Origin of the sequence: Oryzibacter oryziterrae (genome assembly GCF_021864535.1) — a bacterium.
Lineage (GTDB): Bacteria > Pseudomonadota > Alphaproteobacteria > Rhizobiales > Pleomorphomonadaceae > Pleomorphomonas > Pleomorphomonas oryziterrae.
Genome location: NZ_JAKJIC010000006.1, coordinates 172529 through 226864, shown reverse-complemented (window position 1 = coordinate 226864; position 54336 = coordinate 172529). Strand labels below are relative to the sequence as shown.

The 54336-nt window shown below is 64.5% G+C and carries 54 protein-coding genes (1 of these 54 running past the window's edge); 20 read left to right on the top strand and 34 right to left on the bottom strand.

What is annotated here, in order from left to right; genetic code table 11:
• Positions 1–390 precede the first annotated feature (390 nt).
• Genes L2I41_RS08995 through L2I41_RS08985 form a run of 3 tightly spaced genes read right to left on the bottom strand, consistent with a single transcriptional unit; the run spans position 391 to position 2792 of the window.
• The gene (locus L2I41_RS08995; protein WP_237153198.1) at positions 391–1581 is read right to left on the bottom strand and encodes a CCA tRNA nucleotidyltransferase; all 1191 of its coding nucleotides are present in this window, start codon (positions 1579–1581) and stop codon (positions 391–393) included.
• On the bottom strand, positions 1578–2210 hold the full coding sequence (locus L2I41_RS08990) for an NUDIX hydrolase (protein ID WP_237153197.1): 633 nt from the start codon (positions 2208–2210) through the stop codon (positions 1578–1580). The genes L2I41_RS08995 and L2I41_RS08990 overlap by 4 nt, the downstream gene beginning before the upstream one ends.
• A 3-nt stretch (positions 2211–2213) precedes the next feature.
• Positions 2214–2792 carry a DUF1285 domain-containing protein gene (locus L2I41_RS08985; protein ID WP_237153196.1) on the bottom strand — a complete coding sequence of 193 codons (579 nt, stop codon included), beginning with the start codon at positions 2790–2792 and terminating at the stop codon, positions 2214–2216.
• Positions 2793–2950: 158 nt separating this feature from the next.
• Here L2I41_RS08985 and L2I41_RS08980 point away from each other — a divergent pair, with 158 nt between their 5' ends.
• From L2I41_RS08980 to L2I41_RS08960, 5 genes are all read left to right on the top strand, one after another.
• The gene (locus L2I41_RS08980; protein WP_390634036.1) at positions 2951–3958 is read left to right on the top strand and encodes an AAA family ATPase; all 1008 of its coding nucleotides are present in this window, start codon (positions 2951–2953) and stop codon (positions 3956–3958) included.
• A 1-nt stretch (position 3959) separates the two neighbouring features.
• Complete coding sequence (locus L2I41_RS08975; RefSeq protein WP_237153195.1) at positions 3960–4904, top strand: DUF58 domain-containing protein; 945 nt, start codon at positions 3960–3962, stop codon at positions 4902–4904.
• The gene (locus L2I41_RS08970; RefSeq protein ID WP_237153194.1) at positions 4901–7732 is read left to right on the top strand and encodes a DUF4159 domain-containing protein; all 2832 of its coding nucleotides are present in this window, start codon (positions 4901–4903) and stop codon (positions 7730–7732) included. Before L2I41_RS08975 ends, L2I41_RS08970 begins: the two co-directional genes overlap by 4 nt.
• A gap of 46 nt (positions 7733–7778) precedes the next feature.
• Positions 7779–9872 carry a hypothetical protein gene (locus tag L2I41_RS08965; RefSeq protein ID WP_237153193.1) on the top strand — a complete coding sequence of 698 codons (2094 nt, stop codon included), beginning with the start codon at positions 7779–7781 and terminating at the stop codon, positions 9870–9872.
• 129 nt (positions 9873–10001) lie between these two features.
• The gene (locus tag L2I41_RS08960) at positions 10002–11294 is read left to right on the top strand and encodes an SAM-dependent methyltransferase (protein ID WP_237153192.1); all 1293 of its coding nucleotides are present in this window, start codon (positions 10002–10004) and stop codon (positions 11292–11294) included.
• Positions 11295–11347: 53 nt separating this feature from the next.
• On the opposite strand, the gene L2I41_RS08955 is transcribed toward L2I41_RS08960, so the two are convergent.
• The 10 genes from L2I41_RS08955 to L2I41_RS08910 form a co-directional block, all read right to left on the bottom strand.
• Positions 11348–11890: a GNAT family N-acetyltransferase gene (locus tag L2I41_RS08955; protein ID WP_237153191.1), complete on the bottom strand. Its 543-nt coding sequence runs from the start codon at positions 11888–11890 to the stop codon at positions 11348–11350.
• A gap of 230 nt (positions 11891–12120) precedes the next feature.
• Entirely contained in the window at positions 12121–12501 is a 381-nt protein-coding gene (nifW, locus tag L2I41_RS08950) for a nitrogenase stabilizing/protective protein NifW (protein ID WP_237153190.1), read from the bottom strand.
• Entirely contained in the window at positions 12498–13247 is a 750-nt protein-coding gene (cysE, locus tag L2I41_RS08945) for a serine O-acetyltransferase (RefSeq protein WP_237153189.1), read from the bottom strand. The genes nifW and cysE overlap by 4 nt, the downstream gene beginning before the upstream one ends.
• Positions 13244–14401: a homocitrate synthase gene (gene nifV / locus L2I41_RS08940; RefSeq protein WP_237153188.1), complete on the bottom strand. Its 1158-nt coding sequence runs from the start codon at positions 14399–14401 to the stop codon at positions 13244–13246. The genes cysE and nifV overlap by 4 nt, the downstream gene beginning before the upstream one ends.
• 94 nt (positions 14402–14495) lie before the next feature.
• Complete coding sequence (gene nifS, locus L2I41_RS08935; protein WP_237153187.1) at positions 14496–15698, bottom strand: cysteine desulfurase NifS; 1203 nt, start codon at positions 15696–15698, stop codon at positions 14496–14498.
• 11 nt (positions 15699–15709) lie between these two features.
• Positions 15710–16717: a Fe-S cluster assembly protein NifU gene (gene nifU, locus L2I41_RS08930; RefSeq protein WP_237153186.1), complete on the bottom strand. Its 1008-nt coding sequence runs from the start codon at positions 16715–16717 to the stop codon at positions 15710–15712.
• Positions 16718–16846: 129 nt separating this feature from the next.
• Positions 16847–17167 carry a HesB/IscA family protein gene (locus tag L2I41_RS08925; RefSeq protein WP_237153185.1) on the bottom strand — a complete coding sequence of 107 codons (321 nt, stop codon included), beginning with the start codon at positions 17165–17167 and terminating at the stop codon, positions 16847–16849.
• 164 nt (positions 17168–17331) lie between these two features.
• Positions 17332–17964 carry a nitrogen fixation protein NifQ gene (locus L2I41_RS08920; RefSeq protein ID WP_237153184.1) on the bottom strand — a complete coding sequence of 211 codons (633 nt, stop codon included), beginning with the start codon at positions 17962–17964 and terminating at the stop codon, positions 17332–17334.
• Positions 17965–18091: 127 nt separating this feature from the next.
• The gene (gene modD / locus L2I41_RS08915) at positions 18092–18919 is read right to left on the bottom strand and encodes a ModD protein (RefSeq protein ID WP_237153183.1); all 828 of its coding nucleotides are present in this window, start codon (positions 18917–18919) and stop codon (positions 18092–18094) included.
• Positions 18916–19125: a TOBE domain-containing protein gene (locus L2I41_RS08910; RefSeq protein ID WP_237153182.1), complete on the bottom strand. Its 210-nt coding sequence runs from the start codon at positions 19123–19125 to the stop codon at positions 18916–18918. Before L2I41_RS08910 ends, modD begins: the two co-directional genes overlap by 4 nt.
• A gap of 186 nt (positions 19126–19311) precedes the next feature.
• Between L2I41_RS08910 and L2I41_RS08905 the strand changes: the two genes are divergently transcribed.
• On the top strand, positions 19312–19956 hold the full coding sequence (locus L2I41_RS08905; protein ID WP_237153181.1) for a DUF2478 domain-containing protein: 645 nt from the start codon (positions 19312–19314) through the stop codon (positions 19954–19956).
• Positions 19957–20070: 114 nt separating this feature from the next.
• On the opposite strand, the gene fdxB is transcribed toward L2I41_RS08905, so the two are convergent.
• From fdxB to L2I41_RS08865, 8 genes are all read right to left on the bottom strand, one after another.
• A complete protein-coding gene (gene fdxB, locus L2I41_RS08900) occupies positions 20071–20388 on the bottom strand; it encodes a ferredoxin III, nif-specific (RefSeq protein ID WP_390634032.1) in 318 nt (105 codons plus the stop codon).
• Positions 20388–20588, bottom strand: a complete 201-nt coding sequence (locus L2I41_RS08895; protein ID WP_237153180.1) for a CCE_0567 family metalloprotein — start codon at positions 20586–20588, stop codon at positions 20388–20390. Before L2I41_RS08895 ends, fdxB begins: the two co-directional genes overlap by 1 nt.
• 121 nt (positions 20589–20709) lie before the next feature.
• Positions 20710–21177: a NifX-associated nitrogen fixation protein gene (locus tag L2I41_RS08890; RefSeq protein ID WP_237153179.1), complete on the bottom strand. Its 468-nt coding sequence runs from the start codon at positions 21175–21177 to the stop codon at positions 20710–20712.
• Between the two features lie 176 nt (positions 21178–21353).
• The gene (gene nifX / locus L2I41_RS08885; protein WP_237153178.1) at positions 21354–21848 is read right to left on the bottom strand and encodes a nitrogen fixation protein NifX; all 495 of its coding nucleotides are present in this window, start codon (positions 21846–21848) and stop codon (positions 21354–21356) included.
• Complete coding sequence (gene nifN / locus L2I41_RS08880) at positions 21811–23196, bottom strand: nitrogenase iron-molybdenum cofactor biosynthesis protein NifN (RefSeq protein WP_237153177.1); 1386 nt, start codon at positions 23194–23196, stop codon at positions 21811–21813. The genes nifX and nifN overlap by 38 nt, the downstream gene beginning before the upstream one ends.
• Before the next feature lie 7 nt (positions 23197–23203).
• The gene (gene nifE, locus L2I41_RS08875; RefSeq protein ID WP_237153176.1) at positions 23204–24784 is read right to left on the bottom strand and encodes a nitrogenase iron-molybdenum cofactor biosynthesis protein NifE; all 1581 of its coding nucleotides are present in this window, start codon (positions 24782–24784) and stop codon (positions 23204–23206) included.
• A gap of 182 nt (positions 24785–24966) precedes the next feature.
• Positions 24967–25695 carry an esterase family protein gene (locus L2I41_RS08870; protein WP_237153175.1) on the bottom strand — a complete coding sequence of 243 codons (729 nt, stop codon included), beginning with the start codon at positions 25693–25695 and terminating at the stop codon, positions 24967–24969.
• Positions 25667–26647 (bottom strand): acetylxylan esterase, encoded by a 981-nt coding sequence (locus tag L2I41_RS08865; RefSeq protein WP_237153174.1) that lies wholly within the window; start codon positions 26645–26647, stop codon positions 25667–25669. Before L2I41_RS08865 ends, L2I41_RS08870 begins: the two co-directional genes overlap by 29 nt.
• A gap of 312 nt (positions 26648–26959) precedes the next feature.
• Between L2I41_RS08865 and L2I41_RS08860 the strand changes: the two genes are divergently transcribed.
• On the top strand, positions 26960–27901 hold the full coding sequence (locus L2I41_RS08860) for a hypothetical protein (RefSeq protein WP_237153173.1): 942 nt from the start codon (positions 26960–26962) through the stop codon (positions 27899–27901).
• Positions 27902–27981: 80 nt separating this feature from the next.
• On the opposite strand, the gene nifK is transcribed toward L2I41_RS08860, so the two are convergent.
• The 3 genes from nifK to nifH form a co-directional block, all read right to left on the bottom strand.
• Positions 27982–29523 carry a nitrogenase molybdenum-iron protein subunit beta gene (nifK, locus tag L2I41_RS08855; protein ID WP_237153172.1) on the bottom strand — a complete coding sequence of 514 codons (1542 nt, stop codon included), beginning with the start codon at positions 29521–29523 and terminating at the stop codon, positions 27982–27984.
• Positions 29524–29679: 156 nt separating this feature from the next.
• Positions 29680–31197: a nitrogenase molybdenum-iron protein alpha chain gene (gene nifD, locus L2I41_RS08850; RefSeq protein ID WP_237153171.1), complete on the bottom strand. Its 1518-nt coding sequence runs from the start codon at positions 31195–31197 to the stop codon at positions 29680–29682.
• Positions 31198–31291: 94 nt separating this feature from the next.
• The gene (gene nifH, locus L2I41_RS08845) at positions 31292–32191 is read right to left on the bottom strand and encodes a nitrogenase iron protein (protein WP_237153170.1); all 900 of its coding nucleotides are present in this window, start codon (positions 32189–32191) and stop codon (positions 31292–31294) included.
• 393 nt (positions 32192–32584) lie between these two features.
• Between nifH and L2I41_RS08840 the strand changes: the two genes are divergently transcribed.
• Entirely contained in the window at positions 32585–32806 is a 222-nt protein-coding gene (locus tag L2I41_RS08840; protein ID WP_237153169.1) for a hypothetical protein, read from the top strand.
• A gap of 78 nt (positions 32807–32884) precedes the next feature.
• Here L2I41_RS08840 and L2I41_RS08835 read toward each other — a convergent pair whose 3' ends face one another.
• The 8 genes from L2I41_RS08835 to nifA form a co-directional block, all read right to left on the bottom strand.
• The gene (locus L2I41_RS08835) at positions 32885–33091 is read right to left on the bottom strand and encodes a hypothetical protein (RefSeq protein WP_237153168.1); all 207 of its coding nucleotides are present in this window, start codon (positions 33089–33091) and stop codon (positions 32885–32887) included.
• Positions 33092–33195: 104 nt separating this feature from the next.
• Positions 33196–34074: an SIR2 family NAD-dependent protein deacylase gene (locus L2I41_RS08830; RefSeq protein ID WP_237153167.1), complete on the bottom strand. Its 879-nt coding sequence runs from the start codon at positions 34072–34074 to the stop codon at positions 33196–33198.
• A 2-nt stretch (positions 34075–34076) separates the two neighbouring features.
• Entirely contained in the window at positions 34077–34289 is a 213-nt protein-coding gene (gene nifT / locus L2I41_RS08825; protein ID WP_237153166.1) for a putative nitrogen fixation protein NifT, read from the bottom strand.
• A gap of 33 nt (positions 34290–34322) precedes the next feature.
• A complete protein-coding gene (locus L2I41_RS08820) occupies positions 34323–34625 on the bottom strand; it encodes a nitrogen fixation protein NifZ (RefSeq protein ID WP_237153165.1) in 303 nt (100 codons plus the stop codon).
• Positions 34626–34630: 5 nt separating this feature from the next.
• Complete coding sequence (locus L2I41_RS08815) at positions 34631–35395, bottom strand: 4Fe4S-binding leucine-rich repeat protein (protein ID WP_237153164.1); 765 nt, start codon at positions 35393–35395, stop codon at positions 34631–34633.
• A gap of 16 nt (positions 35396–35411) precedes the next feature.
• The gene (locus L2I41_RS08810) at positions 35412–35612 is read right to left on the bottom strand and encodes a 4Fe-4S binding protein (RefSeq protein ID WP_237153163.1); all 201 of its coding nucleotides are present in this window, start codon (positions 35610–35612) and stop codon (positions 35412–35414) included.
• 43 nt (positions 35613–35655) lie between these two features.
• The gene (gene nifB / locus L2I41_RS08805) at positions 35656–37137 is read right to left on the bottom strand and encodes a nitrogenase cofactor biosynthesis protein NifB (RefSeq protein ID WP_237153162.1); all 1482 of its coding nucleotides are present in this window, start codon (positions 37135–37137) and stop codon (positions 35656–35658) included.
• A gap of 215 nt (positions 37138–37352) precedes the next feature.
• Positions 37353–39131, bottom strand: coding sequence for a nif-specific transcriptional activator NifA (gene nifA / locus L2I41_RS08800; protein ID WP_390634024.1), 1779 nt, complete (start codon positions 39129–39131; stop codon positions 37353–37355).
• Between the two features lie 621 nt (positions 39132–39752).
• On the opposite strand from nifA, the gene L2I41_RS08795 reads away from it, so the two are divergent.
• The 6 genes from L2I41_RS08795 to ahpD all read left to right on the top strand — a co-directional run bounded on the left by L2I41_RS08795 (position 39753) and on the right by ahpD (position 44800).
• Positions 39753–40604: an electron transfer flavoprotein subunit beta/FixA family protein gene (locus tag L2I41_RS08795; protein WP_237153161.1), complete on the top strand. Its 852-nt coding sequence runs from the start codon at positions 39753–39755 to the stop codon at positions 40602–40604.
• Positions 40605–40624: 20 nt separating this feature from the next.
• Positions 40625–41737: an electron transfer flavoprotein subunit alpha/FixB family protein gene (locus L2I41_RS08790; RefSeq protein WP_237153160.1), complete on the top strand. Its 1113-nt coding sequence runs from the start codon at positions 40625–40627 to the stop codon at positions 41735–41737.
• A gap of 19 nt (positions 41738–41756) precedes the next feature.
• Positions 41757–43064 (top strand): FAD-dependent oxidoreductase, encoded by a 1308-nt coding sequence (locus L2I41_RS08785; protein WP_237153159.1) that lies wholly within the window; start codon positions 41757–41759, stop codon positions 43062–43064.
• 32 nt (positions 43065–43096) lie between these two features.
• Positions 43097–43396 (top strand): ferredoxin family protein, encoded by a 300-nt coding sequence (locus L2I41_RS08780; RefSeq protein ID WP_237153206.1) that lies wholly within the window; start codon positions 43097–43099, stop codon positions 43394–43396.
• A gap of 325 nt (positions 43397–43721) precedes the next feature.
• Complete coding sequence (locus L2I41_RS08775; protein WP_237153158.1) at positions 43722–44276, top strand: peroxiredoxin; 555 nt, start codon at positions 43722–43724, stop codon at positions 44274–44276.
• Positions 44276–44800 carry an alkylhydroperoxidase, AhpD family gene (gene ahpD, locus L2I41_RS08770; protein WP_237153157.1) on the top strand — a complete coding sequence of 175 codons (525 nt, stop codon included), beginning with the start codon at positions 44276–44278 and terminating at the stop codon, positions 44798–44800. Before L2I41_RS08775 ends, ahpD begins: the two co-directional genes overlap by 1 nt.
• 67 nt (positions 44801–44867) lie before the next feature.
• Here the strand turns inward: ahpD and L2I41_RS08765 are convergent, their stop codons facing one another.
• Positions 44868–45347: an NUDIX domain-containing protein gene (locus L2I41_RS08765; protein WP_237153205.1), complete on the bottom strand. Its 480-nt coding sequence runs from the start codon at positions 45345–45347 to the stop codon at positions 44868–44870.
• A gap of 444 nt (positions 45348–45791) precedes the next feature.
• Between L2I41_RS08765 and L2I41_RS08760 the strand changes: the two genes are divergently transcribed.
• A complete protein-coding gene (locus L2I41_RS08760; RefSeq protein ID WP_237153156.1) occupies positions 45792–46742 on the top strand; it encodes a metallophosphoesterase family protein in 951 nt (316 codons plus the stop codon).
• On the opposite strand, the gene L2I41_RS08755 is transcribed toward L2I41_RS08760, so the two are convergent.
• The gene (locus L2I41_RS08755; RefSeq protein ID WP_237153155.1) at positions 46709–47350 is read right to left on the bottom strand and encodes a hypothetical protein; all 642 of its coding nucleotides are present in this window, start codon (positions 47348–47350) and stop codon (positions 46709–46711) included. The two genes, L2I41_RS08760 and L2I41_RS08755, sit on opposite strands and share 34 nt — an antisense overlap.
• A 386-nt stretch (positions 47351–47736) precedes the next feature.
• Here L2I41_RS08755 and L2I41_RS08750 point away from each other — a divergent pair, with 386 nt between their 5' ends.
• The 5 genes from L2I41_RS08750 to L2I41_RS08730 all read left to right on the top strand — a co-directional run.
• Entirely contained in the window at positions 47737–49002 is a 1266-nt protein-coding gene (locus L2I41_RS08750) for an ROK family protein (RefSeq protein ID WP_237153154.1), read from the top strand.
• Positions 48986–50530 (top strand): sugar ABC transporter ATP-binding protein, encoded by a 1545-nt coding sequence (locus L2I41_RS08745; RefSeq protein WP_237153153.1) that lies wholly within the window; start codon positions 48986–48988, stop codon positions 50528–50530. The genes L2I41_RS08750 and L2I41_RS08745 overlap by 17 nt, the downstream gene beginning before the upstream one ends.
• Positions 50531–50627: 97 nt before the next feature.
• On the top strand, positions 50628–51572 hold the full coding sequence (locus L2I41_RS08740) for an ABC transporter permease subunit (protein ID WP_237153204.1): 945 nt from the start codon (positions 50628–50630) through the stop codon (positions 51570–51572).
• Positions 51573–51836: 264 nt separating this feature from the next.
• Positions 51837–52772: an ABC transporter substrate-binding protein gene (locus L2I41_RS08735; protein ID WP_237153152.1), complete on the top strand. Its 936-nt coding sequence runs from the start codon at positions 51837–51839 to the stop codon at positions 52770–52772.
• A gap of 319 nt (positions 52773–53091) precedes the next feature.
• Positions 53092–54336, top strand: the 5' portion of a protein-coding gene (locus L2I41_RS08730; protein ID WP_237153151.1) for a methyl-accepting chemotaxis protein. 732 nt of this gene lie beyond the right edge of the window; the window shows 1245 of its 1977 coding nt (coding positions 1–1245); the start codon lies at positions 53092–53094; its stop codon lies off the right edge, out of view.

The window sequence follows — 54336 nt, the reverse complement described above, 5'->3', positions numbered from 1 at the left end:
CAAACCAACCGATCAACTCATCGTCAATCACCGGTCAACAGCTCTCCGTCAGCGCTCCGTCGCCGCAGCGCCGCCGTCGATGAACGTGCTTATAGAAGGCACACTCAGAACTGTCAACGAGGTTTTGCAAAAAAATCAAAAAATCTTGTTTATCCAATAAAATCAGTAAGTTAAGCCAACGTCAGTGTGTTGACTGTTTGGTAAAATCCTTGAAAGCCGCAGAACTCCGCCACTTTGCGGATATCGCCCTTTGGAGAGAAGCCCAGGCACAAGGCGAAAAGCCTTGATGGGGCCTCGATCTCGCCGCCCGCCCGTTTCCGCCCACCCCCGATCGGAGGTCTCCGCACCCCTCCGGCGGAGCCTAGGCCTGCACACTCGGCGCACCCGCGCCTAGGCTCCGCCGGCCCACGGCCAAGCGACCGGGTAGCCCGCCGCAATCCAGGCCGCTTCCTGACGCCTCAGCTCCGCCCCCACCGCCGGACCGGGCTCGAAGCCGCGCGCGATGAGATCCGCCGCCCTGAGCGGGAAGGCCGGTGCGCGCCAATGGCGCGCGAGATCGAGTGAGGACGGCAGATTGGTCTCGCCGCGATCGGCCGCACAGGCCAGAAGCGCTGCCGTCGCGACGTCATTGCCGGCGCGATGGACCGCCAGACGCACCGCCGCCTCGGAGCCATCCCCCGCCAGCCGCGCGCGCCAGGTCAGAATCGCCTCGAGCCTGGCCTTCTCGGCATTGGAGAGGCGCAGGGCCGCGGCGAGCTTGTCCGGCGCCTCGGCCAGCACCGCCAGCCCCGCCTCGACGCTCGGTGTGATCCCGGCCGCACGCCAGAGACCGGCCAGCGCCGAAAAGCGCGCCGCATGGCTCTGCCCCTCCAGCACGGCGGTTAGAATGTCGCCTTCCTCCATCAGCCGCACCGCGTCCACCGCGCCGGGCGCCACCAGGATCTTGCGCGTCTCCGCGCCGATTCGCTCGCGCGACAGCTGGCCGAGCCCCGCCCGCAGGGCCACGCAAGCCGCAAGCCCGACCGAATCGGGTGCGCCCGCTCCATAGCGGGCGTGAAAGCGGAAAAACCGCAGGATGCGCAGATAGTCCTCGGCAATGCGCGCGCCGGCGTCGCCGATGAATCGCACCCGCCGCGCCCGCGCGTCGTCGATGCCCTGCACCGGATCGTGCAGCAGGCCCGTCCGGTCCATGTAGATGGCGTTCATGGTGAAGTCGCGCCGGCGCGCGTCCTCGGCCCAGTCGCCCGTGAAAGCCACCACCGCGCGCCGGCCGTCGGTTTCCACGTCGGCCCTCAGCGTCGTCACCTCGAAGGGATGCCCCCCGGCGACCACTGTCACCGTGCCATGATCGATGCCCGTCGGCACCACCTTGAGCCCCTGCGCCCGCGCCCGCTCGGCCACCACCTCGGGCCGCGCCGTTGTGGCAATGTCGATATCGGCCACCGGCTCGCCCATCAGCACGTTGCGCACCGCGCCCCCGACCACACGCGCTACATCGCCCTCGCGTTCGATGGCGTCGACCACCTTGAGAAAGTCGGGATCGGCCAGAAAGTCGCAGGAAAGCCTCAGCGCGTCACTCACCGGAACACCTCGTCATAGAAGAGCCGCAGGATGCCCGCCGTCACCCCCCAGATGCGATGCCGGTCATAGGGCATGGCATAATAGGACCGCTCCATGCCCTTCCACGGGCGCCGTTCGATCTGGTGATTGGCGGGGTCCATCAGAAAGCCGAGCGGCACGTCGAACACTTCCGCCACTTCGTCGGGATTGGGCACCAGCACTGGGGCGCCCGCGACCTGCGCCACCACCGGAAACACCCGATAGCCGGAGTTGGTCACGTAAGGCGAGAGCATGCCGAGCGGTTCCACCGCAGCAGGGTCGAGCCCGATCTCCTCGTCCGCCTCGCGCAAGGCGGCGGCAAGCGGCGAGGCGTCGCCCGCGTCGATCCGCCCGCCCGGCAGCGCCACCTGTCCTGCGTGCGAGCGCAGGTGGTCGGTCCGCCGCGTCAGGATCAGCCGGAGCCCCTCCTCGCTCTCGAAGAGGCCGAGCAGCACCGCCGCATCCTTGAGCGCGGTCATGTCGACGAGATCGACCAGGCTCGGATCGGTCACATGGTCGCCCGCATGCAGGCGCAAGGCACGACCTTCAGGATCGAAGGGCCCCAGCCGATGACGGCGCGCGACCAGATCGGACAGCGAAATCCCGGCCATCGCTCACTCCAGCGCCGCATCGGGTACGGGGTGGAACTGCCCGCCCGACCACAGCCCGATTCGACCGTCGACCTCGTCGAAGAGACCGGCCAGCTCATGGGCCACCGCCCGGCTCGCGCGCGCCCACAGGCCCGCACGCACGTGGACATAGGGCATCAGCCCGCCATCAGCGGCGAGTTCGAAGCGCACCGCGTCCGTACCGGGGTCGGTCACCACGTCCCCCACATTGGTGCGAAAGGTCAGCCGCTGCAGCGCGTCCGCGCCCTCGCAATGCATCTCCACCGCCAGGAACGGCACGTCCTCGACGGTGATTCCCACCTTCTCCACCGGCGTCACCAGGAAATAACGATCCGCTTCGCGCCGGAGCACGCTGGCAAACAGCCGCACCATGGCCTCGCGCCCGATCGGCGAGCCCATGTAGAACCACTGGCCGTTGCGGTCGATGCGCATGTCGATGTCGCCGCAAAACGGCGGCTGCCAGCGCTCCACCGGTGGCTTGGCGCCGCCTTGGGACGATCGTGCGATCAGCGCCGCCAATCCGCCGGCCCGGTCCGCCGCACCCGCCTCATCCTCTGCGCTCATGACGCGCCCTTTGTCGCCTTGCATGGATCGAGCCTTGATTTTGCCTGCCTCATGCGATGAAACCAGAGCTGAGACAGGAACTCTCGACGAAATGAGATGCGCCGCAGGGTCGGTGATGTCAAACTGCGACTGACATCAAACCTTTCGCGAAGACGGGGATGGACAGCGTGACCAATGACATGAGGGACGGAGAGGCGGCGATCGTTGCCGAGGCGGATGCGGCTTTCGATCGGGTGAAGGCGGCCCGCGCCGCTGTGGGCCGCGTGATCTTCGGCCAGGAACAGGTGGTCGAGCAGGCGCTGGTCACCTTGCTGTCGGGTGGTCACGGCCTTCTGGTCGGCGTGCCGGGCCTTGCCAAGACCAAGCTGGTCGAGACGCTGGCCACCGTACTCGGTCTCTCCGAGCGCCGCATCCAGTTCACGCCCGACCTGATGCCCTCCGACATCCTCGGCTCGGAAGTGCTCGAACAGGCCGCCGACGGCAGCCGCGCCTTCCGCTTCCTCAAGGGCCCCGTCTTTGCCCAGCTGGTCATGGCCGACGAGATCAACCGTGCCAGCCCGCGCACCCAGTCGGCCCTGTTGCAGGCCATGCAGGAGCGCTTCGTCACCATCGCCGGCCAGCGCTATGATCTGCCCGCCCCCTTCCACGTGCTCGCGACGCAAAACCCGCTGGAGCAGGAAGGTACCTATCCCCTGCCCGAGGCGCAGCTCGACCGCTTCCTGCTGCAGATCGACGTCGCCTATCCCGACCGCGACACGGAAAAGCGCATCCTCATCGAAACCACGGGCGACCAGGAAGCCCGCGCCGAAGCCGTCTTCACCGAGGGCGAACTCGCCCGCCTGCAGACGCTGGTGCGCCGCTTCCCCGTCGGCGACAGCGTCGTCGAGGCCATTCTCGATCTGGTGCGCGCTGCCCGTCCCGGCTCCGGCGTCGGCAAGCATGTGAAGGACATCGCCTGGGGGCCCGGCCCCCGCGCCGCCCAGTCGCTGATGCTGGCCGTGCGCGCCCGCGCCCTGATGGACGGCCGCTATGCGCCCTCCATCGACGACGTTGCCGCCCTCGCCGCACCGGTGCTCAAGCACCGCATGGCCATGAGCTTCGAGGCCCGCGCCCGCCGCATCGGCGTCGAGGATGTCATCGCCGATCTCGTCTCCGAGATGGCCTGACATGGACGAGACGGCGCCTGCCCTCATTGGCTCCTTCGGACCACAGGACCTGGCCGGCGCCCGCACGCTGGCTGCGGCCCTGCCCGATCTGATGGTCGACGCCCGTCAGGTGGCGAGCACCGTCACGGCCGGCTGGCATGGTCGCCGCCGTCCCGGCGTCGGCGAGGATTTCTGGCAGTTCCGTCCCTTCCTGTCCGGCGAAGCCATGCGCATGGTCGACTGGCGCCGATCGGCCCGCGACGACACCACGCTCTACGTGCGCGAGCGCGAGCTGGAGAATGCCCATACGGTCTGGCTCTGGACCGACCTGTCGCCCTCCATGCAGTTCCGCTCGGCCTATTCCGGCGAGACCAAGCGCGATCGCGGCCTGCTCCTGATGTTCGCCCTCTGCGAGTTGCTGGCCCGCGCCGGCGAGCGCGTCGGCCTGATCGGCGAGCGCCTGCCGGTCGCCAGCCGCCATGCGGTGGAGCGTCTGGCCCAGCGCCTCGTCACGCTGCCGCAGGATGCGGCTCGTCCCGCCGGCGACAGCATCCGCCGCTGGCATGACGTGGTGATCTTCAGCGATTTCCTTGCCCCCATCGCCGAGCTGGAAGCCGATCTCGACCGCCTGCGCGCCATCGGCGCCCGAGTGCATCTGATCCAGGTGTTCGACCCCGTCGAGGAAACCTTTCCCTTCGAGGGCCGCACCGAGTTTCGCGCGCCGGAGTTCCGCGAGCGCTTGACCGCCGGTCGGGCGGAAGCCTGGCGGCAGGACTATCTCGATCGCCTCGCCGCCCACCGTACCGAGCTGCGCGAAGTGGCCCGCGCGCCCGGCTGGAGCTTCATCGTGCACCGCACCGACCGAAGCGCCGCCGAGCTCCTGCTGTCGCTGCACGGCCGCCTGTCCGCCGCCCCCGCCGCCCTGGCCGGTGGCGATCAACCCGACCGGGAGGGAGACCGCCCGTGATCGCCTGGCTGCCGCTCGCCTTTTCCGCCCCCTGGGCATTGCTCGGCCTTGCCGCCCTGCCGGCCATCTGGTGGCTGCTGCGCGTCACCCCGCCACGTCCGTCCACGGTCGTCTTTCCGCCGCTGCGCCTGCTGCTCGACATCCGCCGCATCGACGAGACGCCCTCGCGCATGCCCTGGTGGCTGGTGCTGCTGCGCCTGCTGATCGCGGCCCTGATCATCCTCGCCATGGCCGGTCCCATCTGGCGCCCCAACCCGATCGCCCTCACCGGCACCGGCCCGCTCTGGCTGGTGATTGACAACGGCTTTGCCGCCGCCCCCGATTGGGACGCGCGCAAGACCACCGCCGAGACCATCCTGGAGGCCGCCGACGCCGCCGATCGCCCCGTCGTGCTGATCGCCACCGCCGACGGCCCGCAGAAGGACTTCACCGCGGCCACCGCCGCCACTGCCCTGCGCAAGCTGGAAGCCGTGGCGCCGCGCGCCTGGTTCCCCGATCGCAGCGAACTTCTGCCCGCTCTCGGCGAAGCAGCGGCAGTGCGCGCGCCGGGTGAGATCGCCTATGTCGCCGAGCCCGCCGGCAATGGTTCGGCGCAGGCCTGGTTCAGCGGCCTCAGCCATCTCGCCGGGCAGATCCCGCTGCTGGTGATCGACGGCACCCGGCCTGCCCCGCTGGCGCTCATCCGCGTCGTGCAGGACGGCACCGGCGTCGCCGCTTCCTTGCGCCGCGTTTCCGTGTCGAGCCTGTCGACCGGCGCGCTCCGCCTGCTCGATCGCAAGGGCCGCGTGCTCGACGAGAAGGGCTTTTCCTTCGCGCCCGGTGCGCTCGACGCCACCACCCGGTTCGACATTCCACTCGAACTCAAGAACGACGTCGCCCGCGCCGAGATCGCCGGCCAATCCTCCGCCTCCGGCGTGCAGCTGCTCGACGAGAGCTGGCGCCGCCGCACCGTCGGCATTCTCACCGGCGCCAACTTCGACCGTATCCAGCCGCTGATCGCCCCGGACTATTTCCTGTCCAAGGCGCTCCAGCCCTTCGCCGACGTTCGCCCCGCCGCCACCCAGTCGGTGGCAGACGCCATCAAGGCCTATGTGGACGAAGGCGTCGCCGCCCTGGTGCTCGCCGATGTCGGCAAGCTCACCGACGCCGAAGTCGCGGTGGCCAACAGCTTCATGACCGATGGCGGCGTGCTGATCCGTTTCTCAGGTCCCCGCCTTGCTGCCGCCGACGATCCGCTGGTGCCGGTGCCCTTGCGCCGCGGCGACCGCATCCTCGGCGGCTCGCTCTCCTGGGAAAAGCCGCAGCATCTCGGCCCCTTCGCCGAGAGCGGCCCCTTCTTCGACGTGCCCGTGCCCGACGACGTCACCGTCGATCGCCAGGTGCTGGCCGAACCGTCCCTCGATCTCAACGAACACACCTGGGCCAGTCTCGCCGATGGCACGCCGCTGGTCACCGCCCGCCGGGTCGGCGCCGGCTGGCTGGTGCTGTTCCATGTCACCGCCGACACCCGCTGGTCCAACCTGCCCATCTCCGGCGCCTTCGTCGACATGCTGCGCCGCGCCGTCGCCCTCGGTCACGGCAAGGCCGCCCCGACCAACACCGCCACCAAGCCGCAGGGCGAAACGCTGCTGCCGCCGCTCACCGTGCTCGACGGCTACGGCCGCCTCGGTCCCGCCCCGTCGGCCGTGCATGGTCTTGCCAGCGGCAGCGTCGACAAGACCCGCGCCAGCCGCCAGACCCCGCCCGGTCTCTATGGCAGCGACGACAGCTTCCGGGCCGTCAACCTCTTCACGCCGGAGACGCCCTATGTGCCGCTCGATCTCGGCCCCATCGGTGCGAATGTCCGCACCGGCCAGCTGTGGACCGACAGCGGTGCCGCGCTGACGCCGGGTTTGCTTGCCGCCGCCTTCTTCGCGCTCCTTGTCGACGGCCTCCTGATTCTCTGGCTGACCGGTCGCCTCAGCCGCCGCCGCGCCGCGCCGGTCGTCACCGCGCTCGCGCTGCTGTTCTTCGGTCTTGCCAGCCCCTTCGCCCCGCCGGCGCAGGCCGAGATGGCCCCGGCCGACCAGGCCATCATCGAAGCGCTCGCCAAGACGCGCCTCGCCTATGTGAAGACCGGCGACACCACCATCGACGAGACCACCCGGGCCGGCCTCTGGGCGCTGTCGCAATATCTCGCCTCCCGCTCCTCGCTGGAACCGGGCGAACCTGCCGCCGTCGACCCGGCTCGTGACGATCTCTCGCTCTATCCGCTGCTCTATTGGCCGATCGACGCCACCAGCGCCGCACCGTCCACCGACACCATGGCCCGCGTCGAGGCCTTCATGAAGTCGGGCGGTACCGTCCTCTTCGACACCCGAGACCAGATGACCGCCCTGCCCGGCGGTGCCGGCGCCGCCTCGCCCGAACAGCTGCGCCTGCGCGACATGCTCTCGTCCATGGACATTCCGCCGCTCGAGCCGGTGCCGGCCGACCACGTGCTCACCAAATCCTTCTACCTGCTCAACAACTTCCCCGGTCGCTATGACGGCTCCCCCCTCTGGGTCGAAGCCAGCACCGCCGAGGATGATCCCATGGCCGACGGCTCTGCGCGTCCCGTCCGCTCCGGTGACGGCGTGTCGCCGCTCATCATCACCGGCAATGATTTCGCCGGTGGCTGGGCCGCCGACGAGAACGGCAGCTTCCTCTATCCCCTGGTCCCCGGCACCGCCATGCAGCGCGACTATGCCTTCCGCGCCGGCGTCAACATCGTCATGTACGTGCTGACCGGCAACTACAAGTCCGATCAGGTCCACATCCCGGCCCTCCTGGAAAGGCTCGGCCAATGATCCGCAACGCCGCCCTCGACCTGTCCACGTTCCGCGAGGTTGTCCGGTGAGCTGGTCCCTGGCCTTCGATCCGCTGTTCCCGCTCTGGCAACTGGCCGCCGCCGGTGCGCTGGCACTGGCGCTGGTGCTCTTCGCCCTCTGGCGCCGCCAGCCCGGCGCGCTTCTGCGCGCCCTCGCGCTCGCGCTCCTGCTCGCCGCCCTCGGCAAGCCTTCCATCGTCGCCGAGGACCGCACCCCGCTGAAAAGCGTGGTCGCCATCGTCGCCGACCGCAGCGCCTCGCAGTCCATCGGCAGCCGGACCGACGACACCGACGCCACCGTCAAGGCCCTCGTCGATCGCCTGAAGCGCCAGCCCGGCATCGAGGTACGTCAGGTCGACGCCGGCGGCACCGACACCGGCAAGGGCACGCTCCTCTTCTCCGACATCGCCCGCACCTTCTCCGACGTGCCGCCCGAGCGCATCGCCGGCGTCATCGCCGTCACCGATGGCGAGGTGCACGACATCCCCCGCGACAAGGCCGCCCTCGGCTTCGACGCGCCCATCCACGCCCTCATCACCGGCAACGCCGACGAGTTCGATCGGCGCGTGGTCCTGGTCTCGGTTCCGAAGTTCGGACTGGTCAAATCCCGGCAGACCCTGAGCTTCCGCGTCGACCAGCAGGGCCCCGTGCGACAAGGGTTACCTGACGGCGACATGGTGGACGTCACGGTCCGGCGCGATGGCGACGTCATCGCGACATTGCAGCTCGCTCCGGGACAGGTCGGATCCGTGGATGTCGACATCACCCACGCCGGCCACAACATCTTCGAAATCTCCGCCCCGGTGCTCCCCGGCGAGCTTTCCCCGGTCAACAACAGCGAAGTCGCCATCGTCGAGGGCATCCGCGAGAACCTGCGCGTTCTCCTCGTCTCCGGCGAACCCCACGCGGGCGAACGCACCTGGCGCAATCTTTTGAAGTCCGACGCCTCGGTCGATCTCGTGCATTTCACCATCCTGCGCCCACCGGAAAAGCAGGACGGCACACCCATCAACGAACTGTCGCTGATCGCCTTCCCGACGCGCGAATTGTTCGACGAGAAGATCAAGCAGTTCGACCTGATCATCTTCGATCGCTACCAGAAGCGCGGCGTGCTGCCGCTCATCTATTTCGACAATATTGCCCGCTATGTCGCCGAAGGCGGCGCCTTTCTGATGGCCGCCGGCCCCGATCCGCTCAACCCGGACACGGTCTACGACAGCCCGCTGGCGCCGATCCTGCCGGTCATTCCGGACGGCAACGTCCTCGAACAGCCCTTCGTCCCCACCGTCAGCCCGCTTGGTCTACGCCACCCCGTCACCCGTGACCTGCCGGGCGGCACCGCCAATCCCCCCGCCTGGTCCCGCTGGTTCCGCCAGATCGAGGCGGACGGGGATAGAGGCGATCGCATCATGACCGGCCTCGACGGCAAGCCCCTGCTGGTCCTCTCCCACGAGGGCGAAGGCCGCGTCGCCATGCTGCTCAGCGACCAGGTCTGGCTGTGGGCGCGCGGCTTCGAAGGCGGCGGGCCGCATGTGGAACTCCTGCGCAACCTCGCCCACTGGCTGATGAAGGAGCCTGATCTTGAAGAGGAATCCCTGCGCATCCACGGCGAGGACGGCAATCTCGTCATCGAGCGCCAGACGCTGAAGGACAAGGTCTCGCCCGTCACCGTCACCTATCCCAACGCGGCCAAGGCGGTTGCCGCCAACCTGCACGAGGCCGCCCCCGGCCTCTATCGCGCCACCCTGCCCGCCCCCGATCTCGGCCTCTACAAGGCCACCGACGGCACCCTCTCCGCCCTTGCCCATATCGGTCCGGTCGACCCGCGCGAGTTCCAGTCGCTCATCTCCACCCCCGAGCCGCTGACCCCGCTCGCAACCGAGACCGGCGGCAGCGTTCACCGCCTGCGCGAACACGCCGACGATCCGCTGCAAGTGCCTTCGGTCATTGTCGAATCCGGCACCGCCACCACCCATGCCGGCAGCGACTGGATCGGTCTCAAGACCACCGACGCCTATGAAGTCGCGGGCGTCCGCAAGACCGACCTTTTCGTCGGCCTCGCCAGTCTCGCCGTGCTGCTCCTTGCCATTGGCGGCTTGTGGTGGCGCGAGGGCAAGTAACCGCCAAGTCTCCGCAGCAGGCACGCAAATATCTTCATCAAAGGCAATCAACTGTTTTTGATTCGCCCTCGGGGAAATTCAGTCGGACACTTGCGTTCCATTCCATGTAACCATTCATGGGAGTCCAACATGAACTGGACGGAACGCGCCCTAAAGTCCTTTCTCGAACGTCTCGTCACCCGTGGCACGCTGGTCGTGCACGCGGCCTCAGGCCGATCCTGGTCTGTCGGCGATGGCCAGTCGCCCCAGGTGGACGTCGCCTTCACCGACGGAAAAGCCATCGATGAACTGATCCGCGACCCGGAAGTGAAGCTGGGTGAGCTCTTCATGGATGGCCGCCTGACCGTCGATCAGGGCGACTTCTACGGCCTCCTCGAACTCGTTCTGCAGCACCGTCTCGATTCCCGGCAGACCACCACGCGGCGCGTCCTGTCCGCCCTGCGAACCCTGCGCCACCGGCTGGTTGGCCACAACGGCCTCGTCCGGTCACGCCGCAACGTCGCCCATCACTACGACCTGAACGCGGCCTTCTACGAACTGTTCCTCGACGTTGACCGCCAATATTCCTGCGCCTATTTCGATCACCCGGACGCCACGCTGGAAGAAGCCCAGCGCGCCAAATGCCGGCACATCGCCGCCAAGCTCCTGATGCGCCCGGGTGTTTCCGTTCTCGACATCGGCAGCGGCTGGGGCGGCATGGGGCTGTACCTTGCCGAGATCGGCGAAGCCGGTGCCGTCAAGGGCATCACGCTCTCCTCCGAACAGCTGATCGTCGCCCGCAAGCGCGCCGAGGCCAAGGCGCTCGGCCAGGTCCACTTTGAACTCGAAGACTATCGCAAGCTTCGCGGCTCCTTCGACCGGATCGTCTCCGTCGGCATGTTCGAACACGTGGGTCCGAAGCACTATGACGCCTTCTTCTCCAAGGCCTCCGATCTCCTGGCGGAGGACGGCGTCATGCTCCTGCACACCATCGGTCACACCTCGTCGCCCACCATCACCAACCCGTGGATCACCCGCTACATCTTCCCCGGCGGCCACCTGCCCTCCTTGTCGGAGGTGCTGCCCGCCATCGAGAGGGCGGGATTGATGGTGGCCGATGTGGAAGTGCTGCGGCATCATTATGCCGAGACGCTGAGCGCCTGGCGGGCGCGGTTCCTCGCCAATCGCGACAAGGCCCTGGCGCTTTATGACGAGCGCTTCTGCCTCATGTGGGAAGCCTATCTCGCCATGTCCGAGGCCGCCTTTCGCTTCCTGGACGTGGTGGTCTACCAGTTCCAGCTCACGCGCCGGAACGACGTGGTGCCCATCACACGCGACTATATCGCCCGCAGCGAAATGGAGCTGAAACGCCGGGAACTGACCCAGGGAGACGTGCTCGCCACCTACGGCAAGGTGGCCACCTCGCCCTGGTACGATCACTGACGCCGCCGGAAGGCGCGGTTGAGACTGGTCACATGAACCACCTGGGGCCGAGGTCAGGCCACGGCCCGCACCGCGCCGGCCACATCGGCCGTGATCCCCGGAACCAGTTCCGCCCAGAGCAGCCGCGCCGGATCGACCGGACCGGGCATGACCACCTTGCCCTGCTGTACCACCCGGAAACCGAACGGCCAGTAATAGGGCAGATCGCCCACCAGGAGGATCAGGCTGTGATTGTTGCGCCGGGCCACGTCCATGGTCAGCCGCATCAGAGACTTGCCGAGGCCGAGGCTCTTGATCTCCGGCAGCACAGCCAGCGGCCCCAGCAGCAGGGCCGGGCTGTTGCCGATCACGATCTTCGTCTGCCGCACCGAGCCGACCACCTGTCCCCGGAACTCCGCCACCAGACTGGTGGCCGCATCGGTCGGAAAGCCTTCCCGCAGCCGGAACGCCGTCCGCGCATAGCGCCCCGGTCCAAAGGTGACATCGTGGATATGTTCGATCGCCGCGTGATCGGAGGCGACTTCCGCGCGGAAGATCACATCCTCGAGGGCAAAGTCCTGGGCAAGCTTGGCAAGGGTAAGGTCAACGACGGTCATGAAAGGACACCGGGGCAGCAGGGTTTGGGCGCCCTCGGCTCGGGTCCGGCACTCACTGGCCGCAGGGTCCGATCAGGCGCACGACATCAGGCGGAAGCGCGGAGTACCGCGTCCGGTGGTTCGTCGTCGCAGATCAGCCCGGTCGAACATGTGCATCGCCCCGTTGATTTCACGCCCTCCTATCATAGACCCGCTTTCCTTAACAAGCCTGAATTGCTGACACATCGCGATCAGTCGAGCTTGATCGGCTGCAGGATGTCGTCGAAGGAGACGAAGGCCGCACCCGGCGACACCGGACGGTCGGGATCGTGATCCTTCAGCACCTTGAACACCCGCTGCTTGAGCGGCGACGAGGTCTCGAAGTCGTCATAGGCCCGCTGCAGCGTCGCCCGTGCCCGCGCCGCGATCACCCGATCGGGCAGATCGTCGAAGTCCTCGGTCTTCAGATACTCGCCCATGCGCTTGAGCACATGCAGGCGGCAGACATCGAGCACCTTGCGGTCATACTTGACGTTCAGCGCCGCAAAGAAGTCTTCGGCCGAGGACAATGCCTTCAGCCGGGCCAGAATGTCGGTGACGTCGATCGGGCGATCGTCGGTGGAACAGCTCATGGGGCAGTCTCCTCGGTTTGGGTGTCGCTATGATCATTGAGGCGCGCCTGCAGATGGGCGAGGCGCACCTCCAGGAAATCGATGCGGTCGACCAGCGCCGCCACCGCTTCGCCGACAGGGTCGGGCATCAGGTGATGGTCGAGATCGATCCGTCCGTCACCCAGCCGCCGCCGGGTTTCACTCGGACGGACGATGCGACCGGGAATGCCCACGACAGTCATCGCGGGCGGCACGTCCTCGATCACCACAGCGTTGGCGCCTACGCGGGCGCCCTCCCCAATGTGAATCGGTCCGAGGATCTTCGCCCCGGCCCCCACCAGCACGCCATTGCCGAGCGTCGGATGCCGCTTGCCGGGCCGCCAGGACACGCCGCCGAGCGTCACGCCGTGATAGAGCGTCACATCATCGCCCACCACGGCCGTCTCGCCGATCACCACGCCGGCGCCATGGTCGATGAAGAAGCGCCGCCCGATGGTCGCCGCCGGATGAATGTCCACTTGAGTCAGGAACCGCGCCAGCCAGGACAGGAACCGCGCGGCAAAAGGCCAGCCCGCACCCCAGAGCGCATGGGCGAACCGATGCCAGATGATGGCGTGCACGCCGGGATAAACAAGCCAGGTCTCGATGCCGCCGCGCGCCGCCGGATCGCGCGACGTCACGCAGCGAAGATCCTCGGCGATCATCCGCCAGAGCGAGGGTTTGCGCGCCACCACCACCGGGGTGACCGAGGCCGCAACGTCGCTCATGGCTCCGTCCTCCGCGTGGGATCGCCGCAGCTGTCGGCAGCAACGCGCGCATGCAGGTGGGCAAGTTCGCCTGCTGTAAGCGCCCGCTTGGCGCGCGTTGCCTGAAGGCGCACGGCCTCCGTCAGCGCGCCGGCGATCTCCGGCCTCAATGCAATCCCCCGCTGCGCCAGCACATGCGCGATCGCCTTGGTGCCCGAATGCTTGCCGACGACAATGCTGTGGCTGCGCCCGAACAGCGCCGGATCGAGCCCCTGATAGGTCTCGGCCTGCGTCAGCAGCGCGGCCACGTGAATGCCCGATTCGTGCGAAAACACGTCGCCGCCCACCACCGCTTTGGCCGGCGGAATCGCCCGCGCCGCCGCAGCCGCCACCGTCTCGGCCAGCGGTCGCAGCGCCCGCATGTCGATGCCCGTGGAATGACCGTCGAGCCGCACCAGCGCCACCGCCACCTCTTCCAGCGCCGCATTGCCGGCCCGCTCGCCAAGGCCGAGCACCGTCACCGACGCATGCCGCGCCCCGGCGCGAATCGCCGCGATCGTATTGGCCGTCGCCATGCCGAGATCGTCATGGCCGTGGAACTCGAGAGCGATCGAGCTGCGCCGGCTCAGCGCCGCGACCATGTCATAAGTCGAGAAGGGATCGAGCACGCCCACCGTATCGGCGAGCCGCAGCCGGAACGCTCCCGTCTCCTCCGCCGCCTCGGCCACGCGTGCGAGATGGTCGGGATCGGCGCGCGAGGCATCCTCGCCACCGATCGCCACCTCAAAGCCGAAGTCCCGCGCCATTGGCACGAAGCGTCGGATGCGCCGCAAGGCCTCCTCCCGCCCGATGCCAAGCTTGGCCGCCAGTTGCAGGTCGGACATGGGGATCGACAGGTTGACGACGCTGACGCCCGTGTCCAGCGCGGCGATCAGGTCGCCCTCGGTCATCCGGCACCAGGCCATCACCCGCAAGGGCAGCGCCAGGCCGACGATGGCGTTGATGGCATCCCGCTCCGCCGCCCCCATGGCCGGCGTTCCCGCCTCGATCTCCGGCACCCCCGCCGCCGCCAGCGCCTCGGCGATCGCCAGCTTTTCGGCAACCGTGAACGCCACGCCCGGCGACTGCTCGCCATCGCGCAAGGTCGTGTCGTTGAGAAAGACCGATGCTGTCACGGAACTACCCTTCCATCGCTACCGTCTCGTCGGGGCTGAGATCCCCTGAGTCCCACGCTCTCCCTCACGAAGGGGAGAGGAGCAAGGCCGGTCTTCACGCATAAACCGGCTTGAAATCCTTCGCCTTTTCGTTTGCCCCGGCCCAGAAGGGCGACATGGCCCTGAGCTTGTCGATGATCGCCGGCACCACCTCGATGACGTGATCCACGTCCGCGTCGGTGTTGAAGCGCGAGAAGGAGAAGCGCGTCGCCCCATGCGCGGCCGTGTAGGGGATGTCCATGGCCCTGAGCACATGGCTCGGCTCCAGCGACCCCGACGTGCAGGCCGAGCCCGACGACGCCGCGATGCCGGCCCGGTTCAGCATCAGCAGGATCGCCTCACCCTCGATATATTCGAAGGCGATGTTGGCCGTGTTCGGCAGACGCTCATGCGGATTGCCGGTAACAAAACAGGAGGGCACGCGCTGCAGGATGCCCTTTTCCAGCCGGTCGCGCAGGGCGGCAACGCGCGTCGCCTCGTCGTCCATGTGCAGCATGGCGAGCTCCGCCGCCTTGCCCAGACCGACGATGCCCGGCGTATTCTCCGTGCCCGCCCGCCGGCCGCGCTCCTGCTGCCCGCCCTTCTGCTGCGAGCGGAAGCGCACGCCGCGCTTGACATAGAGCGCGCCAATGCCCTTGGGGCCATGCAGCTTGTGGCCGGACAGCGACAGCATGTCGATCGGCGTCGACTTGAGATCGATGGCGATCTTGCCCACCGCCTGCACCGCGTCCGTATGGAACAGCGCGCCGACCTCCTTGGCCAGTTCCGCCAGTTCCACAACCGGGAACAGCGTGCCCGTCTCGTTGTTGGCCCACATGAAGGTGACCAGCGCCACCCGCTCCGACAGCGCCGCGCGATAGGCGGCAATGTCCAGCATGCCCTTCTTGTCGACCGGGATCACGTGCACCTTGATGCCGCGCGTCTTTTCCAGATGCGCCAGCGTCGACAGGATCGCCGGATGCTCGACGGCCGAGGTGATTACCTCGTCCCGCTCCGGGCTCGCCTCCAGCGCCGAGAGGATCGCCATGTTGTCGCTCTCCGTGCCGCCTGATGTGAAGACGATCTCGTGATCGAACTCCGCGCCAAGCAGCTTCTGCACCTGCTGGCGCGCCGCCTTGATCGCCGCGCCCACCGCCGATCCGAAGGCATGCATCGACGAGGCATTGCCGAACTGCTCGGTGAAATAGGGCAGCATGGCCTCAAGCACGGCCGGGTCGACGGCGGTGGTGGCATTGTTGTCGAGATAGACGGTTCTCATGGGGGGCCTCCTCACGACACGGGGACGATGCGCAGGGGCATGCCGAGCTTGGCGATCAGGCGTTCCTGCACGCCGTTGATGGTGACGGAGGCCATCTGGCAGCCGGTACAGGCGCCGGAGAGCTTCACGTAGACGTTGGAGCCGTCCACATCGATCAGCTCGCAGTCGCCGCCATCCTTCTTGAGAAAGGGCCGCACCTCTTCCAGCCCCTCCTCGATCAGGCGGATCTTCTGCACCGTGGTCAGCCGCCCGGTGGAGGCGAGCGACGGCGCAGCGGCAACGGCCGAAGCCGGCGGCATGGCCGAGGCGGTCGGCGGCCGCTTGGCCATCACCTGGTCGATATCCGTCTTGGGCTTGGCCGCTCCCGGCTTGGCCTTGGTCTTGAGCTGGCGCGGATCCACCGAACCGAGGCGATAGGCCTCTTCGGCCATGATCAGCCCCTCGGTCACCATCGCCGCATTGGTGCTGGCGAGCACCTCTTCCAGCTTGTCGAAACAGGTGAGACAGCCGCCACCGGCCTTGGTGTAGAAGGTCACCTGCTCGGGCGTCGTCAGCTTGTTGGCGCGCACCGCCCGCTCGATCATGCCGGCGTCGACGCCGAAGCACTTGCAGACCAGCTCGCCTTCCTCGTGATCGTCCTGCCATTCCTCGCCGCGATAGTTGGCGACAGCCGCCTGCAGCGCCTCATAGCCCATGACGGAGCAATGCATCTTCTCCGGCGGCAACCCACCAAGGAAATCGGCGATATCCTGGTTGCTGATCTTGAGCGCGTCTTCCAGCGTCTTGCCGATGATGATCTCGGTCAGCGCCGACGACGAGGCAATGGCCGAACCGCAGCCGAAGGTCTGGAACTTGGCCGCCGTGATCACCTCGGTCTCGGGATCGACGGCCAGCATCAGCTTCAGCGCATCGCCGCAGGAAATCGCCCCCACTTCGCCAACGGCATTGGCTTCTTCCAGCACGCCGGCATTCTTGGGATCGAAGAAATACTCTTTCACCTTGTCGGTATAATCCCACATCGCCTCGGTCTCCGTCCGTAAAGATTGAAATGCGCTTGCAGCACGACGCCGCGACTGAGCTGAAATTCGCTGGCGTGAGGCAGAAGCCGAAGCCAGATGTCCACGCCAGTAGAATTTCTGGTCAGTCGCTTAGCTGAAGGATTTGCCGCAGGAACACTTCGACTGGGCGTTGGGGTTGTTGAAGATGAAGCCGGAGCTTTCGAGCCCGGTGATGAAATCCACCGTCATGCCGGCCACATGCGCCTGGCTGTCGGAATCGACGAACAGCTTCACGCCGTCCTGATCGATGACGATGTCGCCGTCGCGCACCGCCGATTCGAGGCCCATCATGTATTTGAGGCCGGCGCATCCCCCCGCCTGCACCATGATGCGCAGGCCTTCCGCCGGATTGGCGGCGCGGGACATGGCGGTCTTGACGGCGGTCACGGCAGTGTCGGTCAACTGGATCATGGTCTGAACCCCTCTGATGCGAGTGTCTGATGAGGGGTTTTGCATAGGCCGTGCCAACATGTAATTATTTGATATTGCTACTATATTCTTGAAATCAGCCCTTGTCCGGAAGCCGACAAAGGTGGGGAATCCGACATGTCGCGATTCCCCCCGGCGGGCGGGCTTCACGCCGCCACGGTCAACTGCCGGCGCAGCTCCGCCATGCGGCTCATGCCGTCTTCCTCGCCGAAGCAGGATTGGAAATCCGTGCAGACGCTGCAGGACGGCGCGGTGCAGAGCGAGAAGCCCTCCTCCTCGCAGAGCACGCGATAGAAATACTTCTTCCAGCGCATGTTCCTCGTGTTGCCGGCATGCAGCACGGAAAAATGCGTCTTCAGCAGCCGGTTGAGTTCGTCGCGGCTCCCAAGGCCGAGGTCCTGCCACAGATGATCGGCCCGCATCGCCCGCCGCGCGATGATCACTGCCAGCCAGCTCGACAGCGGTTCGCGGCCCGAACGATGGGCCATGAGCAGCTCGCGCAGCATCAGTTCTTCATCATCCGCCGGGCTCTCCGCCATCCACTCGAGCTCCAGCGCGGCCCGCCGCAGGATTGGAAAGCGCCGGTCCAGCAACCGCCCTATCTCGCCGGGCTTCAAGCCGAGCCCATCGGCAAGCGAGCCCTCGCCGCGATCCACCTCGGTCAGCGCCGCCGCCAGCGCCGAGGCGAGAACGTGATTGTCGAAGGCGTCGGCCTCCGTGCGCGTCGGCCATTGCGCGGCGCGCAGCGAGGCATAGTGGCTGGCAAATGTCGTGGGCATGTCAGGCCTCCTTCATCTCCTGTCGGCTTCCCGACGCCGCAAGCGGCGTTCGTCCGGAAAGGCCGGGAACATGAGGCCATCAGCGCAATCACCGTGCCCGTTGCGCACCACGAGCACGTCATAAGTGTTAGCCCCTATGCAAGGTCACCGCCACGTCGCGCGGCCGCGCCGTATAGGGCCAGGAGGTAACGATCAGCCCGGCACCCGCAGCGATATAGGCACCGACAGTCTCGGGCGACAGGCCGCCGGCCGCCGCCAGCAGGGGCCGCTTGGTCACCCCGATCTTGCCCGCCAAAGCCGCCACATCCGCAGGGCTGAACTTCTCCAGCTGGATCACGTCAAAACCGGCAGCCGCCGCCTCAAGCGCGTCTTCGACACTTGCCACCTCGATGCCCAGCGCCTTCTCCGGCTGCTGTGCCCGCAGCTGCGCGTGAATCGCCCTGAAGTCCCAGCCGTCGAGAAAGACCCGGTGTTGATCGAACACCAGCACCGTCTCGCCCAGACCCTGCCGATGCAGGATGCCGCCGCCCGCCTTCACCGCCAGCTGCGACAATCGCCGCACGCCCGGCACCGTCTTGCGTGTCGTTGCAATGCGTACATCGGGATTGACGGCAGCGCTGGCATCCACCAGCTCCCGCGTCGCCGTGGCTATTCCGGAGAGGATCTCCAGAAGCGTCTGCGCCGCCTTCCACACCCGGTGCAACTCGCCCGCCGTGCCGCGCGCCGTCAGCAGCGGCTGCCCCGCCGCGCAAAGGGTCCCGTCACGCACCAGAATCTGGACGTCGAGTCCGGCCATCATCCGCGCCGCCACCTCGATGCCGGCGAGAACCATGGCTCCGCGGGCGCGGAACTCCATGCGCCCCGGCAGTGCCCCGATCCCCAGCGCCTCGGTGGTGACGTCACCGCCGCCCGCGTCCTCTTCGAGAAGGCGCTCGATGTCGGCCAGCGTGATCATTCCACACCAATGATGACGTCGGAGGCCTTGATGATCGCCGCGGCTTCCTGGCCAATCTCCAGCCGCAGATCCTCGCAGGCCTCATTGGTGATCGACGAGGTCACCAGCATGCCGTCGACGATCTCGATCTTCACATGGGTCGTGGTCGCGCCCTTGGTGATGGCAACGATCTTTCCCTTGAGCACGTTGCGTGCCGACAATTTCATGGTCGGAAACCTCTTGATTTCATGCGCTTGATTTACGTTATATAGCTAAAACCATAGCGCACAAGACCGCGCTCGACTCATGCGATTTCGGCAGGGCTCATGGTGTGCGGCTTGCAACGTCGCCAGATGCCACCTGTCCCGCCAAGCAAATGTCGGGCTCCTGACAGGGACACGCCGGAGATCGCCATGACGCGTCGCATTCTCGACCGCTTCCCCGCCCACGACGCCGCGTCGCGGCTGAACGCCTTCGAGTTGGCAGCCATCGTCTACGATGACGGCGTCTCCATCGACCACCTCATGTGCTTCTTTGCCGACGAACTGATGAGCACCAATCATTGTGTCGGCGGCCTGGTGCAGCAACCCTGTGAAGACCCGGATGCGGCCTATGCCACGCTGGTCGACCTGATGACTCGCGAGCATTTCCTGTTCCGCAAGGACCACCAGCTGAAGTCGCGCCTTTGGAGCCTTGATGACAGGATCCTTGATGACGCCCGCACCCGCATCCGCCGTTCGGTCGGCGCTGCCACGGATCTGACCTTCGTTCCGCGCTTCGGCGATGCCGAGATTGCCGGCGGCGGGCTGGCCGAGTGCTACGGCCCCGTCGCCGCCTATGGGATTCCGCTCCTCACCGCCGTGCATCGGCGCCATGTGGAGGACTGGCTGAAGTTCACCGGCGGCATCGGCACGCTGCTCGCCTGTCGCCTGCGCGTGCTGCGCGACTGGTGGAATGAAACCGCCACCCGCCGCCAGGCCGTCGAGGCCCGCCGTCAGCAGGAAGCCGCCGATCTCGCCGGCGCCACCGTCATCCCCTTCCTGCCCAACTTCCAATGAAAAAGCCCCGGCGCTTGCGCGTCGGGGAGTTGGCTTTGGGGGAGCCATTCAGAAAAAGCCGAGGTGCCGGCCTCGAAGCCAGCTGCCCGCGCCGGTGAATTTTCCGGGCCGGCGTCAGGCGGCTACCTTGTCGGCGGCCACATGCGTCTGGCAGTTCTTCGGGCAGACGCGCGCGCAGGCGCCGCAGCCGATGCAGGCACCACCGGCGTCCACCACCATGATCTTGCGGTTGAGTTCGCCGTCGAAGTCGTCGTCATCATCCTCGGTCACCTTGCCCAGGATCTCGCCGTCATCGTTGACGCCATGCAGATGCATCACGTCGCGCGAGCACACCTTGTAGCAGCGGCCGCAGCCGATGCAGGTGCTGCCGTCGATCGAGGTGAGATATTGCGGCATCCACGGCCGCCCATCGAGGGTCTTGAACTCGGCCATCAGGCGTTCTCCAGTGCGGTGAGTTGCTTGCGCGCGGCGTCCAGCGCCGCGAAGGCATCATGCGTCGCCTGCGCGACGGACAGGATCGACGTCCAGTTGACCGGCAGCTCCTCCGAGAGGTCGTGCAGGTTCATCTTGGCATTGGTGGCCTTGGCCGACAGCTTGCGGATTTCGACCTTCAGGGTCTCGATGTCTGACATTTGGGATCCTTTTGGTTCTCGGCCCATGCGGGCCGCCTCGCCGGTCGGCTCGGGCGCTATGCGCTTGGGTCTCCTTCGGCCCATGCGGGCCGCCTCGCCGGTCGGCTCGGGCGCTATGCGCTCAGTAATCGGCGACTTCCGGAAATTTCTCGATCAGCAGCCTGGCCTCGTCGACCAGCTTCTGGCCCGCCTCGCCCAGCTTCTCGAAGGTCTCGAAGCCGAAGCGATGCACATCACGCAGCGTCTTGGAAATCACCACCAGCCGCCCCGTTGTCAGCTGCACGCGGCCGAAGCCTTCATGGCTCATCTTCATCATCGGCGAGGCCATCTTGCCCGTCGCCATCTCGATGGCGAGGCCGACTGCGGCGTAGAATTTCTCCACCCGCCACAGCACGTCCGGATCGGGATCGTCGATGATCGGGATCTCGCGGCGCTGCTCCTTGGTGACGATGAAGTCCTTCAGCACCGCGTCGTCGGAAAGCTTCTCCCAGCTGCCATAGCTGTCCTCGGCCCGGACGATGCGCGTCAGCGCCTTCACGAAGGGATGGTCGAGCCCGGCAACCGGGGCCTCGGCAAGGGTGTCGGTCATGTCGATGTCTCCACGGGTTCAATCTCTAGACCTAGAGCCTGATCTGAAATTCGCTGGGCTGCGGCAGGTGGCGATGGTTTCGAGAACCGGAGCGGAGCGAACGTGACGTTCGTGAGCACCGGAAGCGCAGAAAGCGAAGCCAGATGCCCGGCCCAGTAGAGTATCGGGTCAGGCTCTCAATCGTCTTCAAAGTCGGCCTTTGCCGCGCCGACGCCGGCCTCGGCCAGCACCTTGCGCAGCCACGGCGGCGGTGCACCGTTCAGCATGGTGCGCGTGCGCTCCAGCACCTCCTCGATCGGCGAGGCATTGGGCACCTTGATCGGATGGATCTTCGCCCCCACCACCTTGGCCGCCGACGGTCCGCCGATGGCGAGGCAGAAGAGCAGGTGGCAGCCGGTCAAAGCCTCCACCTTCGGCGTGATGCGATCATCGCCCTCGGTCTTGTGCGCGCCGCTCTCGTCGGACGTATCGTCGAAGGTGATGGCCTCGACGAAGCTCCAGCCATCCTTGGTCACGTCATAGACCGCAAACTTCGGCGCCGAGCCGAAGTGCGCATTCAGGCTCTTCATGTCGCGCGAGGCGATGGCGATGCGCACCGCCCCCTGCGGGCGCTCCGGCTTGGCTTCCCCGGCCTCAGTGTCGACGAGGCTCAGGCGACGAACGGCTGTCATGATGGGTCTCCCGGTTCCGGAACGGATTGAGGCTGTCGGGCGTCGGCTCCACGCGCGCGCCCTGGAAAATGTTGGCCACCTCGAAGATCAGGTCGCGCGTCCCCTCGTAGCCGACCGACTTCCTGTGCTGCGTGCCGAGCCGATCAAAGATCGGAAAGCCCACACGCATCAGCGGGATGCCCAGTCGCTCCGACGCCTGCCGCCCATGGGCATGCGTCACGAGAAGATCAGCGCCGCCCGCCATATCCTCGAAATCGCCGAGATCGCCGACCCGCACCGTCTCCGCCGGTACGCTTGCGAGAATGGGATTGTCGCCCGTCGAGGCGATGGCAAGCGACGTCGTCGCCCCCATTTCACTGAAGAAAGAGGCGAGCATGTAGAGGTGATCGGGCTCGGCAGCGATGGCGACCTGCTTGCCGCCGAAATGGAAGTGTCCATCGAGCATGGCGTCGCACAGCTGCGACCGCCGCCGGCGCAGCTTGGCCGGCACCACCGCCCCCGAGATCCGGGCCAGCAGCGTCACGAAGCGATCTGAGGCCTTGAGCCCCGTCAGCGTCGGCAGCAGCGTATAGTCCACGCCCGCCTTGGCCTTCAGAGCCTCCGCCGCCCCCCGCATATGCTCGCCGATGGCGATCGTATGGACACATTCGCCCAGCGTCTCGATGTCGGAGACCTGACACCCGCCATAGGTGGTCGGGATCCATTTGCCCGGCACCGTGCCGTCAAGCGCGCCGGAGATATCGGGCAATATGGTCGCCTCAAGCCCGAACATCTCCGCGTGTTCGGCGATCAACTCGATGTCGGCCACCGTCAGGTGCCAGCCCGGCAGGATGGCGATTCGCCTGGGATTGCGACGCAACGGCTGAGGACCGGTGATCGTCTCGATCATCCCCTTCACCGCCTTGCCCCAGCCCTCCTCGATCGACCCTGAGAAATCCGGCGTCGAGGCGAGCACGATTCGCGTCTCGCCAAGCAACTCCTTCTGCCGCTCGCGGATCAGCGCGAGATCGCCGGCAAAATCCTCGCCGCGCGTCTCCACCAGCGCCGTGGTGCACACGCCGATCAGCGAGGGATTGGTGCGGTTCTTGAGATTGACGATGGCTTCTTCCAGATGATCGGCGCCGCCCAGCACCGTCGACACCTCGTCCATCGCCGTCGTCTGCAGCGGGATGGTCTCCTTGAAATGCCGCACGAACAGCACCAGCGCAAAGGAGGTGCATCCCTGGCTGCCGTGGAACAGCGGCATGGCATTGGCCACCCCCATGAAGGCGAAGGCCGCCCCCAGCGGCTGGCTCGATTTCAGCGGATTGGACGAAAAAGCCTTGAGGTCGCGGATGATGTCAGCCATGGCGCCCTCAGCAATCATCATTGTCGCCCGCCCCAGAGGCGGCGAATTTCTGGAAGACGGGCGAGGTCAAGACCTCGCTACCCCCCTCTCTGTCTCTCCCCCTCAAGGGGGGAGAGAACGCAGCGGCCATCACAACACTCTCCCTCCCCCCTTGAGGGGGAGGGTTGGGGAGGGGGGTGTGAACGCGCGCATCCTGAACCCACCCCTCCTCATCCCAGGGCGCCACCTCCCGCACCGCCGCGAACACCGGATTGTGCACGGCGATATCGATCTGCCGGATCAGCTCCACCATGCCGTCATAACCGGCATAGGGGTGGTTGCGTTCCTGGTTGATGTCGAGCCAGGGCATCTTGGCCTTGAGCGCGATGAACTGCGTCCGCCCGCCGGACAGCATGATGTCGGCGCGATTCTCGGCCAAGAGCTTGTAGAGATCGCGCGGCGCCATGGCGTCGAAGGCGTGTTTTTCGTCCTTGAGCAGTTGCTTGATCCGCTCCTTGTCCTCGTCCGTCGATTTCTTGGTCGAGGTGCCGACGATCTCGATGCCCACTTCCTGCAGTGCCGCCACCACCGACCAGGACTTGACGCCGCCGGTGTTGAGCAGCACCCGCTTGCCATCGAGGCGCGGGCGATAGGCGGCGATCCGCTCCCAGGCGATCGCCTCTTCCTCTGAAATCAGCGCCTCGGTGCGGTCGATCAGTTCGGCATCCGCCCCCTGCCGCACCAGCAGCGCCGCGATCTGCCTGAGCGCATCCGACGTGTCGGAAATGCCATAGAACGAGCCCTCGAAATAGGGGATGCCCCAGCGCTCTTCCATCTTGCGGGCAAGATTGATCAGCGCCGTCGAGCAGACCATCATCGTCGCCTTGGCCCGATGCGCCGAGGCCACGTCGAGATAGCGCGCGTCGCCGGGAATGCAGGCGCGGATGCGGATGCCGAGCTTGTCCAGCAACGGCTTCACCATCCAGAACTCGCCGGCCAGATTGAACTCGCCGAGAATGTTGATGTCGTAAGGGCCGACATCGTCGGGCTCATGCGTGCCGATCACATGGTCGAGCAGCGCCTCACCGGCCAGCTTGTTGCCGAGATTCTTCGAACCGACGAAGCCCGGCGCATTCACCGGAATCACCGGCAAGCCGAAGCGTTCGCCCGCACGGCGGCAAACGCTGTCGATGTCGTCGCCGATCAGCGCCGTGACGCAGGTGGAATAGACGAAGACCGACGGCGGATCGAAGCGTTCCTTGATCGTCTTGATCGCCTTGAACAGCTTCTTCTCGCCCTGCCCCATGACGATGTCGAGCTCGGTGAGATCGGTGGTGAACGACCGCCGCCACAGATCCGACCCCGAGGAGCCCGCCCCGCGATTGTCCCAGCTGTTGCCCTCGCAGGCGAGCGGCGCATGGATGAGATGGGCCACGTCGGTGATCGGCTGCAGCACGATCTTGGCGCCGTCGAAGGCGCAACCGCCCGCCGCCGCGCCCGGCGTCAGCGGCTTGGAGCAGCCCTTCTTGCGCGCCTTGGCGTCCTTGCCCTGGTTCTTGTCGCAACCGGGCTCATTGAACACATCGGCGATCTTGGCTTGCAGCGACATCGGCACCGCCCTCACTCACCCGACACAGCCGTCCATTCGGCTCTTGCCAAGGTGAAATCGCAAGCCGCGTGCCACACGGTCATGGCATTGATTTTATTTGATAACCTTTCCTGTCAGCCGCCTTTGTCTCGCCCCGGACAGCCCGTCCTACACGGCTTTGTCGGATTCGCGACGCGCGCCCCTCAGATGAACAGGGGCGCCATGCGCCGCCAGGCACCGCCGCGATGCGCCCGGCCGTCCCAGTAATGCAGCCGATGCGGAATCTCCTTGTCCGTCAGAATTTGGCTCAGCGCCTGATTGCTCTCGAGAAACGGATCGTCCTTGCCCACCACCAGCACGATGTCGAGCGCCTTGAGGCTTTCGAGCCGCGCTTCGCAGGCAAGGCCCGGCAGGAAATGGGTGGGCATGTGGAAATAGACGTCGTCGCCCCGGTGGCCGTCGAGAAGGTCGCCGAAATGCTCGATCGTCAGCGTCAGGTCATGCCGGGCCGAGAAGGAAACGAGCTTGCGGAAGCGGTCGGGGTGGCGGAACACGAGGCTCGACGCCTGGAAGGCCCCAAGGCTGCAGCCCTGTGCGATCACGCAATCATGGGCGTTGCGCGCCTGCGCAAAGGGCAGCACCTCGTCGAGCACATAGGCCTCGAAGCGCTCGTGCCGGGCCAGCCTTTCGGGCGGCGTCAGGTGCCTGTTGTAGAAGGTCTCGCGCGCCAGTCCCTCGATGCAGTAGAGCTGCAGCTGCCCGGCCTCCACCTTGGCCCTGAGGCTCCCGACAATGCCGATATCCTCATATTCGAAGAACCGACCGTCGCGGGTGGGAAACATGATCACCTTGGCGCCGGCATGGCCGAAGACCAGAAGCTCCATGTCCCGCTGGAGATTGTGACTATGCCAACGATGATATTCGCGCTTCATGAGGAGCAAAAAACCGGGCGAATTCGCAACGCAACATCGCGTCCTGTTCTTGTTTGCCGGGATAATCGAAATGCCCTGCATCCAGGATGACGGTTTTGCAAAGATTTCTTGTCACCGCATTGGCCACCGCGAACTGGCAGGGCGGCGCTACCGCCGGATCAAACAGGGCCACCGCCATCAGCATGGGCACGGCAATGCGCCGCGCGGCCACCGCCGCGTCATAGAGCCGAAGGGTCTGCATGGCATTGCCATGCTCTCGCTCATAGGCCTGCACCGAGGCCGCGCTGCCCACCGACGGCAGCTTCAGCCGGAGTTCCTGCGCCCCGAAGGTCGGCAAGGCCAGATGCCCCCGGTCGATGCGCCGGTCATAGGGAATGGCCAGCGCGCCGATGCCGCCGCCAAAGCTGATGCCGGCATAGCCGATGTTGCCGTCGAGCCAGGGATAGAGCGCGATCAGCGTCGACACCGCCAACCACAGATCGGCGACACAGCCGCCGATGATATACTCGGCCGGCTTGTCGATATCATGCAGCACATGCCAGTTGGACTGGGTGGAGATCGGCGCCCGGGCGCTGCGCGACAAGCCCCGGAAGCAGGGAAACAGGATCGCCGTCTCCTCCACCGGCAGGTCGAGATCGGGCTGATCGCGTCCGCCATAGCCATGCCCCACCACCAGACCACGCCGCACGGGTCCGGACTTCGGCAGCAGCAGCCAGCCCTTGATCTTGAACTTGCCCGTGGAGCGATAGGTCAGACTGACCACATGCCAGTTCGGATGCTGGATCTTCCCCACCTTGAGCTTTGGCGCGGGATCCACCGCCAGCGCAGCCGCATAGCGTGCGCGCCAGAAGGCATCGAAATCCTCCGGTTCCTCCGGCGGTGCCACCGCCTGCAGATCGTCAAGTGTCAGCCCATAGGCCGGATCGAAGGGAAAGTTATGCGGAAACGTCACGGCCTGCCGAACCTTTGACCGGAGGGAAGCAATCAGGATCTTCCCGGCATTTCCCATGCGTCTGTCATCTACAAGCGGCCTCTGCAAAGGCCACCCAATCCTCTGTGGAAAACCCGACCGCACAACTTCCGGCACACGCCCGGCTGCGAGTAGGCGGCCACGTCAGCCAGGAATTAACTATAGCCGAAAAATCAGCACCTTACGGCAAGCTACATACCATCCCGTAACGCCAGTTGCGGCACGATCCGCCGCTCATCCCCCTTCGGGGCAGAACCGTCCTCTTTTGACCGTCCCTTCACGAGTATTGCCTTCATGTCGATTGCTCCCTTGCGCAACCTCGCCTGTGCTGTCCTGTTTCTGATCCCGAGTCTCGTGCTCAGCGAAGCCGCCCACGCCGTCGTCATTCTCGACAGCACCTGGGAAGAGGAAGGCGGCACCGAAGACGACCCCGCCGCCGGCTTCACCGCCGCTCTCGACCTTGCCGCCGAGCCGCAGTTCCAGTCGGTGATTGCCCTGTCCACCGATGGCGAAAGCTGGGGCGAAGCCTCCGCCACGTGGATCGGCAACGACGACGAACACGCCTACCTGCTCTCCGCCGGTCATATCTTCGACCTGCCCGCCAAGGTCGACGACTACGTCGCCCGCGCACCCGACGGTCACGTGGTCAAGATCGACAAGCTTTGGGTCCACCCGCTGTGGAACGGCGACGTCAACAATCGCGCCGGCTACGACTTCACCATCCTGCGCCTCGAAGAGCCGCTGGAAGACACCGGCCCGCAGCCGACCATCTACACCGGCACGTCCGAACTCGGCCATCTCATCACCTTCGTCGGCTACGGCACACGCGGCATCGGCTCTGTCGGTGAGGACGAAAAATATGACGAGGGGTCGGACAAGGCCGCCGCCGACGGCATCGTCGACATCGCCGACGATCCGATCGATCCGGTTCCTCCGGAAGACGAGGACGCCGGCGGCACCATGACCATCGCCCTGCCCAAGGAGGATGGCTCGGTCGAAGTTCCCACCGGCGGCGCCACAGAGCCGCCCGATCGTCTGGCCGGTCTGCTCGGCTCCGGCGACAGCGGCGGCTCGGCCTGGATGAAGGTCGGTGGCGTCTGGGAAATCGTCGGCGTCAACTCGAACGGCACCGGCGAAGCACAATATGGTGACACCTCCACCTTCGGCCGCGTCACCTTCATGCAAGACTGGATCGAGGGGATTTTCCCCGGCGCCCAGTTCGGCGACGAGGAGTGACATACCCGCGACATGCAGCCGACAAAAATGGGTAGGTCGCGAGACCTACCCATTGCATTTGCGCCGTGTAACTTTCGCACTCAGCGCGTCAGATCGAACGAATAGTCCGTCTCGGCGGCAACGTTGGTATCATCGTCATAGAGATCGAAGAACTTGTCGAGCAGCGCCGTCAGCACCCGCAAGCCGCCCTGGTAACCCCACAGCGGGAAGCGGTGGTGGTGGTGGCGATCGAAGACCGGGAAAGTCATGCGCAGTAGCGGAGTCTTGGTGTCACGCTCCAGATACTTGCCGTAGGAGTTGCCGATCAGGAGATCGACTTTCTCCGTGAACAGCAACGAGCGCATGTGCCACAGATCCTTGCCGGGATACGCCTTGCAATCCTTGCCGAAAGGCGAGGTGGCAAACAGCTTGGCCATGTCCTCGGCCCAATCCTTCGAGCCGTTGGTGGCAAGACAATGGATCGGCTCGCCGCCTGTCTCCAGGATGAACTTGGCCATGGCATAGACAAAGTCCGGATCGCCATAGATCGCATATTTCTTGCCGTGCAGATAAGCCTGGCTGTCGGCCATGGCATCGACAAGACGACCGCGTTCCATACGCAGCTCTTCCGGGATCGACTTTCCGGTGATCTCGGAGATCTTCATCAACAGGGCGTCGGTGGCGCGAACACCCATCGGATAATTGAAGGACGCGGTCTCCTGGCCCTTCTCGGCGCAATAGTCCAGGGTCTTTCGAGTATTCCAATGCTGCAGCGAAATGGTCGCCTTGGCATTGAGGCCGGCCTTCACGTCTTCGAGCTTGGTGCCGCCCGAATACATCCGGTAGTCGCCGTCGGACGGGGTGTCGAACTGGTCGGAAGCGTCGGAAATCAGGGTGTAGGACACGCCCATCATGCCGAGGATACGCTTCAATTCGCGATTGTTTCCAACGCAATAGCCGTCAAAGCCCGGAATGATGTTGACCGAGTTGGCCGGCACGTCGGCCCGCGTCAGCGGCTTCCAGAAATGCTCGAGAATGCCCTTGATGGCATTGTCATAGCCGTCCACATGGCTGCCGACGAAGGCCGGTGTATGGGCGAAGGGGACGTCGAAATCTGCGGGAACCGAGCCCTTCGTCTTGGCATTCTCGATGAAACCGTGCAGATCGTCGCCGATGACTTCCGCCATGCATGTGGTAGACACAGTAATCATCGACGGTTGATAGAGCGAGTAAGTATTCGCAAGACCATCGATCATGTTGTTGAGGCCGCCGAACACCGCCGCGTCTTCCGTCATCGACGAGGACACCGCCGAGCAGGGCTCCTTGAAATGCCGGCTGAGGTGCGAACGGTAATAGGCCACGCAACCTTGCGAGCCATGCACGAAGCTCATGGTCTTCTCAAAGCCGTTGGCAGCAAAAACCGCCCCGAGCGGCTGACAAGCCTTGGCCGGGTTGACCACCAGAGCTTCGCGAGCGAAGTTCTTGTCCTGATATTCCTTGGTCTTGGTGTATTCGACCATATCGTCGACTTCACCAGAGGACGCGCCACACTCGAACATCTTCTTGTTGGCCAGCATTTCCTTGTATTCCGGCTCGCGGAACAGCGGGGCATGGTCCAGGATCTTTTCGGCGGACTGGGGCATTTGATCACCTCTTTGGCTCCGGGCCGCGCCAGACGGCGGCACAATCGGGCAAGGGAGAAGGGATCGCGCAGACGGTCTCGGTCGCGCGTGGTGAACAGGGGTTGAGGCTGCAGAAGGGGCTCCCCCTCCCACCCGGGGAGAGGGAAAAGTCCTTTGTTATTCGGCCGCTACGGCCATCTCGTCGCCCTTGGTCCAGGGCGCATCGAACAGGTCCCAGACCGGGTTGTTGATGGCCAGATCCATGTCGCGGGCGAAGATGGCAAAGCCGTCATAGCCGTGATAGGGGCCGGAATAGTCCCACGAATGCATCTGACGGAAGGGAATGCCCATCTTCTGCACCGGATACTTTTCCTTGATGCCGGAGCCGACGAGATCTGGCCGCACCTTCTCGATGAACTTCTCGAGCTCGTAGCCGGTCACGTCGTCATAGATCAGCGTGCCCTTCTTCACGTAATGGCCCGTGCGCTGATAGTCGTCGTTATGGGCGAATTCATAGCCCGTACCGGCGATCTCCATGCCGAGATCTTCATAGGCCGTGATGACATGGCGCGGACGCAGGCCGCCCACGTAAAGCATCACCTTCTTGCCCTTGAGGCGGGGCTCGAACCTGGCAATCACCGCGTCGACCATCGGCCGATACTTGGCGATGACCTTCTCCACATTGGCCTCGATCTCCGGACCGAAATGCTTGCCGATCTTGCGCAAGCTGGCTTCGATCTGGCTCGGGCCGAAGAAGTTGTATTCCATCCAGGCCACGCCATACTTCTCTTCCATATGGCGGCAGATGTAGTTCATCGACCGATAGCAATGGATGAGGTTGAGCTTGGCCTTGGGCGCGCGCTCGATTTCGGCCAGCGTAGCGTCACCCGACCAGTTGCCGCAGACGCGCAGGCCGATTTCTTCAAGCAGAATGCGCGAAGCCCAGGCATCGCCGCCGATGTTATAGTCGCCGATGACGTTGACGTCATAGGGACCGGCTTCCCATTCGACTTCCTTCTTGTCGAACACCCAGTCACGGATCGCGTCATTGGCGATATGGTGACCGAGTGACTGCGACACGCCGCGGAAGCCTTCGCAACGCACTGGAACGACAGTGGTTTCGTGTTCCTTGGCCTTCTTCTTGGACACGGCCTCGATGTCGTCGCCGATCAGGCCGATCGGGCATTCCGACTGGATGGAGATGCCGTGGTTGAGCGGGAACAGCGTCTCGATCTCGTCGATGACCTTCTCGAGCTTCTTGTCGCCGCCGAAGACGATGTCCTTCTCCTGGAAGTCGGAGGTGAACTGCATCGTCACGAAAGTATCGATGCCGGTGGTGCCGATATAGTAATTGCGACGTTGCGACCAGGAATACTGGCCGCAGCCGACCGGGCCATGGGAAATGTGGACCATGTCCTTGATCGGGCCCCACACCACGCCCTTCGAGCCGGCATAGGCGCAGCCGCGAATGGTCATGACGCCGGGGATCGACTTGATGTTCGACTTGACGTCGCATTCGGTGAACAGCGGTCCTTCCTCGCTCTCCTGGGCGACGCCGGGATGCTCTTCCGCCGCCGACTTGGCGACCGTCAGATGCTTGCGGCGACGCTTGGCGAACTTGTCGGGATATTGGGCGAGGACTTCCTCAATGAACTTTTCATTGGCCTCGCCGTCGTTTTCATAATCGGTGGTCATGGGGCAAGCCTCGTGACTGTCGCGTTGCGGGGTGAAGGAGGCGGCAACCCGCCGGGGTCAAGGCCCGGTGCGCGGAACGCCTCCTCCTCAGGGATCAGTGGCCGGCAGCCAGGGCCTTGGCGGCTTCCTTGGCCTGAAGTTCGGCAAGCGCCTGCTCGTCGGACTTCATGATGCCGAAGTCGAGGAGCATGTCCTCAAGCTCTTCCATGGTGATCGGCGTCGGGATCGTGCCTTGACCGGAGTTGTTGTGGATCTTCTGGGCGAGCTGGCGATATTCCTGGGCCTGCTGGCTGTCGGGCGCATACTGGATCACCGTCTGCTTGCGCAGTTCGGCATGCTGCACGATGTTGTCGCGCGGCACGAAGTGGATGAGCTTGGAGTTGAGGCGCTTGGCCAGGGCTTCGGCAAGATCCAGCTCGCGGTCGGTCTGGCGCTCGTTGCAGATCAGCCCGCCGAGGCGCACGCCGCCCGAGTTGGCATACTTCAGAATGCCCTTGGCGATGTTGTTGGCCGCATAGAGCGCCATCATCTCGCCGGACATGACGATATAGATTTCCTGCGCCTTGTTCTCGCGGATGGGCATGGCGAAGCCGCCGCACACCACGTCGCCGAGCACGTCGTAGGAGACATAGTCGACATCGTCATAGGCGCCGTTTTCCTCGAGGAAGTTGATCGAGGTGATGACGCCGCGACCGGCGCAGCCGACGCCCGGCTCCGGACCACCGGACTCCACGCACTTGATGCCCTTGTAACCGATCTTGAGCACGTCCTCGAGCTCAAGATCTTCGACCGAGCCATGCTCGGCAGCCAGGTGCAGCACGGTGTCCTGCGCCTTGGCATTGAGGATGAGGCGGGTGGAGTCGGCCTTGGGGTCGCAGCCGACGATCAGGATCTTCTGGCCGAGGTCGACGAGGGCCGCCAGGGTGTTCTGTGAGGTGGTGGACTTGCCGATACCGCCCTTGCCGTAGAAGGCAATCTGCCGGAGTGCTGCCATGTTCGTATTCCCTTGTTGCTGTGAGACGTGACGAAAGGAAGTCGGTGTTCAATCTCGGTCGGCAGCGTCTGGGCCGCCTCGCAACAGGTGAATTTCAAGCAGCGTGCCAAGTTGCCCGCGCATCCGAAAAGTCGCCAATTTACATGTAAAATCAATATTTTGTCGGATACCTCACCCTGGCAAGGCACGAAACAGCCCTCTGTCGGGGGGACGACAAAGCCCGACAAAATCATGTCGGGCCTGGCCCCATCGGACGTCTGGAAATGGTGAGCGCCAGCCTGCGCGCCTCCCTCAGCCGAATGGCACGTCGCCTGCACAACTGATCGTGCACGGAGCTTCGGCACGACAAGTCGTGTCGGCTTCGCAACACAGCTTTTCACAGGAGCACGATTGATGGCGACACACATGATCAAGGTGGCCTACGAAGGCCTTGTCACCCAGGCCTCACGCCTGGCCGAACCAGGGCTGACCAACGGCGGCGCCAGCATCTACGAGGTGCAGGGCGTTCCCGGGGAACTCTCCATCGACGACGTCATCGAGAGCTTCCGCAAGCTCGGCAAGACCCCGCCCAAGCACAGGGACTACGAGGTCAAATGGGCTGATCTGGCTGTCTGAAATGAAAGACCGCGTCCGGCGGGGTGGAACCGGACGCGGCCAAGGTGTTTGGAGGACTTTGGAGGTCAGTTTCTTTTGTCAGAGGTTGCGGAACAGCGCCCCGCACAGAAGCAGCAGGAAGCCGGCCAGCAACAGTTCAAACTGATAGCGCACGATTTCGGCAACATGAAGGACGCCGAAATGGGCCGCAATCGACAGGCCGGCGAGCACAACGGCGCCGACAAGAACAGGCGTGGTGGGAGCAGACGTCTGCAGACCGGCGCGGCTCATGAATCGGGACTTCATCGTTCTGTCTCCTTGGTCACGACGCCGAAGCGTCCATGACCAAGGCTTACGGTCTGAACTCAGACCGCGTTGTCTCGGCCCCCGGGGTCATGCGCAAGACGCACTCATTGCATCAGGAGATCGGTCGCCACCTTGAGACCGATGTCGAGCACCACGATGCCCTGGGCTGCGAAGAACTTGGCTTCGTTCTTCTGCAGCTTGTCGCAATCGGCCACCGCGTAATGCGGCCCCGACGATCGCTTCATGATCTGCCGGGCATAGGTGCGCAGCATCTGGTCGTGGAAGCGACAGCCGAGGAACAGGAAGCCACGCGTTGTGCGCCGCTCCTGCACCACCAGCGGGATCGGCGTCTGGATGTCGATCTCTGTCAGCACCTCCACATAGTCGCTGTCGGCGACAAGGAAGTTGCCGGCCGGCGCCACACCGCCATGCGGTGTGTAGAGTATGGTTGCAGCCGCGCCTGCCTTTTCGCCCGGCACCACGGCGCCGGACAGGTCGTAGCTCAGATACCATTGGTCGAGATTGATCCCGGCCCGCGTGGTGCCCTGCACATCGACCACATCGCTGCGCCCCGAACCGACCAGCGCGGCCCGGAGCGTGCTGTCATACCAGCTGTCCACCAGCATGGAGAGCGGTTGTCCGGCCAGCCAGCGGTGAAAGGCCGTGGGCTGCGGCGGTGCCCCGAAGATGTCGACCATATAGGCCGTGAGCGTCTTCCGATGCTTGCGGCTGTCGATATATTGCGCCACGCTCCACATGTTCGTGCGGATGCGCGAAGGCGCTGGCGTGCGCTTGTGCAGCAGCTTCGCCACCTCCTCGGGCAGAATGGGCACCGCCGCCGGCGCGTCCAGCGCCAGCAGATCGGGGCCGAGATATGGCACAAGGCGATCGGCCGCGAGCGATGCGCGCACGTCGGCTAGCAGCGCCAGCGCGTCGGCACCGGTCACGCGGATCAACTCACCACCGCTCAGAAGAGCCGTCATCGTCAGTCCTCCTCGCCGAGCTTCTTGGCATTGACGGTGATCGGCAGGCGCGTGTCCTCGGGCATCTCCGGCAGGATCAGCGTCCAGCCGTTCTTGAGCTTCACCGATCCGCCCCAGAGCGTCTCCTTCTCCACCTCGACGATCGGCTCCTCGAGGTCCTTCTTCGGAACATAGGCCGAGAGCCCCTTGTCGCTCCTGCGGATCATCACCTTCATCTGCAACTCCTTGTCGGAAACCCGAAGACCTGGTCACTCTGCGGCCGAAGACGGGGCGGCGGCGGGCTGCTTGTCGAGGCTCATCAGTTCGCGCGCCCGCATGCCCACCAGCGTGCCGCGATCGATCCACTCGACCGAATAGATGTAGAACTGCTGCAGGAAGGTGCCGATGTCGCGCACATAGCCAACGTCGCCCTTGCGCACGAGATTTTCGCCGATTTCCTTGCCGAAATAGGTGCCGTCATTCTTCACATGGCGCGTTGCCTGCACCTTCTCGCCCGGCAGGAAGACGGGGGCTTTGCGGATCTCGACTTCCTCTTCACGACCAAGGCCCATCGACGTCACTCCTCTTCATCAAGCCCGAGACGCTTGCGCACGGTCTCCCGCACCAGGTCGTCGGGATCATCGGCGAGTACGGAGAGATCCTCCGCCCGCATGCGTTCGGCCAGCGTGTGGCGAACGCGGAAATCATCGTCGTCGGCCATCAGCCTGAGACGCCCGACCGGCAACCGCGCCGCCACCTCGATACGCACCAGCGGCTCGGGATCGCCGATCATGTGGACGAGCTGATAGTCCTCGATGCGTCGGGCAACGATCCGGCGCACCGCAGGGTCCTGGTCGCGCATCATCCGCACCAGAAGTGCGGGCGGCGATCGGCGGGCGGCGACCAGCCGCACCATATAGTCCGGGTCGTCGAACAGGATCGCCAGTGCCTCGCCGTCGAGCCGGCCGGCAAGGGCGGCCCGCACGCGCGGCTCCGGATCGGCGAGCATGGCCCGCACGCGAGTGAGCGGCAGGCGCGTTGCCACCACCGCCCGCACATCCGGTTCGGGATCGCCGATCAGGCGCGGGAGCTGGAAGGGCGAAGCATAGCGGGCAGCCAGGGTACGCACCTCGAAATAGGGGTGGCCGAAATAGCGCTCGGCTTCCTGCCGGTTGGCGGCGAAGAAGCGGTCGATCCGCCGTCCGCGCCGGTCCATCACGCAGGTTTTGCCGAGATCGCACCGGCCTTGCCGACGGATGTCCTCGTGCGGGCAATCGGTGCAGGACACCGGATTGCCCAGCCAGTCGAAGGGGGGATCATCGTCGGGCTCAGCCTTGGCCACCGCCGCCTCCGATCCCTCAGGCCGCCGCCTTCACGCAGGTCTTGGGCACCGGACAGACGGCATTGCACTGCTGCGTGTCGAAGGAACCCTCGCATTCGGTGCACTTGGCCGGGTCGATCCAGTAGCTCTCGCCCTTGAACCTGATGGCGGCCGACGGGCACTCGAACTCGCAAGCGCCGCAGGCCGTGCATTGGGACGTGATGATCTTGAACGCCATGATACTCTCCGTGGAAAGATAGATTAGCCCGTTAAGTTGAAAGTCAGGCGACCGCGGCGGCCAGCTCCGCGCCGAAGCGCTCGGCATAAACGGTGCCGATGGCGGTCTCGATATAGTCGAAGGCAAAGCGATCGGTGGCCTCGATGCCGGCCGCTTGCAGCATGTCCTGCGGACAGTCGCCGATCTTGGAGCAGAGCACCACGTTGACGCCCTCCAGCATCTCGATGATGCCGTCGAGCGAAGCGTCCTCGCCGAAGCCGCCCATGCAATAGTTCTCCACCTTGCGGTGACCGACGAAGACGATGCCGGAGGGGCGCGCCTCGTAGACCATGAACTCGCGGGCGTGGCCGAAATGCTCGTTGATGCGCCCGCCGCCCTTGGTGGCCACCGCCACCAGCAGGCTGGCATCGACCGCCGCTTCCTTGACGGCGGCAACCGCCTGCTCCTTGGCCGCCATGTGATCGCCGCGCTCGGAGGCGACGAACTCGCGATAGGCCTCGCGCTTGGCCGGGTCATAGGCGACGGTCTCCGGCAACAGGTCGAGCGTGAACTCCTGGCCGCGATCCTCACCGAGCAGACCAACCGCATCGGCGCGGCACTGGCGGCAATGGCGCATCAGCTTGGCACCGCCTTCGAGCTTGTCCTGCAGAGCCTTGAGTTCCATGGGCTTGGGGCCGCGCTGGCCCGTCAGGCCGAAATGCGTGCCATGCTCCGGCGCGGAGATCAGCGGCATCACATTGTGCAGGAAGGCCCCGCGCGCCTTCACCCACTTGTTGACCTCGATGAGGTGTTCGTCGTTGATGCCGGGGATCATCACCGAGTTGATCTTGGTGAGAATGCCGCGCTCGGTCAGCATCTCGAGACCCTGCATCTGCCGTTCGTGCAGAATCTGCGAAGCCTCGACGCCGGTCCAGCGCCGGTTCTTGTAGAAGATCCACGGATAGATCTTCGCGCCGATCTCCGGATCCACCATGTTGATGGTGATGGTGACGTGATCGACATTCATCTCCATCAGCTCGTCCACATGGTCTGGCAGCGCCAGGCCATTGGTGGAGATGCAGAGCTTGATGTCGGGGATGTCCTTGACCACCGCCTCGAAGGTCGCCTTGGTCTTCTTCCAGTCGTAGCAGCTGTCGCCGGGACCGGCGATACCGAGCACCGACAGCTGCGGTACTTCATTGGCGACCGAGATGACCTTGCGCACCGCCTGATCGGGCGTCAGCTTTTCCGAGACGACACCGGGGCGGCTCTCGTTGGCGCAGTCATATTTGCGATTGCAGTAGTTGCACTGGATGTTGCAGGCCGGCGCCACCGCCACATGCATGCGGGCGAAATAGTGATGCGCCTCTTCCGAGTAGCAGGGATGATCCTTGATCTTGTCCCAGACGGCGGCGTCCATGTCCTCGGGCTTGGCCGACGAACCGCAGGACGACGTCGAACAACCGCCCGACTTGGCAGTGGCCTTCAGGGCGTCGAAATCGATGGGCTGAGCCAGGCTGTCGAGCGAAATAAGCGGCTTGTTCATCCGGAACACTCCCTCTCGTGGGTTCCCTGCAGAGAGGTTTCGCAAAGGGCGTGCCAGATTTTTTATTATTTACTTTCAATGCATTGACCAGATTGTCAGACCCATCACATTGCAATGCGACAAAGCCTTGTCGCGATGTCGACAGCCCTACCACAGCCACAAAGGCAAAAGGCCGGGACACGCCCCGGCCTTCCTGCGTCGATGCCAAGAACCACTCAGAAGCGCTTCATCTCGATATGATATTTCTTGAGCGCGTAACCGATCTGTCGCGGCGTGATGCCGAGGAGACGGGCGGCCTTGGCCTGCACCCATCCGGTCTTCTCCATGGCATCGAGCAGGCGATCCTTTTCCGTCAGTCGCCCGTTGAAGGCTGGACAATCCGGCCCCGCGTGCTCGCAGAGCCGATCGCCTGCGGCATCCGCCACCTGCGGCGCCTCGACGACGGACACGACAGGAACCGGCGCCACCGGCGGCGGTACCGACCGCGCCACCACGGGCGACACCCCACCGCCGCGCGCCAGCGCCGTCACCTGGTCCTCCGCGCTCTTCTTTCCGCCGGTCCACAAGGTCGCCGACAGACATTCGCCATGCGCGCAGGCAAAATCGTCCCGCTGGATCGCGTCATGCCGGCTGAGCGTCGCAGTGCGACGGATGCAGTTCTCAAGCTCGCGCACATTGCCGGGGAAGTAGCACTTGCACAGCAGATCAACGCCGCCCTGCGTCATCTGCAGCTTGCGGCCGTTCTCCTTGTTGAACCGATCGAGGAACGAGCGGGCCAGGAGCGGAATGTCGCCCGGCCGTTCGCGCAGCGGCGGCAAGGCGATCGGCACCACGTTGATGCGATAATAGAGATCAGCCCGGAACTCGCCCTTGGCCACCGCCTCTTCCAGATTGCGGTTGGTGGCGCAGATGAGGCGCACGTCCACTTTCAGCGTCCGCGTCCCCCCCACCCGCTCGAACTCGCCCTCCTGCAGCACGCGCAAGAGCTTGGACTGGAAGGCCGGCGAAATCTCGCCGATCTCGTCGAGCAGCAGCGTGCCGCCGTGCGCCAGCTCGAAGCGTCCCGGCTTGGTAGCGACAGCCCCTGTGAACGCCCCCTTCTCATGGCCGAACAGTTCGCTCTCGAGCACGCTCTCGGACATGGCCGCGCAGTTGAGCTTGATGAAGGGCTTGGCCTTGCGCGTGGACAATTCGTGGATCGCGCGGGCGAACATCTCCTTGCCGGTGCCGCTTTCCCCACGCAACAGCACGGTGGAGTTGGTCGGAGCGACCACCCCGATGGTCTCCAGCACCCGCCGGACGGGACGGCTCTCGCCGACAATCCCGCCGGCATGCCGGGCGGTCTTGAGCGGCGTCTCGTCCAGCGCCTTCTCAAGGCGGCTGCGCTCGTCGATCAGTCGTCGCCGATCCGCCGCGACGATCCGATGCAGCCGCACGGCCTGCCCCACCAGATTGGCCACCATGGAGAGAAAGCGCAGGTCTTCGTCGATGCGGATCTCGCTCGAACCGTCCCAGACGCGATCGATCGACAGCGTACCGATCACCTTGGCGCTGTCCTTGATCGGCACCCCGATGAAGGACACGCGGTTGCCAGCCGCCTGGGCGGTTTCCGAAAACAGCGGATCCCTGGCAATGTCCTGGATCACCAGCGGCGTCGTCGTCGCAACGATGCGGTCGATCACCAACTGCGGCAGGCTGTCGAGTGGCTGCCCCTTCACCTCGCCCGCCCAGCCGGCCGTCGCCACGATTTCGGGATCGCCCGCCTCGTCGATCACCACGATCATGCCCCGTCGCATCAGCAGGAACGAGGTCAGGATGTTCACCACATTGGCCAGCGTCACTTCGAGCCGCGCCGGCGTGTTGAGGATCTTGGAGATCTCGTAGATGCCAAACAGCGCCATCTCGGCTGTGGCGCGGGCCTCCTTGATCGGCTGGGCGGAAGTGGATGTCATCGGTCGGTCGATCCGGCTGAAATCATAGAGGGCCTGAACCATCGCTTCGCCTCCATCCGGTGGGGAAGACGTTAGGCCAGACCAGAACCCGTATGGAACATGCACCGAACCGATGGGCACAGCGGATCAGTGGTGCTCTAGGTCAATGTGTCTGACCGCACGGCACAAATCACGATATGCAAGCACGGGACCAACCCGTCTCTTGTCAGGCTGCAGCATCCTATCGGGTATCGAAATAGTCACGCCTCAATTTCTGACAGTAGCCCCTGAGTTTTGCTCACCCACTACGCAAATAAGTAAGTTCACGTAGAATAGAAAGTGCAGGTTTCGTGAGCGGGACAGAGCAGCAGGGCCAACTAACACATTGATGCAAAAAGATTCGCTTCAGTTTTTACTGAGGTTGGGTCTGCGCCAAAGATGAGCACGAAAACTTGGCCAGCTCAGATGTCGACGGCTGCGCCGCCACTGGCCCGCCCCTGCAACACGGCTGTCAGTGTTGCGCCCTACCAACCTGTTGTCTTTCCGACAAAACCCAACGCAAGCCTTGCCCCGATTTTCAACCACTGAAACTAATCTTTTGAAATCATATACTTACAAGTCCGTACGTAACTTGGCACAGCTCGTGCGATTTGGGCAGCACCCCATCCGCATGAGGTTTCAGCCATGCATATCGTCGTCTGCATCAAGCAAGTGCCCGACAGTGCCCAGATCCGCGTCCACCCGGTGACCAACACCATCATGCGGCAAGGCGTGCCCACCATCATCAACCCCTACGACCTCTACGCCCTTGAGGAAGCGCTGCGTCTGCGCGACCAGCATGGCGGCGAAGTCACCGTACTGACCATGGGGCCGCCCAACGCCGAGGATACCCTGCGCAAGGCGCTCACCTTCGGCGCCGACCGGGCCGTCCTGCTCACCGACCGTTTCTTTGCCGGCTCGGATACGCTCGCCACCTCCTTCGCGCTGTCCTCGGCCATCGCCAAGGTCGCGCAAGTCTACGGCGCTCCCGACATCGTCTTCACCGGCAAGCAGACCATCGACGGCGACACCGCCCAGGTCGGCCCCGGCATTGCCAAGCGGCTGAAGCTCCTGCAGCTCACCTATGTTTCCAGGATCGCCGACCTCGATCTCGCCGGCCGCACCATCTCCGTCGAGCGTCGCTCGGAAGGTGGCGTGCAGCAGCTCAGGACCACCCTGCCCGCGCTCATCACCATGCTGGAAGGCACCAACGACATGCGCCGCGGCACCATGAAGGACGCCCTGCGCGCCGCCCGCGCCGAGGTGGTCATCTGGTCGGCCAAGGACGCCGGCATCGAGGATCTCACCAAGTGCGGCCTGCGCGGTTCGCCCACCGTGGTCAAGCGCGTCTTTGCCCCCGGCCCGCGCGCCGAGAAGGCAGAGATGATCGAGATCACACCGGCAGCGCGCGACACTGCCGACAGCCTGCTCGACGCCATCTTCTCCCGCCAGCCCAAGCTGGAAGCCGATATCGCTGCCGCCCAGGCGGCCCTCTGACCTCTACTCAGGAGTGCCCCATGACCGAGGCCCCCAAGCCCGCCGCACCGGCCGCCGCCGGCTCCCGCGCGTCGATGAAGAAAGAGCTGCCCGAACACTTCAAGGCCTACAAGCATGTGTGGGTCTATGTGGAAGTGGAGCGCGGCCAGGTGCATCCCGTCTCCTTCGAGTTGCTCGGCGAAGGCCGCAAGCTCGCCAACAAGCTTGGTGTCGACCTCGCCGCCGTGGTGATCGGCCCGCCCGATGAGGGCACCCGCACCGCTGTGGCGGAGACCTTCTGCTATGGCGCAGATCTCGCCTATCTGGTCGAGGATCCCCTGCTCACCCACTATCGCAACGAGCCCTACACCCGCGCGCTCACCGACGTCGTCAACACCTACAAGCCGGAGATCCTGCTGCTGGGCGCCACAACGCTCGGCCGTGACCTCGCCGGCTCCGTCGCCACCACGCTGCTGACCGGCCTCACTGCCGACTGCACCGAGCTCGACGTTGACGCCGACGCGTCTCTCGCCGCCACCCGCCCTACCTTCGGCGGCTCGCTTCTGTGCACCATCTACACGCTCAACTTCCGCCCACAGATGGCCACGGTGCGCCCGCGCGTCATGGCCATGCCCGAGCGGGTGGAGAAGCCGGTCGGCCGTGTCATCACCCACAAGCTCGACATGGTCGAGGACGACATCGTCACCAAGATCCTGTCCTTCATTCCCGACCGCGACGCTGGCAAGGCCAACCTCGCCTATGCCGACATCGTGGTGGCCGGCGGGCTCGGCCTCGGCGGAGCGGAGAACTTCCAGCTGGTCAAGGGTCTCGCCCGCGTGCTTGGCGCCGAATACGGCTGCTCGCGCCCCGTGGTGCAGAAGGGCTGGCAGCCTTATGAGCGGCAGATCGGCCAGACCGGCAAGACCATCCGGCCCAAGCTCTACATCGCCGCCGGCATCTCAGGCGCCATCCAGCATCGCGTCGGCGTCGAGGGTGCCGACCTCATCGTCGCCATCAACACCGACAAGAACGCGCCCATCTTCGACTTCGCCCATGTGGGCCTCGTCACCGATGCCGTGCGCTTCCTGCCGGCCCTGACCGACGCCTTCATCCGCCGCCTGTCCCCCCACAACCGCGACCGCCTCGCCGGCTGATATCTGAGGAGCTCCAGAGATGATCGAGGAAAAGTTTGACGCCATCGTCGTCGGTGCGGGCATGTCCGGCAACGCCGCCGCCTATACGCTCGCCAAGCGCGGCCTCAAGGTGCTGCAGCTTGAGCGCGGCGAGTATGCCGGCTCCAAGAACGTGCAGGGCGCCATCATGTATGCGTCCATGCTCGAGCAGATCATCCCCGACTTCCGCGAGGACGCCCCGCTCGAACGCCACATCGTCGAGCAGCGCTTCTGGATGATGGACGGCCATTCCCATTCCGGCATGCATTACCGGTCCGACGAGTTCAACTCCGACAATCCCAACCGCTACACCATCATCCGCGCCCAGTTCGACAAGTGGTTCTCGCGCAAGGTCCGCGACGCCGGCGTCACGGTACTGACCGAGACCACCGCCACCGAACTCGTCTATGACACCGGCGGCAAGGTCATCGGCGTCCGCACTGACCGGCGCGACGGCGAAATCCGCGCCGACGTGGTCGTGCTCGCCGAAGGCGTCAACGGCCTGCTCGGCACCCGCGCCGGCCTGCGCGAGACGCCCAAGCCCGAAACCGTGGCGCTCGCCGTCAAGGAAATGCACTTCCTGCCCGAGGAAGTGATCGAGCAACGCTTCAACCTGCGCGGCGCCGAAGGCTGCGTCATCGAGGCGGCCGGCACCTTCACGCGCGGCATGACCGGCCTTGCCTTCATCTACACCAACAAGGAATGCGTCTCGGTCGGCCTCGGCTGCCTGGTGTCGGACTATTCCAAGACCATGGAGAGCCCTTACGAACTCCTCGAAGCCTTCAAGCAACATCCGTCGGTGCGCGGCCTGCTCGCCGGTTCCGAGGTCAAGGAATATGCCGCCCATCTCATTCCCGAGGGCGGCTACAAGGCCATCCCCAAGCTCTATGGCGACGGCTGGGTCGTGGTCGGCGATGCCGCCCAGCTCAACAACGCCATCCATCGGGAAGGTTCCAACCTCGCCATGACCTCCGGCCGCATCGCCGCCGATGCCATCTTCCAGGTGAAAAGCCGGCGCGACGCCATGACGGCGGAAAACCTCAGCCTCTACAAGAAGATGCTGGACGACAGCTTCGTCATCAAGGACCTGAAGAAATACAAGGACATGCCGGCGCTGCTGCACACCCAGTCGCAGAACTTCTTCTTGACCTATCCCGAGCTCGTCTCCAAGGCCGCCCAGAACTTCCTGCATGTGGACGGCACGCCGAAGCTCGAGAAGGAAAAGGCCACTTCGGCCGCCTTCATCAAGGCCCGCAGCCGCCTCGGCCTCGTGTCCGACGCCCTGAAATTCGCCTTCGCCTGGCGTTGATCCCCACTGAACGGAGCCTCACCATGACCGCCATGCCCCGCATCGAAACCGGCGTCCGCGTCGAAGACAAGCTGTTCCAGAACCGCTACATGGTCGATACCGGCCGGCCGCATATCACGGTCAAGCCACACGACAAGCCGAGCCCCAATCTGCTCGCACTCACTCGCGTCTGCCCGGCCAAATGCTACGAGCAGAACGAACGCGGCCAGGTGGAGATCACCGCCGACGGCTGCATGGAATGCGGCACTTGCCGCGTGCTCTGCGAGCCGTCCGGCGAAATCGAATGGAACTATCCGCGCGGCGGCTTCGGCGTGCTGTTCAAGTTCGGCTGAACTCGCCAGCGGATGCCGCGTTCAACGGCCAGCCATCGCGACTTGCCTCAGGCGCGGCTCCGCCATGGTTGCAGTGCCGCCTGGCTCCATGTCTGGACATTTACGTATTGCACCGCCGCAGAGTTCGGCCACTATTCCCATCCGGCCGAAGCCTCCGGAGGCCAGCAGCCCCGACAAGCCTGATCCGTAAACTCAGGAAAAGGCTTGAGGATGGAATATGCTGGCTCAATAGATTAGAATGCGTCTAAAGAGCGCTTGCAAAATTGCTGCGATGCGCTAGATATGGCTCCGGCATCGTTTCACCACCAACCCAAAAGGTAGTCAAATGCTCGGTATTGGCGACAAGCTCCCCTCCTTCTCGGTCACCGGCGTGAAGCCCGGCTTCAACAACCACGTCGAAGCTGGCGTTTCGGCCTTCGAGGAAGTCACCGAATCCTCCTTCCCCGGCAAGTGGAAGGTCATCTTCTTCTACCCGAAGGACTTCACCTTCGTCTGCCCGACCGAGATCGCCGAGTTCGCGCGCATCGCCAAGGATTTCGAGGATCGTGACGCTGTCGTGCTCGGTGGCTCCACCGACAACGAGTTCGTCAAGCTCGCCTGGCGCCGCGACCACAAGGATCTCGACAAGCTGCCGATCTGGAACTTCGCCGACACCAACGGCTCGCTGACCGATGGCCTCGGCGTCCGTTCGCCGGCCGGCGTCGCCTACCGCGTCACCTTCATCGTCGATCCCGACAACACCATCCAGCATGTCTACGCGACCAACCTCAACGTCGGCCGCAATCCCAAGGACACGCTGCGCGTCCTCGACGCCCTGCAGACCGACGAGCTCTGCCCGTGCAACCGTGAGGTTGGCGGCGACACGCTGAAGGCTGCCTGATGTCGATTGCGAGCCTCCAGGACAAGCTGCCCGGCTTTGCCAAGGACGTCCGGCTGAACCTCTCCGCCATGGCGGAAGACGACAGCCTGACCCCGCAGCAGAAATACGGCACCCTTGTCGCCTGCGGCTATGCCACGCGCAATGCCGTCGTGGCCGAGGCTCTCGTGGCAGAGGCGGCCAGCCGCCTCTCGCCGGAAGCCATGGAAGCCGCCAAGGGCGCAGCCGTGATGATGGGCATGAACAATGTCTATTATCGCTTCCTGCACCTCACCTCGAACCCCGAGTACAAGACCATGCCGGCGCGCCTGCGCATGACCTTGATCGGCAAGCCGGGTGTGGACAAGGTGGACTTCGAGCTCTGGTGCCTTGCCGTCTCGGCCATCAACGGCTGCGGCATGTGCATGGATAGCCACGAGAAGGTCGTGCGCGAGGGCGGGCTTCCGGCCAGCGCCGTGCAGAACGCCGTGCGCTATGCCTCGATCATCCAGTCGGCAGCCATTGCGCTGGAAGCCGTTCCGGCCTGATCGAACCACCTGGAACGAAATCGGAAAGCCCGGCCCCTGCGGTCGGGCTTTTTGCTTTTGGGCAAGCTCAGCCCCATTCCGCAGAGACCGGAGCCCCACCGCAGATTTCCGCCACGCGAAGTCGCGTGGCGTTGGTGGAGGCCTCGGGCAGCGCGTCGACCGGAAAGAAGCCGGCCTCAACGATTTCACGCCCCGGCACAAAGCTCCTGAGTTCCCGCCAAGCTTCCACGTGATAGACGAGCACGTGGTCGCGCTTGGCAAGGCGGCGATTGAAGAACACGCCGTGCAGGCGCAGCGTGCCAGCGGGAGCAATCCCGGCCTCTTCGTCAAGCTCCCGAACCGCCGCTTCAGCAGCCGTTTCCCCAGGATCCACCGCCCCGCCCGGCAGATACCAACCCGGCACATAGCTATGACGAACCAGGAGAATCCGGCTTCCGTCCGTCACCGCGACCCGCACGCCAAGGGTCGTTCCCTTGAGCAGACGCAGCGCCAGAGACTGGGCCTGATGCACGGCCGGCTGGAGAAATTTCAGCACCCGCTCATTCACCAAGACGGCCTCCATCCCTTGTCAGAAAACCTGATTCCCGCATGCAGGCTTCGCATGCCTGCTCAGTGTTTGGGCGAATAGCGCAAATCGTAGGCAGATGGTACATATCTTGTGTTCCTGAGCGGTCGTAGTGACTGTCTCGGACAAACACGCAAAGAAGGCTATCATGTTCTCCCTGTTCCGTCGTCGTCAGAATCGCTCCCGGAAGTTCCACTGGGTGCCGGCTGTCGATGCCAACAACCCGCACGTGTTCGCAGCCCTGTTCACTTTCTCGGGCCGCTGACGACGCTGCGCGGAAGGGATCCGCACGCCTCGCTCCGTTTCATGAACGATGGCATCTGAATCCAGTGTGATTCAGCGTTAGCCATTGGATCCGGCACTGCGCCACCGCCTTGCGGCGTGGCGCAAACGAATGCGTGCGCCCTCTTTACGCCTGGGTGGCGATTGGCTACCAAGCGGGTGATGGTCAGCCTTGTTCACATATCCGATCCGCATCTCGGGCCCCTTCCACCGGCCCGTCTCAGGGAACTCGCGTCCAAGCGGATCCTGGGCTTCATCAACTGGCGGCGCAATCGTAGCCGCCTGATGCAGGTTGACCTGCCGTCCCGGCTGGTTTCCGCCGTCCGCGCCCTTGAGCCGGACCACATCGCCGTGACTGGCGACCTTGTCAACATTGCCTTGCCGGCCGAGTTCGCCACTGCCCGCGCCTTTCTGGACGCGCTGGGCGATGGTTCGGATGTGTCGGTCATCCCCGGCAATCATGACGCCTATGTCCGTGGGTCCCTTGATCGCGCCAGCGCCAGCTGGACGCCCTGGATGCAGGGCGACAGCGGCGACAGCAGCTGGCCTTACGTCCGCCGCCGCGGCGACATCGCCATCATCGGCGTCTCGAGCGCTCGCTCCACCGGCCCCTTCATGGCCACGGGAACCGTCGGCCGGCGCCAGGCCGAACAACTCGCCATCGAACTTGCGGCTCTCGGTCAGGAAGGCCTGTGCCGCGTCGTCCTGATCCATCATCCGCCACAGACCGACGGCGCCCATTGGCACAAGCGCCTTGTGGATGCGCGCCGCTTTCGCAAGGCGATCGCCGCAGGCGGTGCCGAACTCATCCTGCACGGCCACACCCACCTGCCCTCGGTGGCCTATATCGACGGACCTTCCGGCGCAAAGGTCCCGGTCTTGGGCATTTCTGCGGCCACACAAACGCACGGCGGACGCAAGCCGCCCTCCGGCTTCAACCATTTCACCTTTGAGAAAACCGAGGCCGGATGGCGCATCGACCGGCAGCGCTATGAACTCGACGCAGCATCCGGCGACTACAGCGAGATCGAGCGCGACAGCTTCACCGGCGGGGTCCGCACTCAGCTGGCGCCGGGCACCATGAACCAGGCGTAGGCCACGAGCCCAATCGCCCCGGCGGCAAATCCCGCCAGAAACAGCACCAATGCCCAGATCAAGGCAGAGCCCTTGTCCGCCTGCCCCGCCTTGGCGTGCAACGCTGGCTCCTCGGCCGCAGCGGCCCGCGCCGAGGCCTTGCCTGCCGTCCGCCCCGGCAAGGCCGCGGAACGAAGGCGCGCGAGGAGATAGTCGGATTCCTGCGCCCGATCGCGCTCCACCACACGCTCAGCCACATAGTCGGTAACGGCGTCCGCTACCACATGCACGTCGGCGCTCTCAATCAGCACCACGCGGCCAAAGCGGGTATCCTTGAGAAAACGATAGGTGCGCCGGTCGCGCCCGATCATCACATGCGCAGTCGGATCCACCCATAGGCGCGGCGGCGTACTACCTGCGATCTCGCAGATGAAATAGTCGTCATTTGACGGCAGCTCGGCGAAGACGCCCTGCAACTCCTCGACCAGCAGCGCCAGCCTGGCCCTGTCGGCTTCGTGCAGATCCGCGAAGGCATCGGAGCGCTCCGCTTCGGCAATGCGCACGCGACGCACGGCGTCGCTCAGCCTGCGCACCTTGCCATTGCCTTCGCTCGACGAATCGCTCGCCATATCCAAATGCCTCCGTCATCGCGCGCCGGAACCCCGCATTTCCGCCCGAAAACGGGTGAAACGCTTCAAGCCGGACGACACGTAAGTCTAAAAGCGAGCTTACACGATGATGGCCTTTTAGACTATATTAACCTTGGAGGCGAAGGCACCTCTCCACCGCCCGCGATTCTCCCAAGGCGATGGACGAATGAAAAAAAACGCGTACACTCCATCATCCCCCCTTGACCGGTTACATATTTCATTTTAATTTCTTCATTGTGAATTAATAAAAACAAGGCGCCTAATTTTTACGCAGCCAAAATCATGGACACCCTATCCTGGAGGCTCCGCAGTGATGCGGTGACGGATATGTCCTTGGGCTGCAAAGGCGTCCCTGGGAGGATGACGTGTCCACTCGACCCGCACGCACGGGACAGGGATCGAATTCGGTCCAGGTCCGGCAATTCAACGAACGCATCGTGCTGCAATGCCTCCGCCGCATGGGCGAGGCGTCGAAGGCCGATCTGGCGCGTGCCGCCGCCCTCACAAACAACGCCATTGGCGACATCATTCGCGATCTGGAGTCCGTCGGCCTCGTTTCCGTGCTCGGCAAGAAGCGCGAAGGGCAGCGCGGTCAACCCGCCACCATGCTCGCGCTGGAATCGAGCGGGGCCTATTCCATCGGCGTCCGCCTCGATCGCGTGTCGAGCGAAGTGCTCTGCGTCGATTTCGGCGGCAATATCGTATCCCGCCGCAGCCGCGACGTCATCCTGCCGCCGCCTGACGACATGCTGGCGATGATCGTCAGCGACATCAACGCTATCCTCGACGACATTACCCCCAACCAGAAGGCCCGCCTCGCCGGTATCGGCCTCGCCCTGCCCTTCAACCTCGGCAGCTGGCTGAGGGAACTGGAGCTGCCGGCCGAGTCCTTCAAGCTCTGGGACGGCTACGATTTCGCCATGGCGCTGGCGCGTGAGACCGGCATGTCCGTGTTCACCGAAAATGACGGTAACGCCGCCGCCATCGCCGAGCTCTTCTACGGTCGCGGCCGTCAGATCGACGATTTCGTCTACATCTTCATCGGCGGCGCCGTCGGTGGTGGCGTTGTCGTCAGCGGCGACTGCCTGCATGGCGTCAACGGCAACGCCGGCGACATCGCCATGCTCACCGTGCCGGCCTCCACGCTCGCCTCCGCGCCAGCCCCCCAGAAGGCTTTCGACGTCCTGCTGACCCGCGCCTCGCTGACCGCCCTGCGCCGTCACATGCGCTGGCATGGCCTGAAGGTCGAGAGCCTCGCCGACATGGCCGATGCTCTCAGCCATTCCGATCGCCACCGGGCGCTCGACGAATGGATCGACGATGCTGTCGCCGCCTTCGTTCCCGCCATTCTCTCGGCAACCGCCGTGCTCGACGTGCCCAATGTCGTGCTCGATTGCAACATCGACGACGGCCTGATCCAGACGATCATCGAGCGGCTGGAGAAAGCCCTCGAGCAGGCAGCCCCTGAAAGCGTGCGCGTGCCGATGTTCTACAAGGGCTCCTTTGGCCACGACGCCGGCGCACTCGGTGCAGCCACGCTGCCCCTCTTCGTCAACTTCTCGCCGCGCTCCTCCATCCTCACGGGAACAGCGGGCGCGATCAAGGAGACCCAGTATGCAGCCGCAGAATGATACGGCCCCCATCCTGGAAATGCGCGGCATTTCCAAGACATTCCCCGGCGTCAAGGCGCTCAGCCACGTCGATCTCACTGTCTACGCCGGCGAGATCCACGCGCTGATGGGCGAGAACGGCGCCGGCAAGTCGACGCTGATGAAGATCCTTTCCGGTGCCTATCGGGCAGACTCCGGCGGCGAGATCCGCATCAATGGCAAGCCGGTCCATATCGATGGCCCGCTGTCGGCCAAGACTCTCGGCATCGCCGTCATCTACCAGGAACTGTCGCTGTCTCCCAACCTGACCGTCGCCGAGAACATCTATCTCGGTCGGGAGCCTTCCGTTGGAGGTCAGGTCGACCGCGCCTCCATGAAGGCCGGCTGCCGCGATGTGCTCGAACGTCTTGGGGCGCATTTCGGACCGACGACGCTGGTGCAGGACCTCTCCATCGCCGAGCGGCAGATGGTCGAGATCGCCCGCGCCGTGCACGCCAATGCCCGCATCCTCGTGATGGACGAGCCCACCACCACGCTGTCCTCGCGCGAAACCGACAAACTCTTCGGGCTGATCCGCTCGTTGCGCGCCGACGGGCTCGCCATCATCTACATCTCGCACCGCATGGCCGAGGTCTACGAACTGTCGGACCGCTGCTCTGTGCTGCGCGACGGCAGCTATGTGGGTACGCTCCTGCGCCAGGATCTCTCGGCCGAAGCGCTCGTGCGCATGATGGTCGGTCGCGACATCTCCAACTTCTACAAGAAGGAGCATGACGCCCACGGGAGCCGCGGCAAGGTGTTGCTGTCCGTCAAGAACGTGGCTGACGGTCGCCGCGTCAAGGGCTGCTCATTCGATCTGCATGAGGGTGAAGTCCTGGGTCTGGCCGGTCTCGTCGGCTCGGGCCGCACGGAACTTGCCCGCCTGATTTACGGCGGCGATCAGCGCACATCCGGCACCATCGAACTCGAAGGCAAGCGCATCGACCCGACCAAGCCGATCGACGCCGTGAACTCCGGCCTCGTCTATCTGACCGAGGATCGCAAGGGCCAGGGCCTGTTCCTTGACATGACGGTCCAGGAGAACATCAATCTCGGCGTTGTCGGCCGCGATGCAAAGGCCGGGTTCCTCGATCTCGGCAAGGCGCGCGAACGGGCCCTTGCCGCCATCAAGGCCTTGTCGATCCGCGTTGCCGGCCCCAATGTCCAGGTCGGCTCGCTCTCGGGCGGCAACCAGCAGAAGGTGCTGATCTCGCGCCTTCTCGAGACCAAGCCCCGCGTGCTTATTCTCGACGAACCCACACGCGGTGTCGATATCGGTGCGAAGTCCGAAATCTATCGCATCATCAATGATTTGGTGAAGTCTGGCGTCGGCATCATCGTCATTTCCTCGGAACTGCCTGAAGTCGTCGGCATCGCCGATCGTGTTCTGGTGATGCGCGAAGGTGAGATCGTCGGCGAAGTCGGCGGCACCTCCGGCGTCGCCATCACGCAGGAAAACATCATCGCTTATGCCACGGGCGTCGCACACACGATCGCACCGGCAGCCTGAACCAACCCAACATAACAGCGCCAAGGGAAACGCCATGGTGAATGAAGCCCAGACCGGCGCCATCGCTGAAAGCGACAAGGCCGCCGCCAACCGCAAGATGCTCATCCAGCAGATCATTCGCACGCTGGGCATGTTGCCCATCCTGATCCTGCTCGGTATCGGCTTCCAGCTGATGTCCGGTCGATTCTTCTCGCCGAACAACATCTCGATCGTCACCCAGCAGGCGGCCATCAACACCGTGCTTGCTTGCGGCATGACGGCCGTGATCCTCACGGGCGGCATCGACCTTTCGGTCGGTTCGATCCTCGCGGCCTCGGCCATGGTTGCCGTGCTTGGCTCGCTGATCCCCGACGCCGGCATGCTGGGCATTCCCTTCGCTCTCGGCATCGGCCTGCTGTTCGGCCTGATCAACGGCGCTCTGGTGGCCTTTGTCCGCCTGCCGCCGTTCATCTCGACGCTGGGCTCGCTCACCGCCGTGCGCGGCGTCGCCCGCCTGCTCGGCGGCGACACCACCGTGTTCAACTCTTCGCTTCCCTTCGCCTTCATCGGCAACGGCAGCATCTTCCACATTCCCTGGCTGGTGATCATCGCCTTCCTGTCGGTGATCGCCACCTGGCTGATCCTCCGCCGGACCGTCCTCGGCGTGCATATCTACGCCACCGGCGGCAATGAGAACGCCGCGCGCCTTGCCGGCATCAAGGTCTGGGCCGTCTACCTGTTCGTCTACGGCTTCTCCGGCCTGATGGCCGGCCTCGGCGGCGCCATGAGCGCGGCGCGCCTCTTCGCCGCCAACGGCACCCAGTTGGGCCAGTCCTATGAACTCGACGCCATCGCGGCGGTCATCCTCGGCGGCACCAGCTTCGTCGGTGGTGTCGGCTCGGTCTGGGGCACGCTGATCGGCGCGCTGATCATCGCCGTGCTGTCCAACGGCCTGGTGCTCGTCGGTGTCAGCGACATCTGGCAGTACATCATCAAGGGCCTGGTGATCATCGTCGCCGTGGCACTCGACCGCTTCCGCTCCAGCGGATCGGCTCGCACCTGACGGTTTCGGTCGAGACGACCGGAGGGAAAGTCTCGACCAGTCAACCGGCTTCGGCACAGGACGCAGTTGCCGGGACAAAAAGACGAAATTGGAGACGGTTCGCCGCCTTCGAGCTTGGGTAGCCATCCGGGACACCGGTCAAAACGCCCCGGATGACGCCCCCAAGGAATTCCGGAATGCAGGTTACATCGCATTCCGGATCACAATGCCACCGCCAGGAGATGAAATATGCGCGGTGGTTTCCCTGATGGAGGAGTAAATAGCATGAAATCTGGTATTCTTCTCGCCGCTGTTGCCGCTCTCGCTCTGACCGGCACCGCCGGCGCCAAGGATCTCAACAAGATCGGCATTTCGCTCGGCTCGATGGGCAACCCCTTCTTCGTCGCCCTGGCCAAGGGTGCGACCGACAAGGCCAAGGAAATCAATCCGAACGTCGAAGTCACCGCTCTGGGCTATGACTACGACCTCAACAAGCAGTTCACGCAGATCGACAACTTCATCGCCGCCGGCGTTGACCTGATCCTGCTGAACCCCGCCGATCCGAAGGCCGTGGCCCCCGCCATCGCCCGCGCTCAGGCGGCCGGCATCCCCGTGGTCGCCGTTGACACCGCCGCCGAAGGCGCCGATGCCACCGTCACCACCAACAACGTCCAGGCCGGCGAAATCGCCTGCCAGTACATCGTCGACAAGCTCGCCGGCAAGGGCAAGGTCATCATCCAGAACGGCCCGCAGGTTTCGGCCGTTATCGACCGCGTCACCGGCTGCAAGAACGTCCTCGGCAAGAACGCCGGCATTGAAGTCCTCTCCGACGACCAGGACGGCAAGGGCTCGCGCGACGGCGGCATGAACGTCATGCAGGGTCACCTGACCCGCTTCGAGCAGATCGATGCCGTGTTCGCCATCAACGACCCGCAGGCCATTGGTACCGACCTTGCTGCCAAGCAGTCCGGCCGTGACAACATCGTCATCACCTCGGTCGACGGCGCTCCGGACATCGAAGCCTCGCTCAAGGATGCCAACTCGCCGATGATCCAGGCCTCTGCCAGCCAGGACCCCTATGCCATGGCCCAGCTCGCCACGTCGATCGGCGTCGACATCCTGAACGGCAAGCAGCCCGCGCAGAAGGTGACGCTGCTGGAATCCAAGCTCGTGACGCGTGACAACGTCAACGACTACAAGGGCTGGACTTCCGCTCGCTGATCGATTGGAAAGACAGATCTGAATACAGGGGGCCCGGAGCAATCCAGGCCCTTTTTCTATCAAGGACTGACCTGATTCAGGTTCTCCGGAAGTGACAGGTCTGCCTCAGCGACCCCTCGAGAAACCTTAAACGCCTATCACAAAATGAAAAATCATTTCATGACCGTAGTTGGCACCACCAAACACAGCAAACTAAGTAAAAATTGCAGATCATCGTTCTTTTTCACCGGATATTAACGTCGGAGATTCATCTTGCTCCCTGCCACGCAGATCTCTTTGCGTTGTCTACGAAAATACAAATTTCCGGGGTGAAGGATTCATGGCCAAGGCGAGTCGTCTCACGAACATGAGCATTGCCAAAAGAGTGCTCAATTTCGGCTTGTTCTCTCTCTTGGGATTGTCAATCGTAGGCGGCATCTATGGCTTTCAGGAATTCCAACTGGAATCCTATCGCAAGACAGCTGCTGAAGCGCGCATCAACGCTGAGTTCGCCGGCACATTGCAGACCTCTGCATTGCAGATGATGCGTGCCCAGAGCGATTTTCTTGCCACCAGCGACGAACGCTATGTGGGGCGCTTCGGTGACGCCATGCGTGTCGTGACAACCACGGGCGAGCAGCTCACGGCGCGACTGAAGTCGGCGCCCGGTGGTACCCAGGAACTTGACGGCCTTATGGCCGGCCTCAACGATTTCTCCACCACCTTCAACGATGTGGTGAACAGCAAGAAGTCGATTGGCCTCTATCCGAAGTCCGGCCTGAACGGCAAGCTTCTCTCCTCGACTGACATCATCGAGAAGCAGCTTGCAGCCACCCCGGATGCCGCCTTGAGCCTCGCCTACCAAACGCTGCGCGGGCTCGAAAAAGACTACATGCTGAAGCATAATCCGAAGGCCTTCACCGAATTCGGCCAGAAGGCACCGACCTTCGCCGACGCGCTCGCCAAGTCCGCCCTGCCGGCCGACGCGAAGACCGCGCTGACCGCGGCCTTCACCGATTATTCGGCCACCGTCGCTTCCTGGGTGGACCTCGACAAGACCCTGCGCACCGCCAGCCTCAAGCTCGCCAGCGAAGTGACCGACCTCGATCCCAAGGTGGACTCCTTCGTCTCGGCCATCCGCTCGGGCGACAGCGCCGCGGCCACGGCAGAACTCAACATCCGCTCGAAGGCCCGCATCCAGTTCATGGCCTCCTTCGCGGCGATCGTGCTGATCACCGTGGTGCTGGCCTGGACCATCGGACGCGGCATTTCCCGCCCAATCTCCCGCATCACGGCGGCCATGAAGGCGGTTGCAGCCGGTGACCACGACCTCCAAATCCCCTTCGCACGCAATACCAACGAAATCGGCGAAATGGCACGCGCGCTTGAAGTCTTCGCGCAAGGCCTTGCCGAAACCGACCGCCTGCGTGCCGAGCAGAGCCTGACCGATCAGCAGGTGCGCGAACGCCAGGTCCAGGAACGTGAGCGCCTTGCCGACGAGTTCCAGTCTGTCATGGGCACGCTGGCGGACCGCTTCGCCACCTCGTCGACCGAACTGGCCGACGCCGCCCGCGAACTGCTCGAA

Coding starts and splice junctions, on each gene's coding strand:
- L2I41_RS08990 (WP_237153197.1), bottom strand. CDS start 2,210: ATGGCCGGGATTTCGCTGTCCGATCTGGTCGCGCGCCGTCATCGGCTG.
- L2I41_RS08985 (WP_237153196.1), bottom strand. CDS start 2,792: ATGAGCGCAGAGGATGAGGCGGGTGCGGCGGACCGGGCCGGCGGATTG.
- L2I41_RS08980 (WP_390634036.1), top strand. CDS start 2,951: ATGGACAGCGTGACCAATGACATGAGGGACGGAGAGGCGGCGATCGTT.
- L2I41_RS08975 (WP_237153195.1), top strand. CDS start 3,960: ATGGACGAGACGGCGCCTGCCCTCATTGGCTCCTTCGGACCACAGGAC.
- L2I41_RS08960 (WP_237153192.1), top strand. CDS start 10,002: ATGAACTGGACGGAACGCGCCCTAAAGTCCTTTCTCGAACGTCTCGTC.
- L2I41_RS08955 (WP_237153191.1), bottom strand. CDS start 11,890: ATGACCGTCGTTGACCTTACCCTTGCCAAGCTTGCCCAGGACTTTGCC.
- nifW (WP_237153190.1), bottom strand. CDS start 12,501: ATGAGCTGTTCCACCGACGATCGCCCGATCGACGTCACCGACATTCTG.
- cysE (WP_237153189.1), bottom strand. CDS start 13,247: ATGAGCGACGTTGCGGCCTCGGTCACCCCGGTGGTGGTGGCGCGCAAA.
- nifS (WP_237153187.1), bottom strand. CDS start 15,698: ATGAGAACCGTCTATCTCGACAACAATGCCACCACCGCCGTCGACCCG.
- nifU (WP_237153186.1), bottom strand. CDS start 16,717: ATGTGGGATTATACCGACAAGGTGAAAGAGTATTTCTTCGATCCCAAG.
- L2I41_RS08925 (WP_237153185.1), bottom strand. CDS start 17,167: ATGATCCAGTTGACCGACACTGCCGTGACCGCCGTCAAGACCGCCATG.
- L2I41_RS08920 (WP_237153184.1), bottom strand. CDS start 17,964: ATGCCCACGACATTTGCCAGCCACTATGCCTCGCTGCGCGCCGCGCAA.
- modD (WP_237153183.1), bottom strand. CDS start 18,919: ATGATCACGCTGGCCGACATCGAGCGCCTTCTCGAAGAGGACGCGGGC.
- L2I41_RS08910 (WP_237153182.1), bottom strand. CDS start 19,125: ATGAAATTGTCGGCACGCAACGTGCTCAAGGGAAAGATCGTTGCCATC.
- L2I41_RS08905 (WP_237153181.1), top strand. CDS start 19,312: ATGACGCGTCGCATTCTCGACCGCTTCCCCGCCCACGACGCCGCGTCG.
- fdxB (WP_390634032.1), bottom strand. CDS start 20,388: ATGGCCGAGTTCAAGACCCTCGATGGGCGGCCGTGGATGCCGCAATAT.
- L2I41_RS08895 (WP_237153180.1), bottom strand. CDS start 20,588: ATGTCAGACATCGAGACCCTGAAGGTCGAAATCCGCAAGCTGTCGGCC.
- L2I41_RS08890 (WP_237153179.1), bottom strand. CDS start 21,177: ATGACCGACACCCTTGCCGAGGCCCCGGTTGCCGGGCTCGACCATCCC.
- nifX (WP_237153178.1), bottom strand. CDS start 21,848: ATGACAGCCGTTCGTCGCCTGAGCCTCGTCGACACTGAGGCCGGGGAA.
- nifN (WP_237153177.1), bottom strand. CDS start 23,196: ATGGCTGACATCATCCGCGACCTCAAGGCTTTTTCGTCCAATCCGCTG.
- nifE (WP_237153176.1), bottom strand. CDS start 24,784: ATGTCGCTGCAAGCCAAGATCGCCGATGTGTTCAATGAGCCCGGTTGC.
- L2I41_RS08870 (WP_237153175.1), bottom strand. CDS start 25,695: ATGAAGCGCGAATATCATCGTTGGCATAGTCACAATCTCCAGCGGGAC.
- L2I41_RS08860 (WP_237153173.1), top strand. CDS start 26,960: ATGTCGATTGCTCCCTTGCGCAACCTCGCCTGTGCTGTCCTGTTTCTG.
- nifK (WP_237153172.1), bottom strand. CDS start 29,523: ATGCCCCAGTCCGCCGAAAAGATCCTGGACCATGCCCCGCTGTTCCGC.
- nifD (WP_237153171.1), bottom strand. CDS start 31,197: ATGACCACCGATTATGAAAACGACGGCGAGGCCAATGAAAAGTTCATT.
- nifH (WP_237153170.1), bottom strand. CDS start 32,191: ATGGCAGCACTCCGGCAGATTGCCTTCTACGGCAAGGGCGGTATCGGC.
- L2I41_RS08840 (WP_237153169.1), top strand. CDS start 32,585: ATGGCGACACACATGATCAAGGTGGCCTACGAAGGCCTTGTCACCCAG.
- L2I41_RS08835 (WP_237153168.1), bottom strand. CDS start 33,091: ATGAAGTCCCGATTCATGAGCCGCGCCGGTCTGCAGACGTCTGCTCCC.
- L2I41_RS08830 (WP_237153167.1), bottom strand. CDS start 34,074: ATGACGGCTCTTCTGAGCGGTGGTGAGTTGATCCGCGTGACCGGTGCC.
- nifT (WP_237153166.1), bottom strand. CDS start 34,289: ATGAAGGTGATGATCCGCAGGAGCGACAAGGGGCTCTCGGCCTATGTT.
- L2I41_RS08820 (WP_237153165.1), bottom strand. CDS start 34,625: ATGGGCCTTGGTCGTGAAGAGGAAGTCGAGATCCGCAAAGCCCCCGTC.
- L2I41_RS08810 (WP_237153163.1), bottom strand. CDS start 35,612: ATGGCGTTCAAGATCATCACGTCCCAATGCACGGCCTGCGGCGCTTGC.
- nifB (WP_237153162.1), bottom strand. CDS start 37,137: ATGAACAAGCCGCTTATTTCGCTCGACAGCCTGGCTCAGCCCATCGAT.
- nifA (WP_390634024.1), bottom strand. CDS start 39,131: ATGGTTCAGGCCCTCTATGATTTCAGCCGGATCGACCGACCGATGACA.
- L2I41_RS08795 (WP_237153161.1), top strand. CDS start 39,753: ATGCATATCGTCGTCTGCATCAAGCAAGTGCCCGACAGTGCCCAGATC.
- L2I41_RS08790 (WP_237153160.1), top strand. CDS start 40,625: ATGACCGAGGCCCCCAAGCCCGCCGCACCGGCCGCCGCCGGCTCCCGC.
- L2I41_RS08785 (WP_237153159.1), top strand. CDS start 41,757: ATGATCGAGGAAAAGTTTGACGCCATCGTCGTCGGTGCGGGCATGTCC.
- L2I41_RS08780 (WP_237153206.1), top strand. CDS start 43,097: ATGCCCCGCATCGAAACCGGCGTCCGCGTCGAAGACAAGCTGTTCCAG.
- L2I41_RS08775 (WP_237153158.1), top strand. CDS start 43,722: ATGCTCGGTATTGGCGACAAGCTCCCCTCCTTCTCGGTCACCGGCGTG.
- ahpD (WP_237153157.1), top strand. CDS start 44,276: ATGTCGATTGCGAGCCTCCAGGACAAGCTGCCCGGCTTTGCCAAGGAC.
- L2I41_RS08755 (WP_237153155.1), bottom strand. CDS start 47,350: ATGGCGAGCGATTCGTCGAGCGAAGGCAATGGCAAGGTGCGCAGGCTG.
- L2I41_RS08745 (WP_237153153.1), top strand. CDS start 48,986: ATGCAGCCGCAGAATGATACGGCCCCCATCCTGGAAATGCGCGGCATT.
- L2I41_RS08740 (WP_237153204.1), top strand. CDS start 50,628: ATGCTCATCCAGCAGATCATTCGCACGCTGGGCATGTTGCCCATCCTG.
- L2I41_RS08735 (WP_237153152.1), top strand. CDS start 51,837: ATGAAATCTGGTATTCTTCTCGCCGCTGTTGCCGCTCTCGCTCTGACC.